The organism is Pseudomonas avellanae BPIC 631 (assembly GCF_000444135.1).
GTDB lineage: Bacteria > Pseudomonadota > Gammaproteobacteria > Pseudomonadales > Pseudomonadaceae > Aquipseudomonas > Aquipseudomonas avellanae.
This window is the reverse complement of sequence record NZ_ATDK01000056.1, coordinates 1-57,671: the sequence shown is the minus strand read 5'-3', so window position 1 is coordinate 57,671 and position 57,671 is coordinate 1. Positions and strand designations below refer to the sequence as shown.

General features: G+C 59.2%; 48 protein-coding genes and 1 pseudogene (1 of these 49 running past the window's edge). 21 read left to right on the top strand and 28 right to left on the bottom strand.

What is annotated here, in order from left to right:
• The 3 genes from phoB to DW49_RS0104350 form a co-directional block, all read left to right on the top strand.
• A protein-coding gene (phoB, locus tag DW49_RS0104360) for a phosphate regulon transcriptional regulator PhoB (protein ID WP_003383141.1) crosses the window boundary here: on the top strand, positions 1–670 show its 3' portion. 20 nt of this gene lie to the left of the window's left edge; only the last 670 of its 690 coding nucleotides appear in the window; its start codon lies beyond the left edge, outside the window; it ends in the stop codon at positions 668–670.
• Between the two features lie 60 nt (positions 671–730).
• Positions 731–2,053 (top strand): phosphate regulon sensor histidine kinase PhoR, encoded by a 1,323-nt coding sequence (phoR, locus tag DW49_RS0104355; RefSeq protein ID WP_005621829.1) that lies wholly within the window; start codon positions 731–733, stop codon positions 2,051–2,053.
• A gap of 99 nt (positions 2,054–2,152) precedes the next feature.
• Positions 2,153–3,493 (top strand): hemolysin family protein, encoded by a 1,341-nt coding sequence (locus DW49_RS0104350; RefSeq protein ID WP_003383143.1) that lies wholly within the window; start codon positions 2,153–2,155, stop codon positions 3,491–3,493.
• Between the two features lie 202 nt (positions 3,494–3,695).
• On the opposite strand, the gene DW49_RS0104345 is transcribed toward DW49_RS0104350, so the two are convergent.
• The 9 genes from DW49_RS0104345 to DW49_RS0104305 form a co-directional block, all read right to left on the bottom strand.
• Complete coding sequence (locus DW49_RS0104345) at positions 3,696–4,598, bottom strand: peptidoglycan DD-metalloendopeptidase family protein (protein WP_005621832.1); 903 nt, start codon at positions 4,596–4,598, stop codon at positions 3,696–3,698.
• A 159-nt stretch (positions 4,599–4,757) separates the two neighbouring features.
• Positions 4,758–9,410, bottom strand: a complete 4,653-nt coding sequence (locus tag DW49_RS0104340) for a deaminase domain-containing protein (RefSeq protein ID WP_005621835.1) — start codon at positions 9,408–9,410, stop codon at positions 4,758–4,760.
• A 178-nt stretch (positions 9,411–9,588) separates the two neighbouring features.
• Entirely contained in the window at positions 9,589–10,482 is an 894-nt protein-coding gene (locus DW49_RS0104335; RefSeq protein WP_005621837.1) for a response regulator, read from the bottom strand.
• 203 nt (positions 10,483–10,685) lie between these two features.
• Positions 10,686–11,447 (bottom strand): phosphate signaling complex protein PhoU, encoded by a 762-nt coding sequence (gene phoU, locus DW49_RS0104330; RefSeq protein ID WP_003378397.1) that lies wholly within the window; start codon positions 11,445–11,447, stop codon positions 10,686–10,688.
• A gap of 70 nt (positions 11,448–11,517) precedes the next feature.
• Positions 11,518–12,351 carry a phosphate ABC transporter ATP-binding protein PstB gene (gene pstB, locus DW49_RS0104325; protein WP_005621840.1) on the bottom strand — a complete coding sequence of 278 codons (834 nt, stop codon included), beginning with the start codon at positions 12,349–12,351 and terminating at the stop codon, positions 11,518–11,520.
• A gap of 66 nt (positions 12,352–12,417) precedes the next feature.
• Positions 12,418–14,034 carry a phosphate ABC transporter permease PstA gene (gene pstA, locus DW49_RS0104320; RefSeq protein ID WP_183144932.1) on the bottom strand — a complete coding sequence of 539 codons (1,617 nt, stop codon included), beginning with the start codon at positions 14,032–14,034 and terminating at the stop codon, positions 12,418–12,420.
• Positions 14,035–14,102: 68 nt separating this feature from the next.
• Positions 14,103–16,388, bottom strand: coding sequence for an ABC transporter permease subunit (locus DW49_RS0104315; protein ID WP_024420050.1), 2,286 nt, complete (start codon positions 16,386–16,388; stop codon positions 14,103–14,105).
• Between the two features lie 128 nt (positions 16,389–16,516).
• Entirely contained in the window at positions 16,517–17,515 is a 999-nt protein-coding gene (locus tag DW49_RS0104310) for a phosphate ABC transporter substrate-binding protein PstS (protein ID WP_005621850.1), read from the bottom strand.
• Between the two features lie 169 nt (positions 17,516–17,684).
• Positions 17,685–18,974, bottom strand: a complete 1,290-nt coding sequence (locus DW49_RS0104305; RefSeq protein WP_005621853.1) for an MFS transporter — start codon at positions 18,972–18,974, stop codon at positions 17,685–17,687.
• Positions 18,975–19,403: 429 nt separating this feature from the next.
• Here DW49_RS0104305 and DW49_RS0104300 point away from each other — a divergent pair, with 429 nt between their 5' ends.
• Positions 19,404–19,805: an acyl-CoA thioesterase gene (locus tag DW49_RS0104300; protein WP_003378389.1), complete on the top strand. Its 402-nt coding sequence runs from the start codon at positions 19,404–19,406 to the stop codon at positions 19,803–19,805.
• 90 nt (positions 19,806–19,895) lie between these two features.
• The gene (locus tag DW49_RS0104295; RefSeq protein WP_005621856.1) at positions 19,896–20,807 is read left to right on the top strand and encodes a D-hexose-6-phosphate mutarotase; all 912 of its coding nucleotides are present in this window, start codon (positions 19,896–19,898) and stop codon (positions 20,805–20,807) included.
• 25 nt (positions 20,808–20,832) lie between these two features.
• Here DW49_RS0104295 and DW49_RS0104290 read toward each other — a convergent pair whose 3' ends face one another.
• The 4 genes from DW49_RS0104290 to purE form a co-directional block, all read right to left on the bottom strand.
• Complete coding sequence (locus DW49_RS0104290) at positions 20,833–21,366, bottom strand: DUF3299 domain-containing protein (protein ID WP_005621857.1); 534 nt, start codon at positions 21,364–21,366, stop codon at positions 20,833–20,835.
• A gap of 83 nt (positions 21,367–21,449) precedes the next feature.
• Positions 21,450–21,695 (bottom strand): GlsB/YeaQ/YmgE family stress response membrane protein, encoded by a 246-nt coding sequence (locus DW49_RS0104285; protein WP_003378385.1) that lies wholly within the window; start codon positions 21,693–21,695, stop codon positions 21,450–21,452.
• Between the two features lie 444 nt (positions 21,696–22,139).
• Positions 22,140–23,222, bottom strand: a complete 1,083-nt coding sequence (locus tag DW49_RS0104280; protein WP_005621860.1) for a 5-(carboxyamino)imidazole ribonucleotide synthase — start codon at positions 23,220–23,222, stop codon at positions 22,140–22,142.
• 9 nt (positions 23,223–23,231) lie between these two features.
• Positions 23,232–23,723: a 5-(carboxyamino)imidazole ribonucleotide mutase gene (gene purE / locus DW49_RS0104275; protein WP_003340324.1), complete on the bottom strand. Its 492-nt coding sequence runs from the start codon at positions 23,721–23,723 to the stop codon at positions 23,232–23,234.
• A gap of 361 nt (positions 23,724–24,084) precedes the next feature.
• Here purE and DW49_RS0104270 point away from each other — a divergent pair, with 361 nt between their 5' ends.
• A complete protein-coding gene (locus DW49_RS0104270; RefSeq protein WP_005621864.1) occupies positions 24,085–24,717 on the top strand; it encodes a hypothetical protein in 633 nt (210 codons plus the stop codon).
• Positions 24,718–24,752: 35 nt separating this feature from the next.
• Here DW49_RS0104270 and DW49_RS0104265 read toward each other — a convergent pair whose 3' ends face one another.
• A complete protein-coding gene (locus DW49_RS0104265; protein ID WP_005621865.1) occupies positions 24,753–25,664 on the bottom strand; it encodes a LysR substrate-binding domain-containing protein in 912 nt (303 codons plus the stop codon).
• A gap of 295 nt (positions 25,665–25,959) precedes the next feature.
• Between DW49_RS0104265 and aspA the strand changes: the two are divergent.
• The 3 genes and pseudogenes from aspA to DW49_RS0104250 all read left to right on the top strand — a co-directional run bounded on the left by aspA (position 25,960) and on the right by DW49_RS0104250 (position 30,158).
• Positions 25,960–27,382 (top strand): annotated as a pseudogene (gene aspA, locus DW49_RS01000000128030) (aspartate ammonia-lyase).
• 281 nt (positions 27,383–27,663) lie between these two features.
• Complete coding sequence (locus DW49_RS0104255; RefSeq protein WP_005621867.1) at positions 27,664–29,124, top strand: alanine/glycine:cation symporter family protein; 1,461 nt, start codon at positions 27,664–27,666, stop codon at positions 29,122–29,124.
• Positions 29,125–29,153: 29 nt separating this feature from the next.
• A complete protein-coding gene (locus DW49_RS0104250) occupies positions 29,154–30,158 on the top strand; it encodes an asparaginase (RefSeq protein WP_005621869.1) in 1,005 nt (334 codons plus the stop codon).
• A 60-nt stretch (positions 30,159–30,218) separates the two neighbouring features.
• Here the strand turns inward: DW49_RS0104250 and DW49_RS0104245 are convergent, their stop codons facing one another.
• From DW49_RS0104245 to pdxR, 3 genes are all read right to left on the bottom strand, one after another.
• Positions 30,219–31,091 carry a bestrophin family protein gene (locus DW49_RS0104245; RefSeq protein ID WP_020318392.1) on the bottom strand — a complete coding sequence of 291 codons (873 nt, stop codon included), beginning with the start codon at positions 31,089–31,091 and terminating at the stop codon, positions 30,219–30,221.
• 134 nt (positions 31,092–31,225) lie between these two features.
• Positions 31,226–32,437 (bottom strand): YeeE/YedE family protein, encoded by a 1,212-nt coding sequence (locus tag DW49_RS0104240; RefSeq protein ID WP_005621873.1) that lies wholly within the window; start codon positions 32,435–32,437, stop codon positions 31,226–31,228.
• A gap of 53 nt (positions 32,438–32,490) precedes the next feature.
• Positions 32,491–34,053 (bottom strand): MocR-like pyridoxine biosynthesis transcription factor PdxR, encoded by a 1,563-nt coding sequence (pdxR, locus tag DW49_RS0104235; protein WP_005621875.1) that lies wholly within the window; start codon positions 34,051–34,053, stop codon positions 32,491–32,493.
• Positions 34,054–34,143: 90 nt separating this feature from the next.
• Here pdxR and DW49_RS0104230 point away from each other — a divergent pair, with 90 nt between their 5' ends.
• From DW49_RS0104230 to DW49_RS0104220, 3 genes are read left to right on the top strand one after another with little or no spacing between them, the layout of a single operon-like run.
• The gene (locus DW49_RS0104230) at positions 34,144–34,782 is read left to right on the top strand and encodes an FMN-binding negative transcriptional regulator (protein WP_005621878.1); all 639 of its coding nucleotides are present in this window, start codon (positions 34,144–34,146) and stop codon (positions 34,780–34,782) included.
• Entirely contained in the window at positions 34,779–35,225 is a 447-nt protein-coding gene (locus tag DW49_RS0104225; RefSeq protein WP_005621880.1) for a GNAT family N-acetyltransferase, read from the top strand. The genes DW49_RS0104230 and DW49_RS0104225 overlap by 4 nt, the downstream gene beginning before the upstream one ends.
• A 15-nt stretch (positions 35,226–35,240) precedes the next feature.
• Positions 35,241–35,909: a GNAT family N-acetyltransferase gene (locus DW49_RS0104220; protein WP_005621882.1), complete on the top strand. Its 669-nt coding sequence runs from the start codon at positions 35,241–35,243 to the stop codon at positions 35,907–35,909.
• A gap of 299 nt (positions 35,910–36,208) precedes the next feature.
• Here DW49_RS0104220 and oadA read toward each other — a convergent pair whose 3' ends face one another.
• The gene (oadA, locus tag DW49_RS0104215) at positions 36,209–38,017 is read right to left on the bottom strand and encodes a sodium-extruding oxaloacetate decarboxylase subunit alpha (protein WP_005621886.1); all 1,809 of its coding nucleotides are present in this window, start codon (positions 38,015–38,017) and stop codon (positions 36,209–36,211) included.
• Positions 38,018–38,028: 11 nt separating this feature from the next.
• Positions 38,029–39,444 carry an acetyl-CoA carboxylase biotin carboxylase subunit gene (locus DW49_RS0104210; protein WP_024421100.1) on the bottom strand — a complete coding sequence of 472 codons (1,416 nt, stop codon included), beginning with the start codon at positions 39,442–39,444 and terminating at the stop codon, positions 38,029–38,031.
• Between the two features lie 213 nt (positions 39,445–39,657).
• Here DW49_RS0104210 and DW49_RS0104205 point away from each other — a divergent pair, with 213 nt between their 5' ends.
• Positions 39,658–40,608 (top strand): LysR family transcriptional regulator, encoded by a 951-nt coding sequence (locus DW49_RS0104205; RefSeq protein ID WP_005621895.1) that lies wholly within the window; start codon positions 39,658–39,660, stop codon positions 40,606–40,608.
• Here DW49_RS0104205 and DW49_RS1000000129455 read toward each other — a convergent pair.
• Both DW49_RS1000000129455 and hexR read right to left on the bottom strand, forming a co-directional pair.
• Positions 40,562–40,747, bottom strand: a complete 186-nt coding sequence (locus DW49_RS1000000129455) for a PA3496 family putative envelope integrity protein (RefSeq protein ID WP_005739670.1) — start codon at positions 40,745–40,747, stop codon at positions 40,562–40,564. The genes DW49_RS0104205 and DW49_RS1000000129455 overlap by 47 nt on opposite strands.
• A gap of 143 nt (positions 40,748–40,890) precedes the next feature.
• On the bottom strand, positions 40,891–41,757 hold the full coding sequence (gene hexR, locus DW49_RS0104200; protein ID WP_003378351.1) for a transcriptional regulator HexR: 867 nt from the start codon (positions 41,755–41,757) through the stop codon (positions 40,891–40,893).
• A gap of 319 nt (positions 41,758–42,076) precedes the next feature.
• On the opposite strand from hexR, the gene uvrD reads away from it, so the two are divergent.
• From uvrD to DW49_RS0104185, 3 genes are all read left to right on the top strand, one after another.
• The gene (uvrD, locus tag DW49_RS0104195) at positions 42,077–44,260 is read left to right on the top strand and encodes a DNA helicase II (RefSeq protein WP_005621902.1); all 2,184 of its coding nucleotides are present in this window, start codon (positions 42,077–42,079) and stop codon (positions 44,258–44,260) included.
• Positions 44,261–44,723: 463 nt separating this feature from the next.
• A complete protein-coding gene (locus tag DW49_RS0104190) occupies positions 44,724–45,569 on the top strand; it encodes a Tim44 domain-containing protein (RefSeq protein ID WP_005621906.1) in 846 nt (281 codons plus the stop codon).
• Between the two features lie 130 nt (positions 45,570–45,699).
• Positions 45,700–46,107: an SMI1/KNR4 family protein gene (locus tag DW49_RS0104185; RefSeq protein WP_005621909.1), complete on the top strand. Its 408-nt coding sequence runs from the start codon at positions 45,700–45,702 to the stop codon at positions 46,105–46,107.
• Between the two features lie 40 nt (positions 46,108–46,147).
• Here DW49_RS0104185 and DW49_RS0104180 read toward each other — a convergent pair whose 3' ends face one another.
• Entirely contained in the window at positions 46,148–47,911 is a 1,764-nt protein-coding gene (locus DW49_RS0104180; protein ID WP_003378343.1) for a cation:proton antiporter, read from the bottom strand.
• Positions 47,912–48,203: 292 nt separating this feature from the next.
• Here DW49_RS0104180 and DW49_RS0104170 point away from each other — a divergent pair, with 292 nt between their 5' ends.
• Entirely contained in the window at positions 48,204–48,689 is a 486-nt protein-coding gene (locus tag DW49_RS0104170; protein ID WP_003378342.1) for an acyl-CoA thioesterase, read from the top strand.
• Between the two features lie 46 nt (positions 48,690–48,735).
• On the opposite strand, the gene pdxY is transcribed toward DW49_RS0104170, so the two are convergent.
• Positions 48,736–49,602, bottom strand: coding sequence for a pyridoxal kinase PdxY (gene pdxY, locus DW49_RS0104165; protein ID WP_003378339.1), 867 nt, complete (start codon positions 49,600–49,602; stop codon positions 48,736–48,738).
• A 118-nt stretch (positions 49,603–49,720) separates the two neighbouring features.
• Between pdxY and DW49_RS0104160 the strand changes: the two genes are divergently transcribed.
• Positions 49,721–50,113: a DUF3301 domain-containing protein gene (locus DW49_RS0104160; protein ID WP_005621919.1), complete on the top strand. Its 393-nt coding sequence runs from the start codon at positions 49,721–49,723 to the stop codon at positions 50,111–50,113.
• Between the two features lie 32 nt (positions 50,114–50,145).
• On the opposite strand, the gene DW49_RS0104155 is transcribed toward DW49_RS0104160, so the two are convergent.
• Complete coding sequence (locus DW49_RS0104155; protein ID WP_005621922.1) at positions 50,146–51,117, bottom strand: CobW family GTP-binding protein; 972 nt, start codon at positions 51,115–51,117, stop codon at positions 50,146–50,148.
• A 52-nt stretch (positions 51,118–51,169) separates the two neighbouring features.
• On the opposite strand from DW49_RS0104155, the gene DW49_RS0104150 reads away from it, so the two are divergent.
• Positions 51,170–51,541 carry a hypothetical protein gene (locus tag DW49_RS0104150; protein WP_005621926.1) on the top strand — a complete coding sequence of 124 codons (372 nt, stop codon included), beginning with the start codon at positions 51,170–51,172 and terminating at the stop codon, positions 51,539–51,541.
• 6 nt (positions 51,542–51,547) lie between these two features.
• Here the strand turns inward: DW49_RS0104150 and DW49_RS0104145 are convergent, their stop codons facing one another.
• Both DW49_RS0104145 and zigA read right to left on the bottom strand, forming a co-directional pair.
• Entirely contained in the window at positions 51,548–52,198 is a 651-nt protein-coding gene (locus DW49_RS0104145; RefSeq protein ID WP_003378332.1) for a DUF1826 domain-containing protein, read from the bottom strand.
• Complete coding sequence (gene zigA, locus DW49_RS0104140; protein ID WP_005621929.1) at positions 52,198–53,409, bottom strand: zinc metallochaperone GTPase ZigA; 1,212 nt, start codon at positions 53,407–53,409, stop codon at positions 52,198–52,200. The genes DW49_RS0104145 and zigA overlap by 1 nt, the downstream gene beginning before the upstream one ends.
• Positions 53,410–53,550: 141 nt before the next feature.
• Here zigA and DW49_RS0104135 point away from each other — a divergent pair, with 141 nt between their 5' ends.
• Positions 53,551–53,949, top strand: a complete 399-nt coding sequence (locus DW49_RS0104135) for a hypothetical protein (protein WP_005621931.1) — start codon at positions 53,551–53,553, stop codon at positions 53,947–53,949.
• Positions 53,950–53,954: 5 nt separating this feature from the next.
• Here the strand turns inward: DW49_RS0104135 and DW49_RS0104130 are convergent, their stop codons facing one another.
• Together DW49_RS0104130 and DW49_RS0104125 are read right to left on the bottom strand one after the other, a co-directional pair.
• Complete coding sequence (locus DW49_RS0104130) at positions 53,955–55,178, bottom strand: N-acetylmuramoyl-L-alanine amidase (RefSeq protein WP_017682566.1); 1,224 nt, start codon at positions 55,176–55,178, stop codon at positions 53,955–53,957.
• Between the two features lie 197 nt (positions 55,179–55,375).
• A complete protein-coding gene (locus tag DW49_RS0104125) occupies positions 55,376–55,897 on the bottom strand; it encodes a DUF3617 domain-containing protein (protein ID WP_003378325.1) in 522 nt (173 codons plus the stop codon).
• Positions 55,898–56,069: 172 nt separating this feature from the next.
• On the opposite strand from DW49_RS0104125, the gene cls reads away from it, so the two are divergent.
• Complete coding sequence (gene cls / locus DW49_RS0104120; RefSeq protein ID WP_005621936.1) at positions 56,070–57,509, top strand: cardiolipin synthase; 1,440 nt, start codon at positions 56,070–56,072, stop codon at positions 57,507–57,509.
• The last annotated feature ends 162 nt before the right edge of the window (positions 57,510–57,671 follow it).

Here is a 57,671-nt window from a genome sequence, read left to right as displayed (position 1 = left end):
GATCGTTGACGACGAAGCGCCTATTCGTGAAATGATCGCCGTAGCGTTGGAAATGGCTGGATACGACTGTATTGAAGCCGAAAACTCTCAGCAGGCCCATGCGATCATCGTCGACCGCAAACCTGACCTGATTCTGCTCGACTGGATGCTGCCTGGCACATCCGGCATCGAACTGGCCCGACGTCTCAAACGTGATGAGCTGACCGGGGATATCCCGATCATCATGCTCACCGCCAAGGGCGAAGAGGACAACAAGATCCAGGGCCTGGAAGTGGGCGCTGACGATTACATCACCAAGCCGTTTTCGCCCCGCGAACTGGTTGCCCGCCTCAAGGCCGTGCTGCGTCGGGCCGGGCCGACTGACGGAGAGTCCCCTATCGAAGTCGGCGGCTTGCTGCTCGACCCGATCAGCCACCGCGTCACCATCGATGGCAAACCGGCAGAAATGGGCCCGACCGAATACCGCCTGCTGCAATTTTTCATGACCCATCAGGAGCGCGCCTACACACGTGGCCAACTGCTGGATCAGGTCTGGGGCGGTAATGTGTACGTCGAAGAGCGCACCGTCGATGTTCACATCCGTCGCCTGCGCAAGGCCTTGGGTGATGCGTATGAAAATCTGGTACAAACCGTGCGCGGCACCGGCTATCGCTTTTCCACGAAGAGCTGACAGCCGTTTCGTCGATGCAGGGCAGCGACCGGTGCGGTCCAGAAAAGGATTTACCCTTAATTGAATCAAAATTGGCACGGCACCCTGATACGCCACATGTTGCTGCTGGTCACCGCCTGCCTGTTGGTGGGCCTGATCAGCGGACACTATGGCTGGAGCCTGGCCACCGGTCTGGGCCTGTACCTGGCCTGGACCCTCAAACAATTGCTGCGCCTGCATGACTGGCTGAGCAGCCACAAGGCCGACGAGCCACCTCCAGACGGTTACGGCCTGTGGGGCGAAGTGTTCGACAGCATCTACCACCTGCAACGCCGTGACCAGCGGGTTCGTGGCCGTTTGCAGGCCGTCATTGATCGCGTGCAGGAATCCACCGCAGCCCTGCGCGATGCGGTGATCATGCTCGACAGCGAAGGCAACCTGGAGTGGTGGAACCGCGCCGCCGAAACCTTGCTGGGCCTCAAGACGCCGCAGGACAGTGGCCAGCCGGTGACCAATCTGGTGCGCCATCCACGCTTCAAGGAATACTTTGCGCTGGGCGACTACAGCGAGCCGCTGGAGATCTCCTCGCCCACCAACGACCGCATGCGCATTCAGCTGCTGATAACCCGTTATGGCAACAACGAACATCTGATGCTGGTACGCGATGTCACGCGTATTCATCTGCTGGAGCAGATGCGCAAAGACTTCGTCGCCAACGTGTCCCATGAATTACGCACGCCGCTGACCGTGATCTTCGGCTACCTGGAAACACTGCTCGACAACGTGGAAGAGGTAAACCCACGCTGGGTGCGGGCACTGCAACAGATGCATCAACAAGGCGGGCGCATGCAGACCCTGCTCAACGACCTGCTGTTGCTGGCCAAGCTCGAAGCCACGGATTACCCGTCGGACAGTAATCCGGTCGTGGTCACGACCCTGCTCAAGACCATCACCGCCGACGCCAATGCGCTGTCGGGCAGCAAGAATCAACAGATCCATATCAGCCTTGAAAGCGACATGCTCCTCAAAGGCAGCGAAAGCGAGCTGCGCAGCGCGTTTTCCAACCTGATTTTCAACGCGGTCAAGTACACACTGGCCGAAGGCGTTATCCGCATACGCTGGTGGCACGACGAACGGGGCGCGCACCTGAGCGTGCAGGACTCGGGCATCGGTATCGAGACCAAACATCTGCCACGCCTGACCGAACGCTTTTACCGGGTCGACACCAGCCGGGCGTCCAATACCGGTGGCACGGGGCTGGGCCTGGCGATCGTCAAACACGTGTTACTGCGCCATCGCGGCCACCTTGAGATCAATAGCGTTCCGGGCAAGGGCAGCGTTTTTACTTGCCACTTTGCCGACGACCAATTGTCCAAACCCTTGAACGACGATTCAGACTACTAGGCAATCGAGCTTTCAGCCGCTACATTGCCGGGTTCATAGCGTCTTCTCTGGCGCGAAATCGCCCTCTTTCTGTTAATACGGACCCTGCAAAACCCCATCATGGACCCTTCTCCTAGTTTTAACCTGTCTTCACTCTTTGCCGACTTCGGCATGATTCTCTTTGCTCTGTTCCTGGTCCTGCTCAACGGTTTCTTCGTTGCGGCGGAGTTCGCCATGGTCAAACTGCGCTCGACCAAGGTCGAGGCCATCGCCGACAAGAACGGCTGGCGCGGGCACATCCTGCGTAAAGTCCACGGCCAGCTGGACGCCTACCTCTCGGCCTGCCAACTGGGTATCACCCTCGCCTCCCTCGGCCTGGGCTGGGTGGGTGAACCGGCGTTTGCGCACCTGCTGGAGCCACTGCTCGCCGCAATGGGTGTCGACACCCCGGAACTGATCAAGGGCGTGTCGTTCTTTACCGCCTTCTTCATCATTTCCTACCTGCACATCGTCATCGGCGAGCTGGCCCCCAAGTCCTGGGCGATCCGCAAGCCGGAGCTGCTGTCGCTGTGGACGGCGGCGCCGTTGTACTTCTTCTACTGGCTGATGTACCCGGCCATCTACCTGCTCAACGCCAGCGCCAACGCCATTCTGCGCATCGCAGGCCAGGGCGAGCCTGGCCCGCACCATGAGCACAGCTACAGCCGCGATGAGCTGAAACTGATTCTGCACTCCAGCCGTGGTCAGGACCCCAGCGATCAGGGGATGCGGGTGCTGGCTTCTGCTGTCGAAATGGGCGAGCTGGAAGTAGTCGATTGGGCCAACTCCCGAGAAGACATGGTCTCGCTGGATTTCAACGCGCCGCTCAAGGAAATTCTGGCCTTGTTTCGTCGCCACAAATTCAGCCGTTATCCGCTGTACGACGCCGAACGTGGCGAGTTCGTCGGGTTATTGCACATCAAGGACCTGCTGCTGGAGCTGGCCGCGCTGGATCATATTCCCGAATCCTTCAACCTGGCTGAACTGACCCGCCCGCTGGAGCGCGTGTCGCGGCACATGCCGCTGTCGCAATTGCTGGAGCAGTTCCGCAAGGGCGGCGCGCACTTCGCTGTGGTCGAAGAAGCCGACGGCAAGATCGTCGGCTACCTGACCATGGAAGACGTGCTCGAAGTGCTGGTCGGCGATATTCAGGACGAACACCGCAAGGTAGAGCGCGGCATTCTCGCTTACCAGCCGGGCAAACTGCTGGTGCGTGGCGATACCCCACTGTTCAAGATCGAGCGCCTGCTGGGCATCGACCTGGATCACATAGAAGCGGAAACCCTGGCAGGTCTGATCTACGAAACCCTAAAGCGCGTGCCGGAAGAAGAAGAGCAGATGGAAGTCGAGGGCCTGCGCATCATCATCAAAAAGATGAAAGGCCCGAAAATCGTTTTGGCTAAAGTGCTGAAGCTGGATTGATCTGCCGTTTGCAGTGCCTATTGGGATAGGACGCGGAGCATCCAGAACGGCGCTATCACACGGAGCGCTCATCGTTATACATACGTCTGTTTTTGATTCTGGCCGAAGGCTTTGGGCAGAAGCCTGGAAACCCTTTTCCGGACGTTCCAGGACTTGCGTATAACGATGAGCGCGGCGTGGAGGAGCGATAAATGGCCTCCGTTCAATTCCCGCCCACCGCGAAGTTGGGCAGGCTCTGTACCGGTGTAGCGAATTCGTAGGGGATGGAGACCAGTTCATTGCCCGAATTGCGTTGCACGACAAAGTGCAGGTGCGGGCCGGTGCTGTTGCCGGTGTTGCCGGAACGCGCCAGCCCAGTACCGACACTGACCCGCTGACCTTCCCTGACCGTCACAGAGCCTTGCATCAAATGCAGGTAGACGCCCATCGTGCCGTCCTCGTGCAGAATCCGCACAAAGTTGCCTGACGCATTCGAGCCTCTGCCTGACTGACTGTTTTCGACTTTCACTACCGTACCGCCACGCGCTGCGATGATCGGCGTGCCTTCGGGCATGGCGATGTCCATCGCGTAGCGCCCTTTGACACCGAAGTGGCTGTACCTGCCATTGGGCCCCTGGGTCAGACGAAACGGCCCACCGATCCACGGCAAAGGGTATTTGTAAGCGTGTACCGAGCCCTTGGGATCGCCCAGCGTGGACGTGAGCATCGACGCGTAATTCATCGGCTTGCTCGCAACCTTGGGGCTCAAGACCACCACCCGTTCGTTACTGCGTGGCGGGATCGTGCGGCGCAATGTCGAGGAAGCCCCTGCCACACCCAACACGTTGGTGACGCTGGAAAGCTTGAGTTCAACCTCGACCGGGGCATAAAGGTCGTTACGCACATACAGGCTGTGCACGCCCTTTTCCCGCCGCACACTCAGGTGCACCTGCTGATCGATACGTTCGACCATCCGGTCCCGGAATACCATGACCGATGCACCCGGCGTTGGCCGGTCCGAGAAAGACACCACGCCCTGGGCATCGGTGAATTTGTAGATCGTGACCGCCCCCGCCGACTGCACAGTCAACGTCAGGGCAAACAGGACAAGCAGGCGTTCAAGCATCGGAGGCGATCAGGTTCAAGGGTGCTGGGTGCCAAGCCTAGCAGCCTTGCAGGCAGAAGAGGACTCAGCGGTATCAATCGGACATGAATAACACGCCAGACAAGCCGCGCCAGACATAAGACGCGCAGTGCCGTTAAACCCTGCGCGAGGTGAATACAGTCAGACAGCTTGATAAGGTTTCAGGTAAGTCACCGAAAATTGCGCATCAGGGAAGTCTAGCTTCAAACGCGGTAAAACGAATCCGCCACAGGAGCGGCAAGTGTCCAACACAGTGAACACCTTGATATGCGTCAGTTTGGTGGACGCCATGTCTTCCTTCAAGACAGTCGCAATCAAACGTTCCGAATCAAGATAACGTCCGAATGATCTGACAACCAAATGATCTACGTCCCTGATGACCGGCAGGCTGGTAAACCCCGGATCCGGCTGACGCCCAGCCATACGAGCCCGTGCATCCCGGTAAATCACGCCATCGATGACTCGCTCGCTGCTTTCAGTGACATCTATTTGCAGCTTCAGATCTTTGGCTTTGTTACCACCAGACAGCGCGTAGTACACGATCCGGTCACCGGACTCGGTACAGGCCTGCAAGAATGAAAGGTTTGCCCCGCGGATTTGTTTCATTATGCGTTTGGGTGCCTTGGGCGTCACGATGCTTTCCAGGCTCAGCTTCTCCCATTTGACGGGAGACCCCTGCGTCGGCAGCAGTTGATTAAGCACTTCCACGATGTGCTGCTGATCCGGCAAGCTTCTCAGAGTAATCTTCTTGAAGTCTGGAATACTGTTTCTGGCCAGCGTCACGAATTTTTTCTGAATCTCTTCGCCAGACATGATGTTAGCGGCAAACCTCAGAAGGGCATTGCGTTTTTGATTGGCAGCGCACCACCGCACGTAGTCGTCATAACCAGTGACAGGATCTCCCCAGGACACATTCCAGTCAGCCCGCGCGGAATCATCCAGCAAATCAAACAGCAGACGGGCGATATTTTCCTGGTCCTGCTCGGCCCCTGGAAACTCGCGAACCAACCGATACTGCTCGGATACCCGGATGTATTCATTGATTTCAACCGCCTCGGTAACGCGAGAAAACCTCAGGTCGGGCGCCTCATCTACAGAAATGGGCGCCTTGTAGAACAGCCCGGTGTCTGGCTCGAGGAAAATCCAGTTCTCCCCGTCTATTTTCAATCGGATACCGCGAAGGGCTCGAGCATCCGCGATGTCTGAAGCAATGGGGCCGATATTGATGACAGGTATATGCGCGTATATCCACAGCGCATCATCCATCGGGAAGTTTTCCGGCAGGCCAAGTAGCCCTGCCCTTGCCAGCGCGCCGCGAAGCTCGGGCAGATAAACCGGTGTTTCAGGCAACGCAAGCAGCGCCCGTTCGGCCTCGGAAAGCGGGATGGCCTGTTTCACGGCAGTCGATGTAGAGGCTACTGGCTCAACGGAATCGGCCCATTTACAGAACTTGCCTTCGTTGACGAATACATCAATGCTACTCGCCGCAGAGTCGGCCCCCAGAGACAACCTGTCCAGCCCGAACTCACGGGCATCCATGGCATTGCTCGGGTATCTACCAGTACGTTTCGGGGACGTCGAGCCATCGATTATCGGCTCCGGCGCGGGTGTTGCCAGCTTTATACCATTAGTGCAGGGGATTTCTATCAGGTTGCGCCGAACCCGGCAGAGTCTCTCTGTTTCCTGCAATGACGCTGAGCGCAGGGATAACTTTTCAACAGCGAGCTTGCGCAATGCTGCGTCAGGCGCGTTGGCATCAAGGTGGTAGATCTGATCATCGACAAGAATATCGAATACACCCCCTTCCCGCTCGATAGCCCGTACATTGCAGCGTTCTACAATGCGTACCTCGCAGGCGGTGCCGTACTCGACCTCCGTTACCGGCGCGATGGGCGGGTAGTTTTCAGGGCTTATGCGCTCCTGCGCTGAAAAAACCGAGAACTCCATTCGTTCGCCCTGTGCAACCTGCGTCAGCTTTTTACCAAATGCCGCGCCTGACCGTGGATCAGACAGCCTGAAATCCGGTTGTTCCAGAGTGCCTACGTCGCGTACCACCACGTCGGCTCTGCCATCGACCATTACGGTCTTGCCCGCAGGCTCGGCAGTTATCGGCAACTGCACGTCTTCGGCGATCCGATACATTCCCTTGTCCAGGCCGAAAGTGGCGTCAAGCACAGCCTGCGATGAAAACACACTGCTCAGCGACGGCACGTCTTCCAACAATGCGGCCCAGCCTCGGACACCCATTTTCAGTCCCAGCCTGCCCATATCGCGCAAGGCGAATACAGCACTGGACTTCGCCAGCCCGGCGATCAACTTGCCGACCGCCTTGCCGGTGAGTCTGGCAACTGACTCGACGCTCATTTCGCCCGCTCGCAGAACGATGCGCGCGGTTGAACTGACAAACTGCCCCAAAGGAAGCAACACGAAGGCAACATCCATTACACAGCCAACTATCGCACCGCCCGACCGATCACCGGATGCAAGGTCCTTGATACAGCCGTAAAACGGAATGATCAGACGTGCAGCGATATCGGCGTATTCACGTTCCTTCGCCCAGACCTGCTCCCATTGAGTCTCGTGCAGGTGCTCAGCTTTACTGCGCTCGAGAAAATCGCCGAGCAAATGCTCCGCCGCCTTGCTCGCCAGGATGTCCAGGCCGCTTTGCTGATCGTTATCAGCAGAGTAGACCAGCAGTGCAGAGGGAATCAGCGTCCCTTGCTGCGGCTGGTGAACGGCTGCCGAAGAACGTGATACGGCCCCAAGCAGGTAAGCGTCGCTGTCCATTGGCCATAGCGGGGTAACTCTGGCTTTTTCAATGCGTCGCTGGTGAGCCTCCTTGCGGCTGAGCGCTTCTGTGATCGGAATAGTGCCGGACCACGTAACGCCCTCTACCGCGTACCTGAACGCCTGACGAACTTCTCCGGCGACGCCCGCTGCCGGGATCAACTCAAAAAAGCGTTCGCCCACCGAGTGGCCCTCAAAATCGCTGCGGTGATCGCCCGCCTGGCACCGGATGAAAAGCCCCTGCGTCCCTTCCTGAGCGCCGAATCGGACCCTGCTCAGCTCGCAGGTGGAATCAAGCAGGGTCTTTTGGTCAATCACCTGCATTTCTGACAATTGGCGCCGGATGATGCTGGCCTCGGCACTGACCAGTGCGCGCTGAAATGCATCGAATGCAGTGGCGTAGGCTTCCGGGACCGTGGGCTGTCCCTGAATGTACACCTCACCCATCATCACCAGCTCGACCACTGACGCCTGCGGTCGCCCGGCTGCCAGCAGGCGGTAAATGGAGTAAGACGACGCGACTGTGAACCCATGCGCCTGCAATATTGGCCAATTATCGATATGAATGCTCTGCACCCAAAGCCAATGATCAACACCTGCCGCTTTCAGCATCTGCTGCGCCAGGCCTTTTCGGTCCGCTGGTTTTATTCCCAGCAAGCTGATCAGTTCCTGAGCATGAAGGCTCTGCTGAGCATCCAGATAAGCAAGCGCCTGACTGATCTGCGCGGCGCTGGCGTGATGGACATCATCGTTGGCCGCCCATTGAATGGCGCCGTGCGCAGTGGCGTAACGCAGCGCCGGAATAATCAGCGTTTTCGCCCACAGCGCATGAATATCGACATCGCTCGATTGAGCCAGATCCGCGCTGACCTTGATCAGCGTGTCGTATGGCGTGATCTGTGACAGGCCCGGCGACAACGCTTCAACCAGCGCAACGCCATGAATGAAGGCGACGCTCTGCAAAGAACGTCCATATTGAAGGTGGTCGGGCACGCCCTCGACCAGAAGCTCGGGCATCGCTTCACGCAAAAACAGGTGAAACATTATGTCGAGAGTGCTCGGCAGGGCTTGAGGAAAGTGAGCGCGAACCAGCTTGCGCACCTTGTCATGAATCTGCACATGGCTGTGCTCACAGACCCATTTGCGCCGCAGAGCCTTTTCAAGTGGCTCGCCGTCCATGCGCACTGTCGCTGCAACGTGATTGGCGATCACCCGGCCGGCAAGCGCCTGGGTAACGAGCGGCGACGTATGTTCGCCCGCTCGTCCACCGAACCAATCCATGTAACTCAGCAGCGGCTTGAAGACAGATTTGAACTGTGCGGTCTGGCATAGCGCATGCCAGGTGGCGTAAGGGCTCAAGCGCAGAACGCTGCCTTGCGACTCAGGCTCGCACAGCAGCGCCATACCCGAACGCTGCAGCAGATACCCCACATCGCGAACAGTGCTCCAGGTGTCCAGGCGCGGAACCTTTGCATCAAGGCTCTTGGCATTGGGCAACGACTCGTCCAGCGCCACGCTCGCATGCAGCACCGGCATCAGCACTATGGCTGCGAGCGCAATCAGCGACTCGAACGATAATCTCGAGTGCTCGGCACCAAGGCTGATTGCCAGAGAAAGCGCGCGCATGCCCGGCGCGGCAGTCGCATCCTCAATAGCCGTATTCAGCCAGCGTGCGCCGTCGGGATTAACAACATGGATCGCCATACTGCGCAGGTAGTCGGCCCGGCTGGCAAGTGCCATGGCGGTCGAGGGGTCGACGTGCAGGTTACTGTCGGGCCAGTGGCTGCCCGGGATCGCTGCCAACCGGCGCGCAATTGCAATCTGGCGCTCAGGTGCAGCCAGTTGCTGGTTGAGCGAATTCGCAAGCGCCTTGTCGTGGTACTCGCCAACGGGCGTCAGCCCGACGAGAGCCTGGCAGAAAATGCTCAGGCCAGAGCGCTGATTGGCGGAGGGTGCAGGAGGTGCAACAGCCGTATGGACGTTTGATTCGAGCGGAGTTGAAGTCATCGAGTGGATTTCCAGTGGTGATTTGCATTTTCATGCGACTGGAAAAACTAAATAGACTATTGCCCGGCACCGATAGACGACGAGCTGTCTGGATGACGCAGGAAAAGCCGCCGCAGGTCGTAGGCTGCGCTATGAAGCGCAGCGTCGAGGAAGGCGTCCCGACCACGGAGCATCGGTATCAGGCCCCCGGAACGAAGTGCTTCTGCGCCGTGCCGCGCGCGATCAGACGCGACAGGTAATCCAGCTTCTGTGCATCCTGATCGACAAAGCGGAAGGTCACTTGCAGCCATTCGCTGTCAGGCTTCTGCTCGAACGCAGCCACCGAGTGCAGGTAGCCGTTCAGACGTGCGACTTCGTTGCTTTCGCCCTGCTCAAGGTCCAGTACGGCGCTCTCGAGTACCTGCGGCAGCTTTTCGCTGACGCGCACCACAAGCGTGGCGTCTTTCAGGCTCAGGGCCTTGATCACGCACGGCTGAGTACCGTTGGGCAGGCGCAACTGACCCTGACCACGACCGGTAGGCTCTGCCGAACGGACTGCTGCGACTGGCGGTGCTTTGGGGATACTGGCAGGCGCTGCAGCAGACGTGGGGCGAACCACCTCAGCCTTGCCACCCGTCAGCGCACTGAGCGAGTCGTTGAGCGGCGAGTTCATGCGCGCCGGGGCCGTGGACATCACGGCATCCAGCTTGCCGACCTTGGCCAGCGCTTTCTTGACCTTGCTCAGCAACTGCTCGTTGGTGAATGGCTTGCCGACAAAGTCGGTGACACCGGCCTGAATCGCCTGCACGACGTTTTCCTTGTCGCCACGGCTGGTCACCATGATGAACGGAACGGTTTTCAGGTAATTGTCTTGCTCGCGGCACCATGTCAACAGCTCAAGGCCGGACATCTCGGGCATTTCCCAGTCGCACAGAATCAGATCGAACGACTCTTTGCTCAGCAATGCCTGAGCCTTGCGACCGTTGACCGCGTCCTCGGTATGAATCCCGGGAAAATAATTGCGCAGCCCTTTCTTGACCAAGTCGCGAATGAAAGTCGCGTCATCCACCACCAATACACTGACCTTACTCATCGACGCTCCTGCGGGCGTGTTCACCTGGAGGCGAACTGCGGTATGCCAACACGCCCTTTGTTTCGGCAAGCATAGCGTTGACCGATAGCCAACTGCCATATTGATTGACTACGCCGCGACATTTAATCCGCAGGCGACGGAAATATTGCGCTGCACAACGAAAAACGCCCAGCGCGTGCCGGGCGTTTTTCTCGCAGGCAATCTTACTTATCGTCAGCGTTGCCCGGAACATTAGCGGTTTCGCTCGAGATACCCTGCACTTCTTCCTTCATGCGCTTGAGGCCCATGTGCCGCACGTCGGTCCCGCGCACCAGATAGATCACCAGCTCGGAGATGTTGCGTGCGTGGTCGCCGATGCGCTCCAGCGAGCGCAGCACCCAGATGACGTCCAGTACCCGGGAGATCGAGCGTGGGTCTTCCATCATGTAGGTCGCCAGCTCTCGTAGGGCGGTCTTGTACTCGCGGTCGATGATCTTGTCGTACTGCGCGACCGACAGGGCCAGCTCAGCGTCGAAGCGCGCGAACGAGTCCAGCGCGTCGCGCACCATGTTGCGCACCTGATCGCCGATATGCCGCACCTCGACGTAACCGCGCGGTGCCTCGCCCTCATCGCAGAGCTTGATGGCACGGCGGGCGATCTTGGTAGCTTCATCACCAATGCGCTCCAGGTCGATCACCGACTTGGAAATGCTGATGATCAGGCGCAGATCGGACGCCGCAGGCTGACGACGAGCCAGAATGCGCAGGCACTCTTCGTCGATGCTGCGCTCCATCTGATTGATCCGGTCGTCAACCTCACGAACACGCTGGGCGAGACCGGAGTCGGCCTCGATCAATGCCGTGACCGAATCGTTGACCTGTTTCTCGACCAGGCCACCCATTTCGAGCAAATGGCTGCGAACGTCTTCGAGTTCAGCGTTGAACTGTTGGGAAATGTGATGCGTATGGCTGTCTTTGTGGATCATGCTGGGTGTCCTTGGAACGTCCGGTTAATTGCGAAAACGCAGCGGTGGTTCAGGGCTGACGAAGCACGTCCTAGCCGTAACGACCGGTGATGTAGTCTTCAGTCTGCTTTTTTGCCGGGTTGGTGAACAACGTATCCGTGTCACCGAACTCGACGAGTTTGCCCATGTACATAAACGCGGTGTAATCCGACACCCGAGCCGCCTGCTGCATGTTGTGGGTAACGATCACAATGGTGTATTTGGATTTCAGTTCGTAGATCAGTTCTTCGACTTTAAGGGTCGAAATCGGATCGAGTGCCGAACAGGGTTCGTCGAGCAGCAGGACTTCCGGCTCCACGGCGATCGTTCGGGCAATCACCAGACGCTGTTGCTGACCACCGGACAAACCCAGGGCCGACTCATGCAGCCGGTCCTTGACTTCATCCCACAGCGCCGCAGCCTTCAAAGCCCACTCGACAGCTTCATCGAGTACGCGTTTTTTGTTGATCCCCTGAATGCGCAGCCCATAGACCACGTTTTCATAGATCGTCTTGGGAAACGGGTTCGGCTTCTGGAACACCATGCCGACGCGCCGACGCAATTCAGCGACTTCCTCACCCTTGGTGTAGATGTTGTGCCCGTACAGGTTGATGGCGCCTTCGACGCGGCAGCCATCGACCAGATCGTTCATGCGATTGAAACTGCGCAGCAACGTCGACTTGCCGCAGCCGGACGGACCAATGAACGAAGTCACCTTCTGTTTAGGGATATTCAGGGCGATGTCGAACAGCGCCTGCTTGTCGCCATAGAACAGACTCAGCCCCGGCACTTCGATGGCCACCGTCTCATCGGCCAGGTCCAGGACTTGCTTGCGACGTCGCAGGGCCGGCATGTTCATGCCGTGAGTCGGTCTTTCATGCTGCATGGATTGCTCCTGTGCGAACCATTCGTTGCATCGAACTGCCCTGCTTGCCCGCAGGCGTCGCAAGGATCAATTGTCGAGCGCCTTGTACTTTTCCCGCAAATGATTACGAATGCTGACCGCCGACAGGTTGAGCAAGGCGATGACCAGCACCAGCAACAGCGCGGTGGCATAAACCAGCGGTCGTGCCGCCTCGACATTGGGGCTCTGGAACCCTACGTCGTAAATATGGAAACCCAGGTGCATGATTTTCTGATCAAGGTGCAGGTAAGGATAGTTGCCATCCACGGGTAATGACGGGGCCAGTTTGACCACACCCACCAGCATCAACGGCGCCACCTCACCGGCTGCGCGGGCGACCGCCAGAATCAGGCCGGTCATCATCGCCGGGCTGGCCATTGGCAGCACAATCTTCCACAGCGTTTCGGCCTTGGTGGCACCCAGTGCCAGCGAGCCCTCGCGCAGGGTCAACGGAATGCGCGCCAGCCCTTCCTCGGTGGCCACGATCACCACCGGAACCGCCAGCAGCGCCAGCGTCAGCGAGGCCCATAACAGGCCAGGCGTGCCGAACGTCGGGGCTGGCAGCGCTTCGGGAAAGAACAGACGATCCACCGAGCCGCCCAGCACGTAAACGAAAAATCCGAGGCCGAACACGCCGTACACAATCGCCGGTACACCGGCCAGGTTGTTCACGGCGATGCGGATCAGGCGCGTCACCAGGCCCTGACGCGCGTACTCACGCAGGTAAACCGCCGCCAGCACACCGAACGGCGTCACGATCACAGCCATGATCAGCGTCATCATCACCGTGCCGAAGATGGCCGGGAAGATACCGCCCTCGGCGTTGGCTTCACGGGGGTCGTCGCTGAGGAACTCCCACAGTTTCTGGAAATAGAAGCCCAGCTTGGTGAACGTGCCCATCGCGTTGGGCTGGTAGGCATGCACCACTTTGCCCAGGCTGATCTCGATTTCTTTGCCGTCGGCATCGCGGGCCGTCAGGCTGTCACGGTCAAAGGCCTGATGCAGCTTTTCAAGACGGCCCTCGATAACCTTGTAGCGCGCGTCCAGTTCAGCACGCTCCGCTGCCATGTCGGCTTGCGCAGCGGCATCCAGCTTGCCGGCCAGCTCCAACTTGCGGGCCTGCAGACGCAAGCGCTCAATGCCATGATTGATCGCACCGATGTCTTTCTTTTCCAGGCTGTAGAGCTCGTCAGCGAGCGTTTCGATGCGTTTGATGCGTTCCTGCAGGGTTGGCCAGGCCGCTTCGCCTTCGGCCACGACCCTGCCACCTTCCTTGACGTTGACCAGATAGCCGTAGAAATTGCCCCACTCGCGGCGCTCCAGCGTCATCAGCTCTGCGGGGCTGCTTTGCCCGCTCAGCCACTCGCCGACTACCCAGGTGAAATCACTGGGGTTCAGGTCACGGTTGCCAACCTTGAACAGCTCACGGGTCATGAACTCCGGCCCTTGATCGGGCACCGGCAGACCAGCGCTTTTCAGGCGCGCACGCGGCACCTGCTCTTGCTCGACCAATTCACCGACCAGAACATGCGCCGGCTGATTGGGCACCGCGTACTGCGCGACCACCAGGTCAGCAGGCCAAAAGTGCCCCAGCCCCCGCACGGCGATCACCGCCAGCAGCCCGATGGTCATGATCACCGCGATGGAAACGGCGCCCGCACTCATCCAGACGCCAGGCGCGCCGCTTTTGAACCAGCTTTTGAGTGAGTTCCGTTTCAACAACGTCTACCTTCCTACAGCAACGAATATTGCTTGCGCAGACGCTGACGAATCAGCTCTGCGAGAGTGTTCATCACAAAGGTGAAGATCAGCAGCACCAGCGCCGCCAGAAACAGCACCCGATAATGACTGCCACCGACTTCCGACTCGGGCATTTCCACCGCAACGTTGGCCGCCAGGGTGCGCATGCCTTCAAACAGGTTCATGTCCATAATCGGCGTGTTGCCGGTGGCCATCAGCACAATCATGGTTTCACCCACCGCCCGGCCCATACCGATCATCAACGCTGAAAAAATGCCCGGGCTGGCGGTCAGAATGACGACCCGCGTCAGGGTCTGCCACGGTGTTGCGCCCAGTGCCAGCGAGCCGAGGGTCAGGCTGCGTGGCACGCTGAACACGGCGTCTTCGGCAATCGAATAAATATTGGGGATCACCGCAAAGCCCATCGCAATACCGACCACCAGCGCGTTGCGCTGATCGTAGGTAATACCCAGTTCGTCGCGGATCCACGTGCTCATGTCGCCACCGAAAAACCAGTTTTCCAGGTGAGGGCTCATGCTCAGGGAAAACCAGCCTACCAACAGCACGACAGGGATCAGAATCGCGCCTTCCCAGCCATCGGGCACGCGCAGGCGAATCGAATCAGGCAGACGGGTCCAGAAAAAGCCGGCCAGCAGAATACCGATCGGCGTGAGCAGCAACAGGCTGAAGATGCCAGGCAGGTGCGCTTCCAGGTACGGCGCAAGAAACAGTCCGGCAAAGAAGCCGAGAATCACCGTCGGCATGGCCTCCATCAACTCGATCACCGGCTTGACCTTGCGGCGCATGCCCGGTGCCATGAAGTAGGCGGTGTAAATAGCTGCAGCAACGGCCAGCGGCGCGGCCAGCAGCATGGCGTAGAACGCCGCCTTGAGCGTGCCGTAGGTCAGCGGTGCGAGGCTCAGCTTTGGCTCGAAGTCAGAATTGGACGCCGTGGATTGCCAGACGTACTTGGGCTCGTCGTAGTTCTCGTACCAGACCTTGCCCCACAGCGAACTCCAGGACACTTCCGGGTGCGGGTTATCCAGCGTGAGGGGCAACAACTTGCCGCCACTTTCGATCAACACCTGATTGGCGCGCGGCGACAGCGTCAGGATGCCGGGGCCATCTGCAACCTTTTCGACCAGCAATGTGCGGTGCGCCGTGCTGTGAAACACCCCCAGCCGGCCCGACTCATCAAGTGCGATAAAACCCTTGCGACGCTGCTCGGCCCTGATCTGACGGATCGGCGCCTTGCCCATCTTGAAGTCGCGAATCCGCATGAAGCGCTGTTCGCCATCAGTGTCACGGGCCATGAACCACTGAGACATGCTGCCTTTGGAGTTGCCGATGATCAGCGAAATACCGCCGACCAACTGAGCGCTGGCGGTGATTTCGGCGTTGCCGTCCTCCAGCAGCTTGTAACGCCCATTGAGGCTGCGATCACGCAGGCTGAACACATCCGCCTGCGCCCGGCCATTGATGACGTACATCCATTGCTGGCGAGGGTCGATGTAGATGGCTTTGACCTCGGCGGACATCTGCGGCAGTTCGATGCGCGTCTGCTCACGCGTCATCTCGCCGGTCATCATGTTTTCTTTCTGTTCGAGCGACATGACGTGCAGTTGGGTGCCGGTCGAACCCGCCACTTTCAGGCTATCGCCGTCCGCGCTGACCGTCACATGTTCGACCGCCCGCCCGGCTTCATCCAGCACCAGCGGTGTTTCACCGTAGGGCCAGGCCACGCTCGGGGTGATGGTTTTCTGGTTGTCCGGATACGTGGTCAGGTAGGTATGCCTGAAAATCAGCACCTGACCATTGGAAAGGCCCAGTGCTATAAGCGGCGCGCCGGGCTGATCCTTGCCGATGGAAGCGACGGACACACCCGCAGGGAGCGGCAAGGCCACCCGGTGCAGCTCCGCGCCGCTCTGAACATTGAAAAAGATCACTTCGCCCTTGTCGGAAACACGCATGCCGATCAGGTTCTGCTCTTCGATCGAGATCATCAACGGCTCGCCGGCGCCCTGCATCCACGGCGCATCAAGCGCCGGTGCAGAGGTCAGGCTCGCGCCTTTGAACAGCGGCGCAACGACATAGGCCAGATAGAAGAAGATCAGCGTGATGGCGGCCAGCACGGCGAGGCCACCAATGGCGACGTACCAGTGAGTGAGCCGATCCTTGAGCGCGCGGACACGACGCTTGCGCTGCATGGCAGGCGTGTTGAAGTCGATCCGCTCCGGAGGCGAACTCTGATTCATCGAGGATTTGAACAGCTCATTCATGCGCACACACCGTAGACGCCTTGTATGACAAAAACATTACAGCAAGGTGACGCAAAAAAGCCCGCTGCCCGTGAAGCCGGCGGCGGACGGTGAAATTTGTGTGCAGGCCAGTCCATTGCGCCTCGCGGCTACTTGACCGCCAGCCCGCTTGCGCTTTGCAGGCCGAGATCAGTCAGGGTCTTTTCCACCACGCGCGCGGGCAGCGGAATGTAACCGTCTTTCATCACCACTTCCTGGCCCTGCCTGGACAGCACCAGTTTGACGAATTCTGCTTCCAGCGGTGCCAGAGGCTGGTTGGGTGCCTTGTTCACGTAAACGTAGAGAAAGCGCGACAGCGGATAGGTGCCGTTCAACGTGTTGGCTTCGTTGTCTTCGACAAACTCGCCCCCCTCTTTCTTCGCCAGCGGCACGGTCCTGACATTGGACGTTTTATAACCAATGCCCGAGTAACCAATACCGTTCAGCGAGTTGCTGATGGCGCTGACCACGGATGCCGAACCCGGCTGCTCATTGACGTTGGCCTTGAAGTCGCCTTTGCACAGGGCTTCTTCCTTGAAGTAACCGTAAGTGCCTGAGACCGAGTTGCGACCGAACAGCTGGATCGGCTTGCCCGCCAGATCGCCCGTCACGCCCACATCACCCCAGGTTTTTGCATCAGCCTTGGCGCCGCACAGCCGGGTTACCGAGAAAATCGCGTCCACTTGCTGCAGGGTCAGGCCCTTGATCGGGTTGTCCTTGTGCACGAACACCGCCAGCGCATCGACCGCGACCGGAATCGCCGTCGGTTTGTAACCGTGCTTTTGCTCGAACGCCGACAGTTCGCCGTCTTTCATCCTGCGGCTCATCGGCCCCAGGTTGGCGGTGCCTTCGGTCAATGCCGGCGGGGCAGTGGAAGAACCCGCTGCCTGAATCTGGATGTTCACGCTCGGGTATTCTTTCTTGTACGCCTCCGCCCACAAGGTCATGAGATTTGCCAGGGTATCGGAACCGACACTGGAGAGATTGCCCGACACACCGGAGGTCTTGGTGTAGGCCTTGATGGCAGGGTCGACGGCCGCGAACGTGTGGGTTGCTGCCACTCCAGCGGCAACGAACGTCAGTGCAGTCATCAAACGCTTGAGTGTCATTCCTTGCGCTCCGGGCAGGGTATGTAGGTATTCACAAGCCTCGTCGGCCAGTCTTGTGAACACTCTATGAATTGATTATGACAATAAGATGAAAAGGCCATCGCCCCTGAACGGGGGCGACAGCCTTTTAGCGGTAGGGATCAACAAGCCGGTTTTCAGGCGACGCTGATCAACGCTTCCTGGTCAGCAGGAACACACCGATTGCCATGCCCAGGCCGCAGAGAATCGCGACATACCAGGACGGCCCCATCGGGCTGCTCTTGAGCATTAACGTCACCACCATCGGCGTCAGACCACCGAAAATGGCGTACGCCAGGTTGTAGGAGAACGACAGCCCGGAAAAGCGCACCACAGGCGGGAAGGCTTTGACCATGACGTAAGGCACCGCGCCGATGGTGCCGACGAACAGCCCGGTGATTGCATAGAGCGGGAACAGCACCTCCGGATGGCTGCCGAGGACGTGATAGAACGTCCAGGAACTGACCAGCAAACCGGCACTGCCCAGCAGAAATACCCAGCCTGCACCGAAGCGATCCGCCAGCGCGCCGGCAGCGATGCAGCCCAGGCTGAGGAACACGATTGCCAGGCTGTTGGCCTTCAACGCCGTGGCCGCCGGGAAGCCGTAGATAGTCTGCAGGATGGTAGGCGTCATCAGGATCACGACAATGATGCCGGCCGACAGCAACCAGGTCATCAGCATCGACAGCGCAACGGCCCCGCGATGATCGCGCAACACCGCCTTGAGTGGCACTTCTTCTGCCAGCGCCTTGCGCTGTTGCAGTTCGGCGAACACCGGGGTCTCGTGCAGCAGGCGACGCAGGTACACCGACATCAGGCCGAACACGCCGCCCAGCAGGAAAGGAATCCGCCAGGCGTAGTCCGACACTTCAACCGGTGTGTAAATGCTGTTGATCGCCGTGGCAACCAGCGAGCCCAGCAAAATACCGGCAGTCAGGCCCGCCGTCAGTGTGCCGCATGCATAACCGACGCGACGTGCAGGTACATGCTCGGACACGAACACCCAGGCCCCCGGCACTTCGCCGCCAATGGCCGCGCCCTGAATGACCCGCATCACCAGCAGCAGAATGGGTGCCCACATGCCGATCTGCGCATAAGTGGGCAACAGGCCCATGATCAGCGTCGGCACGGCCATCATGAAGATGCTCAGGGTGAACATTTTCTTGCGCCCCAGCAAATCGCCGAAGTGCGCCATGATAATGCCGCCCAGCGGCCTTGCCAGATAACCGGCGGCGAAAATGCCAAAGGTCTGCATCATGCGCAGCCAGTCAGGCATATCGACCGGGAAGAACAGCTTTCCAACCACCGCCGCGAAAAACACGAAGATGATGAAATCGTAGAACTCCAGGGCACCACCCAGAGCGGACAGCGAGAGGGTTTTGTAATCGCTGCGAGTCAACGGCCGCGCAGGCTGCGTGGAACTTGAGGGAACAGATGACATGACAAGGCTTCTCTTTACTTGTTCTTCGAAGGGGCAAGCGACAGCAACGCTGGCTGCTGCGGGGTGCCGTGCAGAAGCGATAGTCGGGAGCAACGGCGCAGATAGGCACCAAAATTGCGTGTACAGGCAGTCTTGTTACCTGTAGAGGTCCAGCAAGATAGCAAATTGCTTTCAAAAAACACATGTCAAGAACTGCATCAATACAAAATGAAAACCCGACGGTCGTTCTAAGACGCAACGCCCGATATACTCGCAAGCCGTCAACAGCAGTGGGAAGTTGTGCGAAAACGTCTGAATCAGCGGGTTTCGCAGAGTTTCCCTTAGGCCACACCAGTGCTGAACCCCTAACGTTCATGCGCATGGTTTTGAATGGCCCCTGTTAACCGCGGCACACAATAATGAGAGTCATGGGTCAGAGGCACCCTAGGCATGATCGAGCTCGAACAAGAAGATCCAACTCCGCAAGGTGACCTTGCGCTGCAAATCACTGCTCTTCCCCGTGAAACCAACGGCTTTGGCGACATCTTCGGCGGCTGGCTGGTGTCTCAGATGGACCTGGCCGGTACCGCGATGGCCAGCAAGGTGGCCGGCGGTCGCGTGGCGACCGTGGCTATCGATCGCATGGCGTTTCTGGTGCCGGTCGCAGTCGGCGAGCAGCTTTCCTTTTATACGCGCACCCTGGAAGTGGGGCGCACCTCGATCAAGATGATGGTCGAAGTGTGGAGCGATGACCCGGTTACCAGCGAGTGGCGCAAGGTAACAGAGGCCGCATTCGTGTTCGTGGCCATAGATTCCAGCGGCCGGACACGCTCGGTTCCTGCACGACGGTAAATTGTTGCTCGGCCCAGGTTTGGCTGCGCGGTAAACTCATTCTTCGTGAAGCGGTCTATTTTCGTCACGGTCATTGAGTGAGAACCTTGCATGCCAACATCCCCGGTTGAACCCCTCGTCGAATCCGTCCAGTACGATGAGCTGAACTGCTGGCGCATTCGCCACGGCGAAGCAGAGCTGCTGGTCGCCCAGCAAGGCGCGCACATACTCAGCTATCAGGTGGCCGGGCAACCGCCACTGGTATGGCTGAACGAAGAAGCGCCGTTCAAGAAAGGCAAAGCGATCCGTGCGGGCATGCCCATCTGCTGGCCGTGGTTCGGCAATCTGGAGCGCAACCCTCAGAGCGTGCAGGCCATGCGCGACAGCAGCGAACCCGCCAAGGCCCACGGCGAAGTCCGCGCGCTGGACTGGCAACTGCTCGGTATTGGCGCAGATGGCGATGCACTGCTGGTGGAGTTTGTCCTCCCCGAAGCCGAAGGCCACTTGCCAGGCTGGCCGCACAACGTCGCCCTGAAACTGAGCATTCGCCTGGACCACGCACTGAACGTCAGTCTGGTCAGCTATAACTGCGGCGCAGAACCGGTCACCTTCAGTCAGGCGCTGCACACCTACTTTGCCGTCAGCGATGTTCGTCAGGTCAGCGTCGAAGGACTCGACGGGCTGCGCTACATCGAAACCCTGGCAAACTGGGAAGAACGCGAACAGACCGGCGACCTGACGTTCACCGGCGAAACCGATCGTATCTACCAGAACACGCCAGGTGTGCTCAGCATCGTCGACCCCGAGTGGCAACGACGCATCCACATCCGCAGCACTGGCTCGAAATCAGCCATCCTGTGGAACCCGTGGATCGAGAAAACCGGCAAATTCACCGACATGGCAGCCGACGGCTGGCAGCGCATGGTCTGCGTCGAAACCGCCAACGTGCTGGACGACGTGGTCACGCTGGTGCCTGACCAGATGCATGTGCTGGGTGTGAGTATCTGGGGTGAGGCGCTTTGATCACAGTCTGATTAACGATCAACCATCAAAGGTCCGACTCGACCACCACGCGGACCTTTGATGCATCCATTGCGTAAGCGGCATCGGCCAGATCGTTACTGACTTTCTCGATCTTGAGTGTGCCTTCTACCCACAGCGGTGTGTAGATGTCGTCCAGCTTCAGACCCTTGGGGTAGCGCACCAGCACCAGTTGGTTGGGCGGCGGTGGCGGCACGTGGATACAGGCGCCGGGGTAAGGCACGATGAAGAACAGCGTGCTATGACCCTTGGCGTCGGTTTCGAGGGGTACGGGATAACCACCTAAACGAATGGTCTTGCCGTTCATGGCAGGGACAGTCTTGGTGGAATACATCACCGCCGGCAAACCCTTGCTCTGCTTCAAGCCACCTTTGCTGTCGAACGTACCCATGGCTTCCGGAGAGTTGTGGTCAATCTCGGGCATGGCATCAAGGGCTTTTTGATCGGACTTGGGCATCAGCTCAAGCCAGTCGGTTTCCGGCAACTGGGCGTGTGCAAGCCCGGACAGCAGCAAAAGGGTCATCAACAGAAAGCGACGCATGATAAAGCTCGGCAAAAGGGAGAAGAGTTGCCGCGCATTCTAGCCCTCTGCGCCGTACAGAACAGAGGGCTGAACATGAAACGTTATTTCTTTTTGATCATGCCGTAGATAACCAGCAGGATGATTGCACCGACCAGTGCACCGAGGAAACCTGCACCCTCGCCTGCGTGATAGATACCCAGTGCCTGGCCACCATAGGTTGCCGCGAGCGAACCGGCGATACCCAGCACAATGGTCATGATCCAGCCCATGCTGTCATCGCCCGGCTTCAGAAAGCGAGCCAACAGACCAACGATCAGGCCGATAAAGATGGTTCCAATGATACCCATGCCATTTCCCTCTGTATTAAGTGAACATGCCTGGGCAATAGCAGCCCCGACTTACTGCTATCTGAGAACAGTAGCAGGGAATGGTTCCGGCAAAATGGCGAGTTTGAGTCGAGGTGGAGAATTCTTCATGAATGGCAGGGCTGAACCTGCATGAAGCTGAACGCAAAAGAGTGACACGGCAGTTAAAACGCTCGCTCCGCATGCTTCTGCGCTCAGCGTTATGCACAGGTCATGAGGTGCCCATAAAGCAAGCATCTGCCCGGAGGGCGTAGAAGCGGACCGGGCGACGCTTCGCTTGTGCGGACTTGTCCGCGAAGGCTATGGCGGGAGCGACAAGTTTTTTGCGGATGTAGATGTACCACCCTCTTCGCGGACAAGCGAAGCGTCGCCCGGTCTGCGCCTACGCCTGAGACTTGCGTATGACGCAGAGCATTGGCGCAAGCGTTACGGCTTGATCAGCGCTTCGACCCGCTTCACCTGGCGATCCAGCGTGGCGCGGTCGGCGCTGCGAACGGTGGCGTGGCCCACCTTACGGCCAGCCTTGAACGCTTTACCGTAGTGATGCAGGTGACAGTCCTCGACAGCCATGACCTTGTCCACTGCCGGCACTTCGCCGATAAAGTTGAGCATGGCGCTCTCGCCGACCTTGGCCGTCGAGCCCAGTGGCAGACCGGCAACCGCCCGCAGGTGGTTTTCGAACTGGCTGCACTCGGCGCCTTCGGTGGTCCAGTGGCCGGAGTTGTGCACGCGCGGTGCAATCTCGTTGGCTTTCAGGCCACCGTCGACCTCGAAGAACTCGAATGCCAGCACGCCGACGTAATCCAGTTGCTTCAACACACGCCCGGCATAATCTTCTGCCAGTGCCTGCAAAGGGTGATCGGTGCTGGCAATGGACAAGCGCAGGATGCCGCTGTCATGAGTGTTGTGCACCAGCGGGTAAAAACGGGTTTCGCCGTCACGCGCACGCACGGCAATCAAGGACACTTCCCCGGTGAACGGCACGAAGCCTTCCAGAAGGCAAGGCACGCTGCCCAGTTCGGCGAACGTACCGAGCACATCGGCTGCCGAACGCAGGACCTTCTGGCCCTTGCCGTCATAACCCAGGGTGCGGGTTTTCAGAACGGCGGGCAGACCAATGCTGGCCACAGCGGCATCCAGGTCGGCTTGCGACTGGATGTCGGCAAACGCCGGCGTCGGAATGCCTAGATCCTTGAACATGCTTTTTTCAAACCAGCGGTCACGCGCGATGCGCAACGCTTCGGCACTCGGGTAGACCGGCACGAACTGCGACAGGAACGCGACGGTTTCAGCCGGAACGCTTTCAAATTCGAACGTTACCAGATCGACTTCATCAGCCAACTGACGCAGATGATCCAGGTCGCCGTAATCGGCACGCAAATGCTCACCCAACGCGGCGGCGCAAGCATCCGGCGCGGGATCGAGAAAGGCGAAGTTCATGCCCAGCGGCGTCCCTGCCAATGCCAACATGCGACCGAGCTGGCCGCCACCGATTACACCGATCTTCATGGAAAAACCTCAGGCGTGGCGTGGGTCTGGATTGTCCAGGACGCTGTCTGTCTGCTCAGTGCGAAATTTCTTCAGCGCTGCGTGAAATTGCGGATGCTTGGCGCCGAGAATGCTTGCCGAAAGCAGCGCTGCGTTGATCGCACCTGCCTTGCCGATGGCCAGCGTCGCTACCGGAATGCCGGCCGGCATCTGCACGATCGACAGTAGGGAGTCGACACCCGAGAGCATGGAGGACTGCACCGGAACGCCCAATACAGGCAGGTGAGTCTTGGCAGCGCACATACCCGGCAAGTGAGCGGCACCACCGGCACCGGCGATGATCACTTCAATACCACGGCCTTCGGCTTCGTCGGCGTACTGGAACAGCAGGTCAGGCGTGCGGTGAGCTGACACCACTTTGACTTCAAAAGGAATGCCGAGCTTTTCCAGCATGTCGGCGGTGTGGCTAAGGGTGGACCAATCGGACTTGGAGCCCATGATCACGCCAACCAGTGCGCTCATCGTCGTGCCTCTCATCGGGCGCCCGCAGGCGCGTCTTAAAACAACAAGCCACGCAGGGAACCGGCGTGGCTTGCTGTACGAATAGTGACCGACTTAGCCGGCCAAAGGCCGCGCAGTATAGCGCAAAGCGCCAGGATGACAGCCCCCTCGGCGACCAACCGCTCAAGGTTTTTGTGAGCGACGGCCACCGGGGCGGGCGGCCTCATGAAAGACCTGCATATGTCCCGCACTTTAGGACAGGGAAGGACTACATCAACAGATGCCAATGCTGATTTACCCGACGCCGAGATTGCTATTAATTAGGGTTATGGCCTGTTTCGGGTCATGCACCCCTATCAAATACTCACGGACGAGTAAAAACATGTTCAAGACAATCGCAAGATCCCTGCTGTTAATCGCTACATTCACGCTGTGCCAGGCCGCACTGGCGCATGACACCTCTAAGCGTCCGCTGTTTTTCTTTCTGCTCATCCATGACGATGTAAAGGAAACCAGCAACGAGCGTCTTGCCGAGGACTACTTTGTCTGGCTGATCAAGGACCTGGAAAGCTTCACGGGTCGTCGCGTCCATTTACAGTTCGTTCGCAACGTTCCAGACGTGACGGACTTTCAGTACAAGAACGAAAACAACGACCAGAATTACGCAGCGTGGAGGAGCGAAATCAATCAGTATTTGATCGATCAAAACCTGCCGCAGAATGGCACCAGCAAGTACCTTTTGCTGACCCAGGACAAGCTGACCGCCAGCACGCTTGGCTTTGCTACCCGGAATGGGCATACGGGCATCGCATCACTGGAAACGTTTACAGCACCTGCACATGAGCTTGGTCATATGCTGGGCGGCACTCACGAACTGGCAGAGGTCATTTACAAAGGTGGCTGGTGGTGCGAAACCAATCTGGTAGCGACCCGCCAAGCCGTACGTGCCAACTGCTACTTCTACAGCGACAAAAACAAGCAAAAAATCGCCTCGAACCTGAGTGAGTTCCCCTGAATGAAGCGCGGGCCGCTTGCCAAGAGCGCCCCGCCTTACGATGACTCTGGTGGCGCCGCGCTTTCAAGCTTGCGCCACAGCAGACGCACATTGGCCTTGCGCACCAGCGCGCAGCGGTACAGACGAATTTCCAGCGGAACGTGCCATTGCGGCCCGCCACACACCACCAATTCACCGCGCGCCAGTTCGGCGCGCACACTCAACTGCGGCACCCAGGCGATGCCCAGGCCTTCAAGCGCCATACTCTTCAGGCTGTCGGCCATCGCCGTCTCGTAAACCGTTGTGAAGCGCAGGTTGCGCTGACGCAGCAACAAATTCACTGAACGCCCGAGAAACGCACCTGCACTGTAGGCAAGCAACGGCACGCTGGCCTCACCTTCCATGTCGAACAACGGCTGGCCCTCGGCATCGGCGGCGCAGACCGGCAGCATCTCGGTATGACCCAGGTGCAGCGACGGGAAGATTTCAGCATCCATCTGCAACGCAGCATCAGGGTCGTAGAACGCCAGCATCAAATCGCAGCCGCCTTCACGCAACGCATGCACCGCGTCACCGACGTTGGTGGCCACCAGACGGGTCGCGATGTTCAGGCCTTCGTTGCGCAGTTGGGCAATCCAGCGAGGGAAAAAGCCCAGTGCCAGCGAATGCGCGGCGGCAACCTGCATGACCTCGCCCTGCCCGCCTTCCAGGTGATGCAGATGCCGCACCACCTCGCCCAGTTGTTCGACCACAGTGCGCGCCGTCACCAGAAACAACTGCCCGGCGGCGGTCAGTTCCACAGGTGTGCGTGAACGGTTAACCAGGACCAGCCCCAGCGCGGCCTCAAGACTGCGGATGCGTCGGCTGAACGCCGGCTGGGTGACGAAACGACGCTCGGCAGCCTGGGAAAAGCTGCGCGTGGCCGCCAGGGCACTGAAATCCTCCAGCCATTTGCTTTCCAGATTCATCAGGTCCTCCCGGACAATGGATGAAGGCCTCGACAGGCATCCTTTTTTAACGACGCCTGTGGGACGAACGACAACTCGGCGCAGATACATGAACAATCGTTATTGATCAGCAGACACGGCACAGGCCGGGTGCGACATTTTGCCCTCTTTACGCACCAAGCGGAATCCAGGTCACACCTGCATTATGCCGTTATTGCATAGCCCAGCGTTTAACAGCATTGGTCAAGCACAGACGACGAGCCCACTATTCGTGGCGTTCCGGCATTGTCCGTGCCTTTCCGAGATTCTTTTTATCATGTCCTCGCCTGCATCATCGCGCATCGAAAAAGACCTGCTGGGTGTTCTCGAAGTACCTGCCAATGCGTACTACGGTATTCAAACCCTGCGAGCGGTGAACAACTTTCACCTCTCCGGCGTGCCGCTTTCGCACTACCCGAAACTGGTAGTAGCGCTGGCCATGGTCAAGCAGGCGGCAGCTGATGCAAACCACCAGCTCGGGCACCTCAACGATACCAAGCATTCGGCGATCAGCGAGGCGTGCGCCCGGCTGATCCGCGGCGACTTCCATGACCAGTTCGTGGTCGACATGATTCAAGGCGGCGCTGGCACTTCGACCAACATGAATGCCAACGAAGTCATCGCCAACATCGCACTGGAAACCATGGGTTTCGAGAAGGGCGAATACAAACACCTGCACCCCAACAACGACGTGAACATGGCGCAGTCTACCAACGACGCCTACCCGACCGCGATCCGTCTGGGTCTGCTGCTGGGTCATGACGCTCTGCTCGCCAGCCTTGCCAGCCTGATTCAGGCATTCGCCGCCAAGGGCGAAGAATTCAACCATGTGCTGAAGATGGGTCGCACCCAGCTGCAGGACGCCGTTCCAATGACCCTTGGTCAGGAATTCCGCGCCTTTGCCACCACCCTGACAGAAGATCTCAATCGTCTGCGCAGCCTCGCACCCGAGCTGTTGACCGAAGTAAACCTGGGCGGCACCGCCATCGGTACCGGTATCAATGCCGACCCTGGCTACCAGAAACTCGCCGTCGACCGTCTGGCGCTGATCAGCGGCCAGCCGCTGGTTCCGGCAGCCGACCTGATCGAAGCGACCTCCGACATGGGCGCGTTCGTGCTGTTCTCCGGCATGCTCAAACGCACTGCGGTCAAGCTGTCGAAGATCTGCAACGACCTGCGCCTGCTGTCCAGCGGCCCGCGTACCGGAATCAACGAAATCAACCTGGGCGCGCCAGCCAGGCAGCTCGATCATGCCTGGCAAGGTCAACCCGGTGATCCCGGAAGCGGTCAATCAGGTGGCCTTCGAGATCATCGGCAACGACCTGTCGCTGACCATGGCAGCCGAAGGCGGCCAGTTGCAGCTCAACGTGATGGAGCCGCTGATCGCCTACAAGATCTTCGACTCGATCCGCTTGCTGCAGCGCGCCATGGACATGCTGCGCGAACACTGCATCGTCGGCATCACCGCCAACGAACAGCGCTGCCGCGAACTGGTCGAGCACTCGATCGGCCTGGTCACCGCACTGAACCCGTACATCGGTTATGAAAACTCCACCCGTATCGCCCGTATCGCGCTGGAAACCGGCCGTGGCGTACTGGAGCTGGTCCGTGAAGAAGGTCTGCTCGACGACGCCATGCTCGACGACATTCTGCGGCCGGAAAACATGATCGCTCCACGTCTGGCCCCCTTGAAGGCCTGACAGGAATGTCCTGCGCAACACGCTCACCAGATTGAGGGCCTAGACACCCCTCAATTTTTTGAGGGTCTGGGAGTGATTCTCCAGACCCTTTTTTTTGCCTGCTGCAAAGGGCTCGGATGCTTGACCCAGAGCCTGCGGCAACCTGCTTCCAAGGAGCGATCCGCAGGAGCATTCATTCATCGTCGCGAATGAAGAATCAGCCTCACAAGAAAGCGACTACAGACGTAAAAACTTTGCACCGGTATAGTGCGCCCCCTCAAAAGTAGCGAGGAATAACAAAAATGTTGGAAATGATTAACGACTTTCTCTCCGGTAAGGTACTGATCGTACTTATCGTTGGCCTGGGTAGTTACTTCACGATCCGCTCGCGTTTCGTCCAGTTTCGACACTTCTTCCACATGTTCTCGGTTTTCCGCGACAGCCTGCGCAGCAGCGCCGGTCAGCTGAGTTCGTTTCAGGCCCTGATGCTCAGCCTTGCGGGCCGCGTTGGTGCAGGCAACATTGCAGGCGTCGGCATTGCCGTGACGCTGGGTGGCCCGGGTGCCGTGTTCTGGATGTGGATCACCGCACTGGTCGGCATGTCCAGCAGCTTCATCGAGTGTTCACTCGCCCAGCTCTACAAGCGCAAGGATTCCGAAGGTCAGTTCCGCGGCGGTCCGGCGTATTACATCCAGCACGGTCTGGGCAAACGCTGGCTGGGTATGGTCATGGCCGTACTGCTGCTGGTGACCTTCGGCTTTGCCTTCAACGGCCTGCAATCCCACGCTGTGACCGACTCGCTGAAAAGCGCGTTCAACGTCGACACCAAAACCACCGGCATCTGTCTGGTTGTGTTGCTGGGTCTGGCGTTCGTCGGTGGCATCAAACGTATCGCAGCGATTTCCGACCTGCTGGTCCCGGTCAAGACCCTGATCTACATCGCGGTCACCATCTACGTCATCGTTCTGCAGATCGACCACGTGCCCGGCATGCTGATGACCATCGTCAGAAGCGCCTTCGGCCTTGACCCGGTATTCGGTGGCCTGATCGGCAGCGCGATCGTGATGGGCGTCAAGCGTGGCGTGTTTGCCAACGAAGCCGGTCTGGGCAGTGCGCCCAACGTGGCGGCTGTAGCGCATGTAGAACACCCGGTGGCACAGGGCGTGGTTCAGGCGTTCAGCGTGTTCCTCGACACCTTCGTCATCTGCACCTGCACCGCCCTGCTGATCCTGCTGATCCTGCTGTCGGGTATCTACGACATCGGTTACGACGGCAACGGTATCGTGCTGGCGCAAAACTCGCTGGCCGCCGTGGTCGGTGACTGGGGCCGAATCTTCATCAGCGTGGCGCTGGCGTTGTTCGTCTTCACCTCGATTCTCTACAACTACTACCTGGGCGAAAACAGCCTGCGGTTCCTGTTCGGCGAGAAGATCCAGACCATCATCATCTACCGTATCGCGGTGCTGGTGCTGATCATGTGGGGCGCTGTCGTCGACCTGAAAGATGTATTGGCCTTCGCCGACATCACCATGACCATGCTGGCGTTCGTCAACCTGATCGCACTGGCGATGCTGTTCAAAGTCGTCAAGCGTATCCTCAACGACTACGATGCGCAGCGTCGGGCAGGCATCAAGACGCCAGTGTTCGACTCCAGCCAGTTCCCTGATCTGGACCTGGACCGTAGCGCCTGGCCGGCCAACCCGAGCCGTCAGTCGACACACGATGCCGAACCGGCAGGCAAGCCTGCGCCTGAAGCCCGATAACCCACGCGACATTACGCCGGAGAAGACCCATGAATCATGATGCACATCAACCCGCTCAGCGAGTCATGGTTCTTTACACCGGCGGCACCATCGGCATGCAGGCCAGCGCCAATGGCCTGGCCCCCGCCTCGGGGTTTGAAGCGCGGATGGCCGGGCAACTGGCCGACCACCCCGAGCTGCGGGTGCCGCAGTGGCGCTTTCGCGAGATGTCGCCCCTGATCGACAGCGCCAACATGACCCCCGCCTACTGGCTGCGCCTGCGTGAGGCGGTGATCGAGGCGGTGGATGTCGAGGGCTGCGACGCGGTGCTGGTGCTGCACGGCACCGACACCCTGGCGTACAGCGCCGCCGCCATGTGCTTCCAGCTATTGGGATTCAGCGCGCCAGTGGTGTTCACCGGTTCCATGCTGCCTGCCGGTGTGCAGGACAGCGATGCCTGGGAAAACGTCAACGGTGCCCTGCTCGCGCTGGGTTCCGGCCTGGTGTCGGGCGTTCAGCTGTATTTCCACGGGCAACTGATGACGCCTGTGCGCTGCGCAAAAATTCGCAGCTTCGGTCGTCAACCGCTCGCGCCACTGCAACGCTCGCGCGGCGGTCATGCGGTGGTTTCGCTGCCTGATGCACTGGATTACCGGCGAACCAAGGCGCAAGCCAGGGTCGCTGTATTGCCGTTGTTTCCAGGCGTCGGCGCAGCCCAGCTGGACGGACTGGTTAACAGCGGTATCCAGGGCCTGGTACTCGAATGCTTCGGCAGCGGCACAGGGCCCAGTGATGATGCGCAGTTTCTGGCCAGCCTGGAGAACGCTCGCGCGCTGGGTGTCTGCGTGGTCGCGATCACTCAGTGCCATGAAGGTGGTGTCGAGCTGGATGTGTATGAGGCAGGAAGCCGTCTGCGCGGTGCAGGTGTGCTTTCTGGTGGTGGCATGACCCGTGAAGCAGCGCTTGGCAAGTTGCATGCGCTGCTCGGTGCCGGCCTGACCACCGAAGAAGTTCGGCGTCTGGTCGAGCTGGACCTGTGTGGCGAGTTGCGTTAAGCCGCGGTAACTTTTCTGCTGTAGCCGAGGCGCTCCGCACATGCGGAGCACCTCCCCCTCTTACGACGCCTTGCTTTCCTCCTGGGCGCCCCTGAGCATCGAATCCAGATTGCGCTCGATGTTTTCGCACAACGCATTCATCTGAATCACATGCTCACTGGCACGGAACGGGCTCTGCAGGTCGGTGCCGATCTTCTCGATGGCCAGCAGCATGAAGCCCACCACGGTGGAGGCCAGCGGCGTGAACCAGCCCAGGGTTTCCACCAGACCAATCGGCACGATCAGGCAGAACAGCGTGATGAACAGCCTCGGGAAGGCCACATACGGATAAGGCAGAGGCGTGTTGGCGATCCGTTCCATGCCGCCCTGGCAGTTGGAGAGATCGACCATGGTCGACTCCAGACGCGCCAGTCGAATACTGTCCAGACGCCCTGCCTGATATTCCTTGGCCAACAGTGCAGCCGAGGTGTTGAGCAGGTCGTTGGGGAAGTTGTTGGTATCGCGACGGCGTTCAAATTCCTCGCGGGGGATCAGCATCTGAATCTCGTCGCCCGGCTCAACGCCCTTCAAGTGCGCGGACAGGCACTTCACGTAGGCCACGTGGCGACGCAACAAAATGGCCTTGACCGGATTGATGCCGTCGTCGTCTTCGACCAGCGTCAGAACCTGACGGGCGAAGCTGCGTGAGCTGTTGACCATCGCGCCCCACAAGGTGCGCGCTTCCCACCAGCGATTGTAAGCACTTGAATTGCGAAAGCTGGTCAGCACCACCAGCGCCGAACCGAGCAGGGTCAGCGGCAAGGACGGCAGGCTGATCTTGCGATCAAGGAACAGCATGAAATCGACGGTGACGATCACGTCCCAGATCAGCAGCCAGAACAGCGACCAACCGACGTAACCAATGGTTTTGCCGAGAAAACGGACTTTTGACATGATCGTTTGCTGCAAAGGACTACCCCACGATAAATAAGCGAGCGCGCATTCGGACCGCTATTGCATGGCCTTTGAATGCCAATTCAGTAGATGGTTCGCACACGGCCCGCTTTATCTCGGGGCTTGGGGCGTTCTTAACAGCCAGTCAGCGCCACTTGCGGGCGTTCACCCGTGAAGAAAATCGGCCGCAACCGGACGCCGATGACGTTACCGGCATAGGCTGCGACCAGCCACAGCCAGCCGTGCAGGCTGCCCGAAGCGATCCCGCTGAAATACGCGCCGATATTGCAGCCATAAGCCAGACGCGAGCCATAACCCAGCAGCAACCCGCCGATGACCGCCGCCACCAGCGAACGCGTAGGGATGTCCAGGCTCGGTGCAAAGCGACCGGCCAGCCCTGCTGCCAGCAAGGCACCGAGCATGATGCCGATGTCCATCACGCTGGTGATGTCTTCCCACACCGGGGCCGCCAGCGCCTTGGCATTCGCGGCGCTTTGCCAGAACACCCAACTGCCGACGTCCACGCCTAGACCACTGGCAGCCTTGGCGCCCCACAACGCGAACGCCGAGGTGATCCCCCAGGGGCGGCCCGCCAACGCCAGTGTCGCGTAATTCAGAAGCGCCAATGCCACAGCGCCCCAGACCAGAATCCACGGCCCACGCAACACGCGAGACAAACCGCGATGCTCAGTGGTCACCGGCGCTTCAAGCTGGCCATGACGACGCTTTTCGAGCTTCACGGTCACCAACGCAATCAAGGCAAACAGCGCAAGGTTCACGATCAGCGCAGGCAGCACGCCGAAGGTCTTGACCACCGAAACCGCCGGGAACGCAGGCAGCGCAAACCACCAGTCCACATGATGGGTAGCGATCAACGAACCGAGGATGAAAAACAGCAGCGTCACCAGCATCCGCGCGTTGCCGCCACCTGCGGTGAACAGCGTACCGGACGCACAACCGCCGCCCAGTTGCATGCCGATACCGAAAATAAACGCACCCACCACGACTGAAACGCCTACCGGTGCAACCAGCCCAGTGACAGGCTGGCCAAACAGCGTGCCCGCACCCAATGCCGGGAAAAACAGCACCACGGCCACTGCCAGCATGACCATTTGTGCGCGTAGGCCCGCCCCGCGCCGCTCACGGATAAACACCCGCCAGGCCGAGGTGAAGCCGAATGCCGCGTGATACAGCGTCACGCCCAGCGCGGCACCGACGATCCACAGCATCACCTGGCGAGTGCCGACACTGAGCAGCAGAAACTGGGCACCCATCAGCAGCAGGAACAGCGCAGCCAGCGGCGCGCCGAACTTGCGTCCGGGTGTTGCGAGAAGAGAGTTGTTCATGGGTATCTCAATGACAAGTTGCAGAAAGTGCAGAGTATACGGGTACTGCCGACCTACTCCGACCAGACCGTGCGCAGCCTGTTCAGCGCATCCGCGATAGCGGGCTCAGGCACAGCGGCAAAGCCCAGCACCAGACCGGCGCGGTTATCCACAGGCTCGTCGGAATCGGGCAGCCAGTATCCACTCAATGGGCTCATCTCCACGCCAACGCCTCTGGCTTTGGCAATCAGCGCCTGCTCGCGCGCAACGCTGTCGACCTTGACCATTACGTGCAGGCCCGCCACAACTTTGGGCATTGCCGTGCAGCCGGGAATATCGTCAGGCCAGCCGGCCAGCAGCGCATCACGACGAATCAGGGCCGCGCGGCGCATGCGGCGGATGTGTCGCTGAAAATGCCCTTGGGCAATAAATTGCGCCATGACCGCCTGCACGCCGATCTCGGTATGGCGCATTTCCACCGCCTTGCGCTGGCTGAATGGACGCACCAGATGCTCGGGCAGCACCAGATAGCCGAGGCGCAGCGCCGGGAAGGCAATCTTGCCGAACGTCCCGACGTAAAGCACTCGCCCGCTCTGATCGAGCGCAGCCAAGGGTGCCAAGGGCGATCCGCTGTAGCGGTACTCGCCGTCGTAATCGTCTTCGACGATCCAGCTCTGGTTTTTCTCGGCCCAGGCCAGCAATTCCAGACGCCGGGCCAGGCTCATGACCACGCCTGTAGGGTATTGATGCGAAGGCGTAACGTACGCCAGCCGACAGTCTGTTCGCTCAAGGTCGGCGCAACGCATGCCCTCGCTGTCCACCGCTATACCTTGCAAACGCGCGCCCGCCAGTGCGAACGCATGACCCGCCGCGCGATAGCCCGGATTTTCCACGGCAACGCCCCCGCCTGGCGTCACCAGTAGCTGTGCACAAAGGCTGATTGCGTGCTGCGCGCCACTGGTGATCACAATTTGTTCAGCGGTACAGCCCAGCCCTCGCGAGGAACGAAGATACGCCGCAACCAGTTCCCGCAACCGCCACTCTCCGGCTGCGGCGCCATAGCCCAGTTGATCGAGATTTGGCTTGCACCAAAAAGACGCATACAGCTTGCCCCACAAGGCGAACGGGAAAAGATCAAATGCGGGAACGCCAACGCGAAAGGCCTTGGGCCGGTCATCCGGGGGCTCGTTCAGTCGGTGCTTTTCAAGCAGTTGCAGCGCTGGGTTGTGGATAACTTGATCCGGCAGATCCGACGGCTTCCCAGCTGAAAATGTGGACAAACCTGTGCATAACCCTGTGTGAAAACCTGTGGGTAAGTTGGTGGATAGTTTTCCGGGAGCATTGCGCTGAAGCGCAGCGTTACGTTTGGCCAGTTGGGCGACATAAGTACCATCGCCAATGCGCCCTTCAATGAAACCTTCGGCGTATAGCTGATCGAAGGTGCGCATCACGCTGTTGCGAGAAATCGCCAACGATTTTGCCAAGTCTCGACTGGCCGGCAGGCGCATGCCGCTGCTCAGGCGTCCGTCGAGGATTTGCCGACGCAGAATTTCATACAGCTGCTTGCTAAGGCCTTGGCGTGGGTCCAGTTCGATACCGATAAGCGTGGGTGGAAACGCAACGCGGTCTACTGACATTCGATTGGCCCTGTGAAATCTATAGAAAATGGATCTTACAAGAGACCAATAGCTTGCCTAGGATTCCCTCATCGGCCGAGGAAAATAGTTATGTACATACCCAATGCCTTCAGGGAAAACGATACAGACAACCTTCAGGGGCACATGGACCAGACTCGCCTGGCCATTCTCGTCACCCAAGGCGACGATGGCTTGCAGGCGACCCACCTGCCGCTGCTGTTACGCCGCGATGAAGGTCCGTATGGCACGCTCTACGGGCACATGGCCAAGGCCAACCCGCAATGGCAGCAACTGCATGCCGACGTCGAGGCACTGGTTATTTTCCCGGGTGAAGATGCCTACGTGAGCCCGTCGTTCTACCCGAGTAAAGCGGAACACGGCAGGGTCGTGCCCACCTGGAATTATCTGGCCGTGCACGCCTATGGTCAGGCCGAGTGCTTTACCGACCCCGACCGGCTGCATCAACTGCTTGACGACCTCACCAATCGGCACGAGTCCAGTCGCGCCCAACCGTGGTCGATCAACGATGCGCCCGCGGACTACCTTGCAAAGATGCTCGGCGCCATTGTCGGGTTTTCCATTCCCGTTCAGCGCCTGCAAGGTAAACGCAAACTCAGCCAGAACCGCAGCGCTGAGGATATGGCCGGTGTACGCGACGCTCTTGGTGCAAGCCACAATGCAAATGACCAACAAATCGCTCGTTTGATGAGCGGATGGAGACCTTCATGACCGACGTCCGGATTCGCCCCGTCGCTGCCGACGATCATCAGGCCTGGCTGCCGTTATGGCAGGCCTATCTGAGTTTTTACAAAACCGAACTGCCCGAAGGCGTGAGCGAGATCACCTGGCAACGCTTTCTCGACCCCAGCGAGCCGACTCATTCGGCGCTGGCCTGGCTGGATGGCAAAGCGGTGGGCATGGTGAACTTCATCTATCATCGGTCCAACTGGAGCATTAACAACGCCTGTTACCTGCAAGACCTGATCGTCACTCCCGGGCAACGCGGGACGGGCGTTGGCCGGCGACTGATCGAGTTTGTCTACGCCACGGCCAAGGCCGATGGCTGCGACAAGGTGCACTGGCTGACCCATGAAACCAACGCCACTGCCATCCAGTTGTATAAGCGGATTGCTGATCGCGGCGGGTACATCCAATTTCGTAAAGCACTCTGAAACAGGAAGTGATTCATGTCGGACATCATGCTGGATTGGCAAGCCGCAGCGCTGCCCACTGATAAAACGCTTGCCGGCCGGTTTATTCGTTTGGAGAAGCTCGATACGTCACGTCATGGCGATGACTTGTGGGCCGTGCTCCAAGGCCCGGATGCGGACCTCAAGTTGTGGGATTATCTGCCTTACGGTCCTTTCATCGAACGCATCGACTTTGACGCCTGGCTGACCGGGCATCAGGCGGCATCCGATCCTTGGTTCTACACCGTGATCGATCAAAAGACCGGCAAGGCCGAAGGCGTGATCAGCCTGATGTCGATCTTTGCAGCACATGGCCGAATCGAAATAGGCCACGTCACGTTCAGCGCCGCCATGCAACGCCCCCCCAAAGGCACCGAAGCCGTTTACCTGCTGGCCAGAGAAGCCTTTGCGCTGGGCAATCGACGCGTGGAATGGAAATGCAACGCCAACAACGCCCGCTCCAAACGCGCTGCCGAGCGATTCGGTTTCAGCTATGAAGGCACCTTTCGCCAACACATGGTCGTGAAAGGCCTGAGCCGAGACACCGCGTGGTACTCGATGCTCGACAGCGAATGGCCTGAACGGCAAAAGGCATTCGAGCACTGGCTGGCGGTGGATAACTTCGCGGACGGGCAGCAGATCAAAGGGCTTGAAGCGTTTCGATGAAGGAACGACGCTTAGCTTGTGTGTGAGCGGACCGGGCGACGCTTCGCTTGTCCGCGATCTGCCGGTACGCCGATCTCAACTATCGTGCGACGCTCCGCGTCGTCATGCCGTTCGGGACGCTCCGCGTCCTCTTTGCGACGCAGAGCGTCGAGAGCTGCATTCCCACGCTGGAGCGTAGGGAACGATAGCCCTGACTATCGTGCTGAGATTCATAAGTAAGGCGTTCCGCCTGCAGAATAAAAAAAGGGAAGCCACCAGTGCTTCCCCGAGGTAAACAGTTGAATGTTGTGAACGCCTGATCAGCCTTCGATCTCGACCAGTATCTCGCCCGGATTGACGCGGTCGCCTTTGGCAACGTGGATCGCCACGACCTTGCCGGCAATGGAGGCCTGAACTTCGGTTTCCATCTTCATCGCTTCAGTAATCAGCACGGCCTGACCGGCCTTCACCATATCGCCTTCCTTGACCAGCACATCGACGATGTTGCCCGGCATGGTGGTGCTGACGTGGCCTAGCGCACTGGCCTGCTGGCGTTTGCTCGCGCCGCCGCCGACAAATTCGTTGAGCGGCTCGAACACCACTTCTTCCGGCATGCCGTCGATGGTCAGGTAGAAGTGGCGTTTGCCCTCGGCCTTGACGCCCACGCCGGTGATGTCGACCCGGTAGGTCTCGCCATGTACATCGATAACAAATTCGGTCGGCACACCTTCGCCGCCCGCCTTGGCCACGCTTCCGGCTTCGGGAATAGGCAGCAACACCTCCGGCGTCAGGGTGCCAGCGGCGCGCTCTTCAAGAAACTTGCGGCCAATGTCCGGAAACATGGCAAAGGTCAGCACGTCCTCTTCGGATTTGGCCAATGCACCAATGTCGGCACGCAGCTTGGTCATCTCCGGCTTGAGCAGGTCGGCCGGACGAACATCGATCAGGTCTTCGCTGCCAATCGCCTGCCGACGCAGTTTTTCATCTACTTGCCCCGGCGCTTTGCCGTACCCGCCTTGCAGGTAAAGCTTCACCTCATTGGTGATGGTCTTGTAGCGCTCGCCAGCCAGCACGTTGAAAAACGCCTGAGTACCAACGATCTGCGACGTCGGTGTGACCAGCGGTGGATAACCCAGGTCTTTGCGCACGCGCGGGATTTCCGCGAGTACTTCGCTCATGCGATTGAGCGCGCCCTGCTCCTTGAGCTGGTTGGCGAGGTTGGAAATCATCCCGCCGGGCACCTGATTGACCTGCACGCGGGTATCGACTGCTGTGAATTCGCTCTCGAACTGATGATATTTCTTACGCACTGCGTAGAAATACAGACCGATTTCCTGCAACAGCTCCAGGTCCAGCCCGGTGTCGAACTCGCTGCCCTTGAGCGCCGCCACCATCGACTCGGTGCCCGGATGACTGGTGCCCCAGGCGAAGCTGGAGATAGCGGTGTCGATATGGTCCGCGCCGCTTTCAATGGCCTTGAGCTGACACATCGCAGCCAGGCCCGCCGTGTCATGGGAGTGAATGAACACCGGTAACGACTGCTCGGCCTTCAGCGCACTGACCAGCTCGCCGGTGGCATACGGCGTCAACAGACCGGCCATGTCCTTGATCGCCACCGAGTCGCAGCCCATCGCCTCCATTTGCCGGGCCTGCGCGACGAACGCTTCGATGGTGTGCACCGGGCTGGTGGTGTAGGCGATGGTGCCCTGTGCATGCTTGCCTGCGGCCTTCACCGCTTCGATGGCAACGCGCAGGTTACGCACGTCGTTCATGGCATCGAAAATACGGAATACGTCGATGCCATTCACCGCCGCCTTGGCCACGAACGCCTTGACCACGTCATCGCTGTAATGCCGATAGCCCAGCAGGTTCTGGCCACGCAGGAGCATTTGCAGACGGGTATTGGGCAAAGCCGCACGCAACTGACGCAGACGCTCCCAAGGGTCTTCCTTGAGAAAGCGCACGCAGGCGTCAAACGTCGCGCCGCCCCACATTTCCAGCGACCAGTAGCCGACCTTGTCGAGCTTGTCGCAGATCGGCAGCATGTCTTCGGTGCGCATGCGGGTCGCCAGCAGCGATTGGTGAGCGTCACGCAGAATGGTGTCGGTTACAAAGATCTTCTTGGACATCTCAATATTCCTTACAGACCGGCATGTGCGGCAATGGCGGCAGCGATGGCCAGGGCCAGCTCTTCGGGTTTGCGCTTGATCGAGTAATTGGTCAGCTCAGGGTGGCTTTCGACAAAACTGGTATTGAACTCACCGCTGCGAAACTCCGGGTTTCGCAGAATTTCCTGGTAATAAGCAGCCGTGGTCTTCGCCCCTTGCAGGCGCATGTCATCCAGCGCGCGCAGGCCGCGGTCCATCGCCTCCTCCCAGCTCAGCGCCCAGACGATCAACTTCAGGCACATCGAGTCGTAGTACGGCGGAATCGTGTAGCCGGTGTAAATCGCCGTATCGGTGCGCACGCCAGGTCCGCCGGGGGCGTAATAACGGGTGATCTTGCCGAAGCTGGGCAGGAAGTTGTTCTTCGGGTCTTCTGCGTTGATTCGAAACTGCAGGGCAAACCCACGGTGGATGATGTCTTCCTGTTTGACCGACAACGGCAAGCCGGACGCGATGCGGATCTGCTCGCGAACAATGTCGATGCCGGTGATTTCTTCGGTGATGGTGTGCTCGACCTGCACACGGGTGTTCATCTCCATGAAGTACACCTCGCCCTCGGCGAGCAGAAACTCCACGGTGCCCGCGTTCTCATAACCGACGGCCTTGGCCGCACGCACCGACAGATCGCCGATGTAGGCGCGCTGCTCCGGGGTCAGTTGCGGGCTGGGGGCGATCTCGATCAGCTTCTGGTTACGGCGCTGAATGGAACAGTCCCGCTCAAACAGATGCACCACGTTGCCGAAGCTGTCGCCGAGAATCTGCGCCTCGATGTGCTTGGGGTTGACGATGCACTTTTCCAGAAAGACTTCTGCCGAGCCAAAGGCTTTGGTCGCCTCGGAAATCACCCTGGGGAAAGCCTGCTCCAGCTCTTCGCGGCTGTTGCAACGGCGGATACCGCGCCCCCCACCACCGGAAGTGGCCTTGAGCATCACCGGATAACCGATGCGCTCGCCTTCGAACAGCGCTTCTTCGATATCTGCCACATTGCCTTCAGTGCCCGGCGTTACCGGCACACCGGCTTTGATCATGCTGCGCCGCGCTTCGGTCTTGTCGCCCATGCGACGAATCACCTCTGCCGACGGGCCGATGAATTTGATGCCTCGTTCAGCACAGATGTCAGCCAGTTCAGCGTTTTCCGACAAAAAACCATAACCGGGGTGCAATGCATCACACCCGGTCTCCACCGCCAGATTCACCAGCTTGCGCGGGTTCAGGTAACCGGCCAGTGGTTCGGCACCAATGCTGTAGGCTTCGTCGGCCCGCTTGACGTGCAAGGCGTGCCGGTCCGCATCGGAGAATATCGCTACCGAACGAATGCCCATCTCCGCGCAAGCGCGCACGATCCGAACGGCAATCTCTCCGCGGTTGGCGATCAGAATTTTTGTTATCACTGATGTTTCCTCGGCCCTAAGGACAAACCCGGTCAAACCGGTCGATACGTCTGCGTTGCGCTTTACAGCCGTTTTTTGTAACCAGGCATGTGACTGAATGCCGCAGAGACACCCTAATCCTGATCAGGGATTAACAAAAATGAGTAAAAGTTGGGAGGTGCATAAGTAAAAGCTTATAGTTGAGCGCTCAGCCGCCCCCTGAAGGTTTTATACATGCGTAAGTCATTGATGCGTATGACATTGCGTCAGCTGCGCATTTTCAACGAAGTGTGCGACCTGCGCTCATACAGCCGCGCTGCGGAAGAAATGTCTCTTACGCAGCCCGCCGTCAGCCTGCAGATTCGCCAGCTTGAAGAGCTGATCGGCCAGCCGCTGTTCGAGTACGTCGGCAAAAAGCTCTACATGACAGAAGCTGCCGAAGCGCTGCAACTGGCCAGCCGGGACATTTTCGGGCGCCTGGAAAGCCTGGATATGCAGCTCTCCGACATGCAGGGCTCACTGCAAGGTCAGTTGAGGCTGGCGGTCGAGTCGAGCTGCAAATATTTCATACCTCACCTGTTCGCTGCATTCAAACGCCAGCATCCGGAAGTCAGCCTGAGCCTGATGGTGGTCAATCGTGCACAGATCATCAGGCGATTATCGGATAACCGCGACGATCTGGTGGTGATGTCGGCAGTGCCGCTGGACATGGGCCTTGAGTTTCTGCCCTTTCTCAACAACCCGATTGTGGCCGTGGCCCCGCCGGATCATCCGTTGAGCAGCCGCGAGACGTTGAGCCTGAAAGACCTGGAGCCGTGGCCGCTGCTGACCCGCGAAACGGGTTCGGGCACACGCCGGGCCTGCGAGGAGTACTTCAAAGAGAAACGCGTGCACTTCACCCAGACCCTGGAGGTGTCGTCCAGCGAAGCACAACGGGAGTGCGTGGTTGCCGGGCTGGGCCTGGCGATGCTGACGCGGCATGCGGTCTGCCAGGAACTCGCCACCGGCACTCTTGTAGAGTTGCCCGTGGCGGAGCTGCCGCTGTACCGGAGCTGGTGCGTGGTTCAAGCCAAAGACAAACGCCTGTCACCGGTGGCACACGCCTTCCTTGCGTTCATCCGCACCGAACGTGCGCAGATCAGCCAGCTTGTCGAGCGTTTCGACGGTCGACCGCGGGCGGTGTAACGGTCTGCCAGACTGCGTTTTTCACACCTTCCATGTAATCACAAAGCTCCTGATTGAGCTGCCGCGCTTCGCTGTAGCTCTCGATTGCCCGACGAAACTCCATGCGACGCTGATCTTCCTGCTGACGGCGGGTTTTCACGGTGCTGTTGGGTAAATCATCGTAATGCCGAGCCATATCCTGTCTCCCAATACGTTTTGTGGGAGCACCAGAATGGAGCGCGACAGTGACAGTCAGGCGGCACGCAGGTGACAGATCGATGAATTCTGCTCTGTCAGCGGTGATCAGTCTTCGTGGGCCTTGATCGACTTCGGCGACAGACGCAAGCCGCGCAGGCTGCGCTTGACGCTCTTGAGGTGGTTGACCAGGCTCGGACCGCGCGCCATCGCGACGCCCATTGCCAGCACATCGATGACGACCAGATGCGCGATGCGCGAGGTCAGCGGCGTGTAGATTTCGGTGTCTTCGTGCACGTCGATTGCCAGATTGACTGAAGACAGCTCGGCCAGTGGCGTCTGGCTCGGGCACAGCGTTATCAGCGTCGCGCCGCTTTCGCGGACCAGATTGGCGGTGATCAACAAGTCCTTGGAGCGCCCCGACTGGGAAATGCACACTGCCACATCGGTCGGCTTGAGCGTGACCGCCGACATGGCCTGCATGTGCGGGTCGGAATACGCAGCGGCGGTCAGCAACAGTCGAAAGAACTTGTGTTGCGCATCGGCAGCCACCGCGCCAGATGCACCAAACCCATAAAACTCGACCCGATTGGCCCCGGCCATGGCCGTGACCGCTTGCTGCAAGGAATGAGGATCGAGGTTCTCGCGCACTTCCATAAGCGTGTGCAGAGTGGTGTCGAAAATCTTCAGGCTGTAATCAGCGACCGAATCATCTTCGTGAATCGCGAATTGCCCGAAACTGGCACCCGCCGCCAGACTTTGCGCCAGCTTGAGCTTGAGGTCCTGAAACCCGGTGCAACCAATGGCGCGGCAGAAACGCACGATGGTCGGCTCGCTGATGCCGACGCTGTGCGCCAGATCGGCCATGGAACTGTGCATCACAGCCGCAGGGTCAAGCAGCACATGGTCGGCTACCTTGAGCTCCGATTTGCGCAGCAGGTGACGTGACTGAGCGATGTGTTGCAGCAGATTCAAGTGGCAGACTCAACAAAGGGAAGATGGGCTGGGTTGTAGCTTTCTTGTAGTTATACTACATGACCTGCAAACCGCCCAGTTAAACGACGCTGGAACGTCTTGCACGGACTTGAAAAGGACGATTCGCAAAAATATGTGGGAATAATCCTACATTACGTCGAGTCTCTGGCCAGACCCGCGCAGGCTCATCGGGCAACGATAGACGGCCCTCATTGAAGCCATGCTGCAGGCGACGACCGGTCATCAAAGCCTGCTCATTTTTGATGCCTGACGCAAAGCATGGTTTGCCCGTCATCGCGTGGCACCCTAGAATGCGCTGATGCGCGATGATCTCTCTGTTCTTCTTAATTCCCTCAACGATGCCCAACGTCAGGCCGTAGCCGCCTCATTGGGTCGTCAGTTGGTCCTGGCCGGTGCTGGCTCCGGCAAAACCCGAGTGCTGGTGCATCGCATCGCCTGGCTGATGCAGGTCGAGCAAGCCTCCCCGCATTCGGTCCTGTCGGTGACGTTCACCAACAAGGCGGCTGCCGAGATGCGCCACCGCATCGAGCAGCTCATGGGCATCAGCCCTGCAGGCATGTGGGTGGGCACTTTCCACGGCTTGGCGCACCGCTTGTTGCGGGCGCACTGGCAGGAAGCCGGTCTGGTACAGACCTTCCAGATTCTCGACAGCGATGACCAGCAACGCTTGGTCAAGCGCGTGATGCGCGAGCTGGGGCTGGACGAGCAACGCTGGCCTGCGCGTCAGGCTCAATGGTTCATCAATGGCCAGAAAGACGAAGGCCTGCGCCCGAAACATATTCAGGCCAGCGGCGATCTTTTCCTGACCACCATGAAAAGCGTTTACGAGGCCTACGAGGCTGCCTGCCAGCGAGCGGGTGTCATCGACTTCTCCGAGTTGCTGCTGCGCGCGCTGGACCTGTGGCGTGACAACCCCGGCCTGCTGGCGCACTACCAGCGGCGCTTCCGCCATGTGCTGGTGGACGAGTTCCAGGACACCAACGCCGTGCAATACGCATGGCTGCGCCTGCTGGCCCAGGGCGGCGACAGCCTGATGGTGGTCGGCGACGACGATCAGTCCATCTACGGCTGGCGTGGCGCGAAGATCGAAAACATCCATCAGTACTCCGATGACTTCCCGGACACAGAAGTGATCCGCCTGGAGCAGAACTACCGCTCCACAGCGAGCATCCTGAAGGCTGCCAATGGCTTGATCATCAACAACAGCGGGCGGCTGGGCAAGGAGTTGTGGACCGATGTCGGCGATGGCGAGCTGATCAATCTGTATGCCGCCTTCAACGAACACGATGAAGCGCGTTACGTGGTCGAGACCATCGAGAGCGCCCTGAAAACCGGCATCTCGCGCAGCGACATTGCCATTCTGTACCGCTCCAACGCCCAGTCACGGGTGTTGGAAGAAGCCCTGCTGCGCGAGCGCATTCCGTACCGCATCTATGGCGGACAGCGTTTTTTCGAGCGCGCCGAGATCAAGAACGCGATGGCCTATATGCGCCTGCTGGAAGGCCGTGGCAACGATGCAGCGCTGGAGCGGGTGATCAACGTTCCGGCACGCGGCATCGGCGAGAAGACCGTCGAAGCGATTCGTGAGCATGCGCGGCATGCCGACGTCTCGATGTGGGAAGCCATGCGCCTGCTGGTCGCCAACAAGGGCCTCACCGGTCGCGCTGCCGGCGCGCTGGGCGGGTTCATCGAGCTGATCGAGAACCTGTCGGCCAAAGTCATGGAAATGCCGTTGCACCTGATGACCCAGACAGTCATCGAGCAGTCCGGGCTGATTACCTACCACGAGCAGGAAAAAGGCGAGAAAGGCCAGGCCCGGGTAGAAAACCTTGAGGAACTGGTCAGCGCCGCTCGTGCTTTCGAGAACCACGAGAGCGATGAAGAACTGACCCCGCTGGCCGCCTTCCTCGGCCATGCTTCGCTGGAGGCTGGCGATACTCAGGCGCAGGAACACGAAGACAGCATTCAGTTAATGACGCTGCACAGCGCCAAGGGTCTGGAGTTCCCGCATGTGTTCCTGGTGGGCATGGAAGAAGGGCTGTTTCCGCACAAGATGAGCCTTGAAGAACCGGGCCGTCTGGAAGAAGAGCGGCGTCTGGCCTATGTCGGCATCACCCGCGCCATGAAACAACTGGTGATGACCTACGCCGAGACACGCCGCCTGTACGGCAGCGAAACCTACAACAAGGTTTCGCGTTTCGTGCGCGAGATCCCGCCGGCGCTGATTCAGGAGGTCCGTCTGTCCAACAGCGTCAGCCGTCCGTTCGGTGGCACTCCGAAGTTCAACAGCGGCAGCCTGTTCAACGGCACCGGCATTCCGGAAACCGAGTTCGCCATGGGCCAGCGCGTGCAGCATGCGGTGTTCGGCGAAGGCGTGATCCTCAATTTCGAAGGCGCTGGTGCCCAGGCACGCGTGCAGGTCAACTTCGCCGAGGGCAGCAAGTGGCTGATGATGGGCTATGCGAAGCTGGTGGCGTTGTAGGGTAGGCCGGTCAATCATCGTCCATACGCCCCTGACTATCGTTCCCACGCTCTGCGCTCAGCGTTATACACAAGTCCGCTTTTGATTCTGGCCGGAGGCCGTGGGAGCGGACCGGGCGACGCTTCGATTGTTCACGAAAAGGTAGTTATAATCTCCGAAAATGCATCGACTGAAACACCGTCTTCGCGGACAAGTCCGCTCCCACACAAGCGAAGCGTCGCACGGTTGTGCTACATCATCGGGCAGATTGGGCTTCTGCCCGGAGGGCGTGGAGCGGACTTGTCCGCGATGGACTGCGAAGCGTCGCCCGGTCCGCTCCTACACAGAATTAGTCACTGCCTTACGAAGCGTGCTGAAAAGTCCTACGCTGTCTGTGTAAAAGTCCGAAACACTAACGCGCTGGTCATGCAGGCATCTGCTGTGCAACATGGCGCGCGTGCAATCACAAAACGGGAATACCCTTATGCAACGTTTTCTAAGCATCGCGATGGCGCTGTGCATCGGGCTCACCATGAGCCTGGATGTGAACGCCGCGCGCTTCGGTGGCGGCAAGAGCATGGGCTCGGCGCCTACGCATCAGGCTCGCCAGACCGCCCCTGCCACTCCGGCAGCTGCGCCTAACGCGGCTGGCCGCCCTGCTGCTGCGCCAAGCGGTGCCTCCCGCTGGCTGGGCCCATTGGCCGGCATCGCTGCCGGTGGCCTGCTCGCGTCGATGTTCATGGGTGACGGCTTCAACGGCCTGCAACTGTTCGACATCCTGATCATGGGCCTTATCGCCTTCCTGATCTTCCGCTTCATTGCGCGTCGTCGTCAGCAGCAACAGCCGAAAATGGCCGCTGCCGGTGCGCCGCCGTACCAGCGTGAAACCAGCCAGCCGGCACAGAACCCGATTTTCGGCAGTTCGTCGCCTGCTTCCGCCGCGCCAGTCATCAACGCACCGGCCTGGTTCAACGAAGAGCGCTTTCTGGACGCCGCTCGTGGTCACTTCCAGTCGCTACAGCAACACTGGGACGCCAACGAGATGGACAAGATCGCCGAGTTCGTCACCCCGCAAATGCTGCAGTTTCTGAAAAAGGAACGTGCGGACCTGGGCGACGGCTTCCAGTCGACTTACATCGAGAACCTCAATGTCCAGCTGGACGGTGTGGATGATCGTGCCGACAAGACCATCGCTACCCTGACCTTCTCCGGCGTGTCCAAAACCTCGCGCTTTGACCAGGGCGAAGTGTTCAGCGAAAGCTGGAACATGGAACGCCCGCAAGGCGATAACCAGCCCTGGCTGGTGGCAGGAATTCGCCAGAACGGTTGAACCAGAACCCGTTCTCGCGTTCAGAACCCCGGACATGTCCGGGGTTTTTGTTTATCCGTTCGGATAGTTATTTTGAGAAAGGCTTTACGCTACTGTATAACCCGCGCCATCAAGTGAGAGGATCCGTGTCGTGGAAGAAGTCATCGAACAATTGCGTGAAGCGAATGAACCGGTCCCGGTTCCGCTTGAGCTGCCAGACGAGGACCAATTGGTCGAGATCGAGGAACAGCTGTTCATCAACATCCCGTTCGTCTTCAAGGAGTTTCTCCTGATGGTCAGCGACGTGGTGTATGGCAGCCTTGAGCCGGTTACAGTGACCGACCCGCAGTCGCACACTTACCTGCCTGACGTGGCCGCCACGGCCTGGGATCTGGGCGTGCCACGCGAGCTGATCCCAATCTGTCAGGACGGTGACGACTACTACTGCGTCGAGGAAGACGGCACTGTATTGCTGTGGTCCGCCGAGGAAGAACTAGTCACCGAAGAAAGCTGGGAGTCGGTCTGGCACTGGGCTCGGGATGTCTGGCAGGAAAGCTGAGACACCCCCTTGCAGCGCAGCGGGTGAAGAATCACCGGGCTCAATGCCCGGATGATTCCTGATTGTTCCCAAGCGTCTCCAGCAGCGCGATCTGCATCCGCGTATGCACGCGGATCAGCCAGCGCCACAGCAAAGCGGCGACCAGCGCAGCCACCAGGGCAACGACCAGCAGCAATTCGTTGGCCGGCAGAATACTGGCCGACAGCGCCGCCAGCATCACGAAGATCACCACCAGCGACAACAACGGAATCACCTCTGCCACGACCTTGCGCACGCGCTCGGTATGTCGGCCAGCCATCTCGGGCTTGACGCCCATCTCTGCGAGCAACATCGACAGCGCCTTGAGCTTGCGGTATGCCGCGATCAGAAACGGCAGCGACAACAGCAATGCAGCGCCGCAGATCCAGGCTTTCTGGTGGCTGACATCTGCCACCCACTCGTCCATATACCCGCCAAGACGTTCAGCGAAGTAGCCACCGCTGAAAAAGATCGCCATCACCAGCGCCAGATTGACGCCGACCTGCAGCAGAATTCGCCTGATCATCCCGGCCAGCACAGCGCCCTGCCCTTGCGGCTGGATGCTGCGCAGCCATTCACCGTACATGCCAAACACCCGCGCCACGCGCCGGGGCATTATTGCCGCCAGTTTGAGCGACAACGGATCCGCGCCGCGAATAAGGTAGGGCGTCAGCAACGTGGTGATTGCCGATACAGCGACGGCCACCGGGTACAGGAAATCGCTGGTGACCTGCAGGGTCATGCCCAGCGCCGCGATGATGAAGGAAAACTCGCCAATCTGTGACAGCCCCATGCCCACACGCAGTGAGGTACGGCCGTCATTGCCTGCGATAAACGCGCCAAGGCCGCAGGAAATCATCTTGCCCAACACCACCGCGACGGTGATGACTGCAATCGGCCAGGCATATTCCAGGAGGATTTTCGGATCGATCATCAAGCCGATGGCGACAAAGAAGATCGCACTGAACATGTCCCGGATCGGCTCGATCAACCGTTCGATCTTCAGCAGCTCTCGCGACTCGGCCATGATCGCACCAATCAGGAACGCGCCCAGCACCATGCTGTATTCCAGCTTGACCACTAGCAGGCAGAAGCCGAAGCACAAGCCCAGAACGGTGATCAGCAGCATCTCGTTACTTTCGAACCTGGCGACGTAGGACAGCAATCGCGGCACCAGCAGAATGCCGACGACCAGCGCCACAATCATGAACAGCGACAGCTTGCCGACCGTGGAGAACACCTCGCCTGAACTGACCGAACCACTGACCGCAATGCCGGACAGCAACGCGATAATGCCAATGCCGAGAATGTCTTCGACGATCAGCACGCCGAAGATCAACTGGGCAAAATGCTGATTCTTCATCTTCAGGTCGTTGAGCGCCTTGACGATGATGGTGGTCGAGGAGATCGCCAGGATCGCGCCGAGAAACAGCGAGTCCATGGTTTTCCAGCCGAAGAACTGGCCAATCTCGTAACCAATCCAGATCATCAGGGCAATTTCGAGGAAGGCTGCGATGAACGCCGTGGCCCCGACCTTGAACAGTTTGCGCAGGCTGAACTCCAGCCCCAGGCAGAACATCAGGAAGATCACCCCCAGCTCGGCCAGGATCTTGATGGTGTCCTCGTCGTGGATCAGGCTGACCGGTGGCGTGTGCGGGCCGATGATGAAGCCGGCAACGATGTAACCGAGCACCACGGGCTGGCGAAGGCGATGAAAAAGAATGGTCACCACGCCCGCCACCAGCATGATCACTGCCAGGTCTTGAATGAAATTGATGGCATGCATGGCGGCAAAGCTCCTTTTGATGATGACGTCCGCAGCCGACATCGCTACACCCTGTAAGGCGTTAGCCACCCGGTTCGTCATCGAAATCCGATTAAAACGTAAGAAAAAACCCGATCCACGGGTTTTTGCAGGTTAACACCGCCCCCTTGGACATAAAGCCGGTGCAATATATGGAAACAGATAGTTATGACGCGTGACGGCCGCCTGCTGGCCAGCGTCCCGATAACTGTCACAAGCCCTATTGAGCGCCAGCATAGGCGTCCTTTGAACACCTTGACCGTGTGAGTACGCTATGGAACCCGGAAACGCCCAGCTGTCGATGACTGTATTGATGACCCCGGACATGGCCAACTTTTCTGGCAATGTGCACGGCGGTACCTTGCTCAAGTACCTGGACGAAGTGGCCTACGCCTGCGCAAGCCGCTATGCCGGCCGCTATGTGGTGACGCTGTCGGTGGATCAGGTGATTTTTCGCGAGCCGGTGCACGTCGGCGAGCTGGTGACCTTCCTGGCATCGGTCAATTACACCGGCAACACGTCGATGGAAGTCGGTATCAAAGTCGTCACTGAAAATATCCGCGAGCGCTCGGTACGTCACTCCAACAGTTGTTTCTTCACCATGGTTGCCGTGGACGACAATCGCAAACCGGCTGCCGTCCCGCCTCTGGAGCCGGAAACCCCGGAAGGCAAGCGCCGTTTCATTCAGGCGCAACAACGCCGCCAGATCCGCCAGGAACTGGAGAAGCGTTATCAGGACATCAAGGAAGAAGCCTTGTAATGCGCCGACTCAGGCAAGGACGCCTGAGTCTCTTGAACGACTGAAGTTATAACCGCACGGCTTCGAACTTCACCCGTGGATGCGCGATGCGATCCTGGGCGCGGACCAGTTCCAGCTCGTAACTGCCACACGCCTGGGTTTCCAGAAGCACTTCATGGACTGCCGCTGCGGTGAACTCGAACGCGGCGACCAGATCGTCGCCCAGCAGAATTCGCGACAGAAACAACCCGGACGTCAGATCACCCACGCCGACCGGCTGGCGCGGAAACGCCAGCAGCGGACGGCGCAGGTGCCAACTGGCCTCGGCGGTCACCAACAGCATTTCAAAGCCATCGGCGGCCTTGCCGGGGTAATCAAGGTGCTTGACCACGATGGCCTTGGGGCCTCGCGCCAACAGCGCACGTGCCATCGCCAGACAATCGGGCAGCGATTCGGGCTTGCGGCCCGAGAAGCTGTCCAGTTCCAGCTGATTGGGGCACATGAAGTCAGCCACGGCTGCGGCTTCGTCCAGCAGAAAATCGCTGACTTCCGGCGGCACGATGCAGCCTTTTTCAGGATGGCCCATCACCGGGTCGCACAGATACAGCGCCTTGGGATTGGCGGCCTTGATGCGCGCCACACCACTCAGAATCGCCCGCCCCTGCGCCGCGCTGCCCAAGTAGCCGGACAACACCGCATCACAGTTGCCCAGCTCGCCAATGGCGGCAATGCCGTCGATCAGCGCGGGGATTTGCTGCGGGGCCAGGACCTCGCCTGTCCATTGCTTGTATTGCGTGTGGTTGGAGAACTGCACCGTGTTGAGCGGCCAGACATTGACTCCGATACGCTGCATCGGGAACACCGCTGCGCTGTTGCCGGCGTGGCCGAACACCACATGGGACTGAATAGCGAGCAAGTGGGGCGTACGTTTCATGGCGGGTAGAATCCTGAACACGATGCAAATGCAATAATGAGAAATATAAGTTGCGCAGTATGGCTGTAAATCACTCAGGACAGTTAAGCTGGTCACTCCTACGTTGGAGCACTCCGTCATGCTGACCCTGGGAAACATTTTCGTGCTGATGCTGTTCGCGAGCGCCGCGGCCTGGTGGTGGCACGCCCATGGTCTGCGTGAAAAAGCGCTGGCACGCGTCAAACAGCACTGCGCACGGCTCGAGCTCCAGCTGCTGGACGACGCGGTCGCCCTGCGCCGCCTGACCTTCGCCCTCGACACTCAGGGTCGCAAGCGCCTGGCTCGGGTGTACGCATTTGAATTCACCGTGACTGGCGAGCAACGTCATCCGGGCACGATCACCCTGTTCGGCGCACACACCGCGCAAATCGAACTGGCACCCTACCCCTTCGAAATCAAAACGCCACCACCCAGCGCTGAAATTATTCAAATGAGCGAATGGCGTCAATCGCATCAGAAGTGGAAGCAGTAGCGGCTGGGTAATGCAAATCGTTGTGGAAGCGCTTAGGCCAGGCAACCCGCCATCTGCGCCTGCAACGTGTCCACATCCTGCGGCGTCGAGAAGATCAGTTCCAGGCGCGAATCCTGTCGCCATTCGCTGATTTGCCATGCCAGTGGTGCACCCTCCAGCACATTGCCGGAATACCAGCCGCCCTCACTGTGGATAACCATCTTCGCCCGTCGCCACGCCATGCCTTCCAGCCAATGCAGCACGCGCTGCAGATCAAATTGCTGCGAGGGATGCCAGCGCCAGCCCACACTCCAGCCTTCGGCACTGGCCTGGCTCAGGCAGATGGGCACGTTCGGGTCAGCCCACAGGGCAGGCAACTGTCCGATGCTGTTGGGCAATGTCAGGTTATCCACAACCTGCTTATCCACAGCCGTGCAGTCAACGAACCCCGGCAAACGATTCAGTGGCAAATCTGCGTGCCGGGTCCACAGCAACGCGCATGGCTTCATCTGTTCTGCCAGGGCCTGACGCGCCGCTTCATCCAGTTGCTCGGACTTGTTCATTACCACCAGCCCCGCCTCCGCCAGCGCTTCCTGCTGGGTGGCAGGTAATGGCTGACCGGCCGCCATCGCAGCCGCGTCCAGCACCATCACGCCGGGCTGAACCGAGAGCACGCCACGCCAGGGCGCCTCGCGCAGTTGGGCCAGGAGCTGCGCAGGATGACCCAGCCCCGAAGGCTCGATCAGCAATCGGTCAGGCCGGGCCTTGCGCAGCAATCGACCCAGACCAATCTGGAACGGCACGCCGTTGACGCAGCACAGGCAGCCGCCAGCCACTTCACCAAGTGCGATACCATCGGCAGTTGTGGTCAGCAGCGCGGCGTCCAGACCGATCTGCCCGAACTCGTTGATCAACACCGCCCAGCGTTCATGGGCAGGTTTCTGCGCCAGCAGGCGCTTGATCAGGCTGGTCTTGCCGGCACCCAGCGGGCCGCCGATAACGTGCGTGGGGATGTTCCGCAGCATGGGATCACTTTTGAAGAGTGCGTAGGTCATTGAAGAGCAAGGAAAGGTAACGATGCAAGTGATACAGCTGACTGCTCGCCTGGCGCTGATGCTGCTGGCGGTGTTTTCAGGTACGGCGTGGGCTGAGGCGTGCCTGGTGCATAGCCAGGCCGAGCGGCTGGACGTCAAGGTCTGCCAGGAAAATATCAATATCCCGGCCAACCTGTTCCACGACAGTTTTTGCCAGCCACAGTTGGCCGGGCAGAAAACCGAGACGACCTACTCGGCGCAGTGCCCGGCCGGGGCATTCGGCGTCTGTCGCAATGCGCAGGTGGCCAATATGCCCTACCGCGAGAACATCCACTATTACGGCGTGGCCCGCGACGCGCTGTACCTCAAGCCGTTTTGCGAAGGCCAGAGCAAGGGTCAGTGGATCACGCCGTAATCCGCCCTATGCGAGCCAGTCCAGGGTCAGAATCAGCCTGCGCTCGTTACGTACCAATTGCGGCGAACGATGGATCAGGCCCGCGCCTTCATTCCCGTGCCAGCGCTCGCCCTTGAGCAATGCAACGTCACCGCTGTTGATTTGCTGAATATCGGCAGCATCGCCTGGCTCGGCTTCGGCACGACCCAGTTGCTTACGGTCCATAACACCTTCGTGCAGCCACTGGCTGCCGACGCCGCCATAGGTGGTAATCAACCGCACCGGCACATGATCGACATGAAAGCGCGGGCACATGGCCTTGTCGAGCACCCGCAGGCGCAGGCCGACACACTCGGCCCCAAGCAGGCAGGCATAAGCGCTCACCAGCCAGGACACGTCGGCGATGAAGCCTTGATAACCCTGCAGATCGGCATACCCACGCGCCAGCGTGCTCAAATCAGGCTCGACTTCGCCGCCTTTCACTTCCAGGGTCATCGACTCGGCAAGCGGCTGATCCATCGACAACAGCAACGTGCTGAAATCCTCGATGTGCGCGGGCAAACGACGCTGCCAGACCGCAAGATTTACACCGTCTTCCAGTACCTGGCTCAGCACGTCGGGCGTGCTGTCCTGCGCCTGACGGACCACAGGCTTGTGTTTCATACGATACGCGAGCATCAGGCAGCCACCTCTTCTTCATACCATTCGCCGAAGGGATCGGACAGCTGGCGCCAGCGCTCGACACCTGCAGCCATCTCGTCGTCGGTGAGCAGGCAGTTGTCCAGTTCGGCCGTGAGCAGCGTGAAATCAATGTTCTGCCCGATGAAGACCAGCTCCTGACGGCAGTCGCCGGTTTCGCTCGACCAGTTTTCCAGAATCGATGCGACGCTTTCCTTGTCCTGAGGCCAGCTGTCGCGGGTCACGAAGCACCACCAGCGTCCGGCAAAACCGTGACGCATCAACCCGCCCGCCTGCGACCAGCTGCCCGCGTCCTTGTACTTGCTGGCCAGCCAGAAGAAACCCTTGGAGCGCAGCAGTTTGCCGTTGGTCCAAGGGCGATTGATAAAATCGAAAAAGCGCTGCGGATGAAAGGGGCGACGAGCACGATAGGCCGTCGAGGCGATGCCGTATTCCTCGGTTTCCGGCGCATGTTCACCGCGCATTTCCTTCAGCCAGCCAGGGGCCTGGGATGCACGCTCAAAGTCAAAACGACCGGTGTTGAGAATTGTCGCCAGCGGCACCTGACCCATCACCATCGGCACGATCTGCGCATCAGGGTTCAGGCGTTTCAGAATGGCCATCAGCTCTTCACGCTCGCTGGAGCTGATCAGGTCAATCTTGCTGAGCAGGATGACGTCGGCGAACTCGATCTGCTCGATCAACAGGTCAGTGATCGAGCGGTCGTCATCTTCGCCGAGGCTTTCGCCGCGTGTGGACAAGCCGTCGGCCGCTTCGTAATCAAGCAGGAAATTCACCCCGTCGACCACAGTGACCATGGTATCCAGCCGCGCCAGGTCCATCAGGCTCTTGCCTGCCTCGTCACGAAAGGTGAAGGTCTCGGCGACCGGCAACGGCTCGGAAATACCCGTGGATTCGATCAATAAGTAATCAAAACGACCGTCCTGGGCAAGGCGGCTGACTTCTTCGAGCAAATCCTCCCGCAGGGTGCAGCAAATGCAGCCGTTGCTCATCTCGATCAGCTTTTCTTCGGCGCGGTTCAGGCTGACATCGCGCTGGACTTCGCCGCCATCAATGTTGATCTCGCTCATATCATTGACGATCACGGCGACTCGCAAGTTTTCACGATTGCGCAGTATGTAATTGAGTAAAGTGCTTTTTCCGGCACCGAGAAAACCGGAAAGGACGGTAACAGGTAGAAGATTTGCCATCAGGATTCTCCGGGCAGCTGCAAGGCTTGGGCCTTGTTCATATCGGCTGCAACGAATCCCTCAGGCAGCCGGCTCTAATCACCACATGATGTTATAGTATAACAACACATAATAGCTACTGGCCTTGGTGAAGGGATCTTCATGAAACGGGTTTCAACAGGTCTGATTGCTTCGATAGGTCTAGTGGTGCTGTTCAGTGCGCAGGCAATGGCAGCATTCGGCAAGCCCCCAGCCGACCTCGCGACCTGCACACGCAGCGCGGCCGTTCTGTCATGCAGCGACGCACAGGGCAACAGCTACAGTGTGGTCACCGCAGGCTCGACGACCTGGTTGAGAGGTTACGAGAAGATTGATAAACGTCGCTGGGTGCAGACCAACAGTCGCTATGGTCAACTGACGTTTTTTACCGGGCTGGCCTCGAATGGCGAAGCCTGGGTTGGCACAGTCCAGCGCGTGGGCTGGACCACCATCACGCGGGTATCCAGCTCAAGCGGTACGCGTAGCAAGATCACCTGCAGCCGCCTGAATGGCTGCCGCTGACGGGTTCAGGCCTGCTGTTCCTGCTTTTGCGCCTGCATCCAGGCCAGGTGCGAATCCATAGGCGGGTTGCGCTGGAAGTAACGTTGCAGGCCATCGAACAGCCCGTCCGCAACGGCCTGTTGATGGCGCGCCGTGACCAGACGCTGACTGTCGCGGCTGTTGGAGATAAACCCGGTTTCAACCAGAATCGACGGCACATCCGGCGATTTAAGCACCGCGAATCCGGCTTGTTCCACACGCTTCTGGTGCAGCGTGGTGATGCCTTCCAGGCTGCCCAGTATCGTGTGACCCAGTTGCAGGCTGGCGGCGATGGTGGCGTTCATCGACATGTCGAGAATCACCCCGGCAAGCATCGGGTCCTTGTCCTTGAGGTTGAGCAGCGACGTCGCGCCCAACAGGTCCGCGCCGTTTTCCCGCTGCGCCATGAAGCGAGCAGTTGCCGACGTGGCGCCGCCTTCGGACAACGCGAACACCGAAGCACCGGACGCCGTGAGACGAGGCGCAGCGTCGGCGTGTACGGAGATGAACATGTCGGCGTTGGATTTATGCGCGAATTCGACACGCTTGCGCAGCGGCACAAAGAAGTCGTCATTGCGTACCAAGCGCACATCAAAACCCTTCTCGCGCTTCAAGCGTTTGGCCAGCAACTGGGCGATCGACAGCACCACATCTTTCTCGCGCTCGCCACGCGACCCGACAGCACCTGGGTCCTTGCCGCCATGACCGGCGTCGACCACCACCATGATGTCGCGGCCGGTGCGCGCTTTGCTCTGGATAGGAACCGGCACGGGCGGCGGCAGCTCGGCCATCTGTACCGGCGCACGAGCCGTGGAACTCATGTCCAGCACCAGCCTGTGACCCTGCCCGCCTTCCGGGCCGAGCAAGAAGCTGTTGAGCTGCACCGGCGCAGTCAGGTCCAGCACGATGCGCGTGTCATCGCCCGTGCCGTAATGACCGGAACGGATCGATTTGATAACGGTGCGATCCAGCGCCAGCTGACTGAAATCGCCAGTCAGCCGCGAACCGCTGACATCGATGATCAGACGGTCGGGCGAAGTCAGCGAGAAGGTTTTGTATTGCACCGGGCCGCTCAGGTCGAGCACCAGCCGCAGCTTGTCGTTGGTCCGCCAGAGGCGTGCGTTACTGATCTGCGTAGCGTACACGCCAAACGGCAACGTCAGGGCGGCGCTGGCCAGCAGCATATTGAGCAACACTTGACGTCGGTGCATGGAATGTCTCAAAGAGCAAATCGAGCATCCTGCTCATGAAGGGTTCATCCACGCAATAGTAACAATATAACATGCAGTTACAGACGCAAGATGAAGCGCTTCATGAAGATTCCGTCATCAACTGCCAGCCATCGGCGACAATAAATCATCGCCTTTTCAGTCGATGTTCCACGTGGAACATAACTCCATGAATTTAATCAGGTACGCGGAGCAACGTTGCCACACTGCGGGCCCAACCATACGGAGCGGGTGTCCATGCTGCCGTTCTGTTGCTGGCCCGTAGCGTTGAAGGTGCCCACCACTTTGGTGGTGAATTCGCGATCACTGAGGAACTGGGCCTGCCCTGTACCTTGCGCTTTAGGGCACGAGAACTGGAAGTTCCAGGTCTTGCCATTGCGCGCGGTAATCTTCTGCGTGCAACCGGAAGCCGGATCAGTCAGCGGGATATCGTCCGATTGCACCTGCGCCTGAGTCAGGCACGCCCGCACGCCCTTGCCACCGAGCGAGACGCCCTGCTTCTTCATCATCTGTTCCATCATGGCGCGCTGCTCAGGCGGCAGGTTTTGCAGTTGCCCCAGCATCAACTGCATATCCGGTAGCTGCTGGCCGTCCACCTTCATATTGCTCGACGTCAGTTCCCACAAGCCGGGTTGCAGCATCTGCGCTTGAGCCAAAGGGGTAGCCAGACAAAACATCCAAGCCAACATGCGTTTGTTCATTTCGAGATTCCTGATCGGGCAGTTGCAGATACACACAGGGCTGGAACGACAGTCCAGCCGAAACATAAGCCTTAGACGACACAAGCGCCGCCCAGTTGCAGCGGGAATAAAATAGCGACATTCCTGTTCAGCTGTGGTCTGTTAGGGAGCAAAGCGAGGAGCATTGTTCCACATGGATTATCACGACCCGTACTTTTTCGGTTATGTCCTCGGTTTCATTCACCTGCTGGGCACAGGTGCCGCCATCCATGCGCTGCTGACGGTGCGCACCTCCCAAGGCGCGATCGCCTGGGCGATGCCGTTGCTGTTCATCCCCTACTTCACCTTGCTGCCTTATCTGATATTCGGACGCAGCTCGTTCGACGCGTATATCAAGGCCCGCCGTGAGGCCAACAAGGAGATGCGCGCAGCGATCGGCAGCCTCAACTGGCGGCCCTGGATAGAAGAAGCCGTAGCAGCACGCCGATCAGATGCCTATGCGGCGCTGCGTGCGATGCCCAGGCTGGGGAATATGCCTGCGCTGGCCAACAACAAGGTCAGGCTGCTGATCAATGGCGAAGAGACGTTCGGGGCGATTTTCCAGGCAATCCGTGAAGCGAGGCAGACGATCCTGATTCAGTTCTTCATCATTCATGACGACAACCTCGGCCGCCAGCTGCAAACGCTGCTGCTGGAAAAAGCCGCCCAGGGCGTGGCGATTTTTGTGCTGTACGACCGCATTGGCAGCCATGCATTGCCGGGCGCCTACATCGATAAATTGCGCGACGGTGGTGTGCAGATAAAAGCCTTCGCTACGCGCGGTGGATGGCTCAACCGCTTCCAGATCAACTTCCGCAACCATCGCAAGATCGTGGTGGTCGACGGCCTGAAAGGTTACATCGGCGGGCATAACGTCGGCGATGAATACATGGGCCTGAAGCCGCCGCTGGCGCCTTGGCGCGATACTCACGTGGAAGTCATCGGCCCGGTGGTCGCCTGCTTGCAGGAATCGTTCGCCGAAGACTGGTTCTGGGCAACCCGCGAGCTGCCGCCGCTCAGCCTGCCCGACGAGTTTCCCGAGGACGGCGTGCTCTGCCAATTGCTGACCAGCGGGCCGGCCGATGCACAGGAAACCTGCTCGCTGTTTTTCGTCGAAGCCATTCATGCTGCCGAAGAACGCGTATGGATCACCAGCCCCTATTTCATCCCTGACGAAGCCGTGACTGCGGCGCTGACCCTGGCAGTCCTGCGCGGTGTGGACGTGCGCCTGCTGCTGCCCTCGCGCCCAGACCATTACGTGGTCTACGCCGCCTCCAGCCTGTACGCCTTCGATGCTGTCCGTGCTGGCGTGCGGGTGTTTCGCTACGAGCCGGGCTTCCTGCATCAGAAGGTGGTGCTGGTCGACAACGACATCACCGCCATCGGCAGCGCCAACCTCGACAACCGCTCATTCCGCCTCAACTTTGAACTGATGTTGTTGACCGTAGACAGCGACTTCTCCAGCAAGGTCGAAGCCATGCTCACCGCCGACTTCGCCGCGGCGCGTGAAATCTCCCTGCAGGAAAGCCATGAAACCCGACGCCTGCATCAGCTCGGCATGCGCGTAGCCAGGCTAATCTCGCCGATTTTGTGAGAGAAGGCTCCGGACACACTATTCACTGCGCCTTGATCGTTGGTTAAGCAACGAATATTCACTAGTGTACTGTTTTCGAAATAAGTTACCCATAACCTGCAAGCTAAGCTATTGATAAGATTTGAATTTTCCGTTAGTTGGTGGCTGATTTTTTCGAAAACA

Coding starts and splice junctions, on each gene's coding strand:
- DW49_RS0104350 (WP_003383143.1), top strand. CDS start 2,153: ATGGACCCTTCTCCTAGTTTTAACCTGTCTTCACTCTTTGCCGACTTC.
- DW49_RS0104345 (WP_005621832.1), bottom strand. CDS start 4,598: ATGCTTGAACGCCTGCTTGTCCTGTTTGCCCTGACGTTGACTGTGCAG.
- DW49_RS0104340 (WP_005621835.1), bottom strand. CDS start 9,410: ATGACTTCAACTCCGCTCGAATCAAACGTCCATACGGCTGTTGCACCT.
- DW49_RS0104335 (WP_005621837.1), bottom strand. CDS start 10,482: ATGAGTAAGGTCAGTGTATTGGTGGTGGATGACGCGACTTTCATTCGC.
- phoU (WP_003378397.1), bottom strand. CDS start 11,447: ATGATCCACAAAGACAGCCATACGCATCACATTTCCCAACAGTTCAAC.
- pstB (WP_005621840.1), bottom strand. CDS start 12,351: ATGCAGCATGAAAGACCGACTCACGGCATGAACATGCCGGCCCTGCGA.
- pstA (WP_183144932.1), bottom strand. CDS start 14,034: ATGAGTGCGGGCGCCGTTTCCATCGCGGTGATCATGACCATCGGGCTG.
- DW49_RS0104315 (WP_024420050.1), bottom strand. CDS start 16,388: ATGAATGAGCTGTTCAAATCCTCGATGAATCAGAGTTCGCCTCCGGAG.
- DW49_RS0104310 (WP_005621850.1), bottom strand. CDS start 17,515: ATGACACTCAAGCGTTTGATGACTGCACTGACGTTCGTTGCCGCTGGA.
- DW49_RS0104305 (WP_005621853.1), bottom strand. CDS start 18,974: ATGTCATCTGTTCCCTCAAGTTCCACGCAGCCTGCGCGGCCGTTGACT.
- DW49_RS0104300 (WP_003378389.1), top strand. CDS start 19,404: ATGATCGAGCTCGAACAAGAAGATCCAACTCCGCAAGGTGACCTTGCG.
- DW49_RS0104295 (WP_005621856.1), top strand. CDS start 19,896: ATGCCAACATCCCCGGTTGAACCCCTCGTCGAATCCGTCCAGTACGAT.
- DW49_RS0104290 (WP_005621857.1), bottom strand. CDS start 21,366: ATGCGTCGCTTTCTGTTGATGACCCTTTTGCTGCTGTCCGGGCTTGCA.
- DW49_RS0104285 (WP_003378385.1), bottom strand. CDS start 21,695: ATGGGTATCATTGGAACCATCTTTATCGGCCTGATCGTTGGTCTGTTG.
- DW49_RS0104280 (WP_005621860.1), bottom strand. CDS start 23,222: ATGAAGATCGGTGTAATCGGTGGCGGCCAGCTCGGTCGCATGTTGGCA.
- purE (WP_003340324.1), bottom strand. CDS start 23,723: ATGAGCGCACTGGTTGGCGTGATCATGGGCTCCAAGTCCGATTGGTCC.
- DW49_RS0104270 (WP_005621864.1), top strand. CDS start 24,085: ATGTTCAAGACAATCGCAAGATCCCTGCTGTTAATCGCTACATTCACG.
- DW49_RS0104265 (WP_005621865.1), bottom strand. CDS start 25,664: ATGAATCTGGAAAGCAAATGGCTGGAGGATTTCAGTGCCCTGGCGGCC.
- DW49_RS0104255 (WP_005621867.1), top strand. CDS start 27,664: ATGTTGGAAATGATTAACGACTTTCTCTCCGGTAAGGTACTGATCGTA.
- DW49_RS0104250 (WP_005621869.1), top strand. CDS start 29,154: ATGAATCATGATGCACATCAACCCGCTCAGCGAGTCATGGTTCTTTAC.
- DW49_RS0104245 (WP_020318392.1), bottom strand. CDS start 31,091: ATGTCAAAAGTCCGTTTTCTCGGCAAAACCATTGGTTACGTCGGTTGG.
- DW49_RS0104240 (WP_005621873.1), bottom strand. CDS start 32,437: ATGAACAACTCTCTTCTCGCAACACCCGGACGCAAGTTCGGCGCGCCG.
- pdxR (WP_005621875.1), bottom strand. CDS start 34,053: ATGTCAGTAGACCGCGTTGCGTTTCCACCCACGCTTATCGGTATCGAA.
- DW49_RS0104230 (WP_005621878.1), top strand. CDS start 34,144: ATGTACATACCCAATGCCTTCAGGGAAAACGATACAGACAACCTTCAG.
- DW49_RS0104225 (WP_005621880.1), top strand. CDS start 34,779: ATGACCGACGTCCGGATTCGCCCCGTCGCTGCCGACGATCATCAGGCC.
- DW49_RS0104220 (WP_005621882.1), top strand. CDS start 35,241: ATGTCGGACATCATGCTGGATTGGCAAGCCGCAGCGCTGCCCACTGAT.
- oadA (WP_005621886.1), bottom strand. CDS start 38,017: ATGTCCAAGAAGATCTTTGTAACCGACACCATTCTGCGTGACGCTCAC.
- DW49_RS0104205 (WP_005621895.1), top strand. CDS start 39,658: ATGCGTAAGTCATTGATGCGTATGACATTGCGTCAGCTGCGCATTTTC.
- uvrD (WP_005621902.1), top strand. CDS start 42,077: ATGCGCGATGATCTCTCTGTTCTTCTTAATTCCCTCAACGATGCCCAA.
- DW49_RS0104190 (WP_005621906.1), top strand. CDS start 44,724: ATGCAACGTTTTCTAAGCATCGCGATGGCGCTGTGCATCGGGCTCACC.
- DW49_RS0104180 (WP_003378343.1), bottom strand. CDS start 47,911: ATGCATGCCATCAATTTCATTCAAGACCTGGCAGTGATCATGCTGGTG.
- DW49_RS0104170 (WP_003378342.1), top strand. CDS start 48,204: ATGGAACCCGGAAACGCCCAGCTGTCGATGACTGTATTGATGACCCCG.
- pdxY (WP_003378339.1), bottom strand. CDS start 49,602: ATGAAACGTACGCCCCACTTGCTCGCTATTCAGTCCCATGTGGTGTTC.
- DW49_RS0104160 (WP_005621919.1), top strand. CDS start 49,721: ATGCTGACCCTGGGAAACATTTTCGTGCTGATGCTGTTCGCGAGCGCC.
- DW49_RS0104155 (WP_005621922.1), bottom strand. CDS start 51,117: ATGCTGCGGAACATCCCCACGCACGTTATCGGCGGCCCGCTGGGTGCC.
- DW49_RS0104150 (WP_005621926.1), top strand. CDS start 51,170: ATGCAAGTGATACAGCTGACTGCTCGCCTGGCGCTGATGCTGCTGGCG.
- DW49_RS0104145 (WP_003378332.1), bottom strand. CDS start 52,198: ATGCTCGCGTATCGTATGAAACACAAGCCTGTGGTCCGTCAGGCGCAG.
- zigA (WP_005621929.1), bottom strand. CDS start 53,409: ATGGCAAATCTTCTACCTGTTACCGTCCTTTCCGGTTTTCTCGGTGCC.
- DW49_RS0104135 (WP_005621931.1), top strand. CDS start 53,551: ATGAAACGGGTTTCAACAGGTCTGATTGCTTCGATAGGTCTAGTGGTG.
- DW49_RS0104130 (WP_017682566.1), bottom strand. CDS start 55,178: ATGCACCGACGTCAAGTGTTGCTCAATATGCTGCTGGCCAGCGCCGCC.
- DW49_RS0104125 (WP_003378325.1), bottom strand. CDS start 55,897: ATGAACAAACGCATGTTGGCTTGGATGTTTTGTCTGGCTACCCCTTTG.
- cls (WP_005621936.1), top strand. CDS start 56,070: ATGGATTATCACGACCCGTACTTTTTCGGTTATGTCCTCGGTTTCATT.